Here is a 42,290-nt window from a genome sequence, read left to right as displayed (position 1 = left end):
TTTGCCTGGCGGCAATAGCGCAGTGGAACCACCTGACCCCATGCCGAACTCAGAAGTGAAACGCTGTAGCGCCGATGGTAGTGTGGCATTCGCCATGCGAGAGTAGGACACTGCCAGGCACCCAATTAAACGGTGATGTGAAGAATCACATGACCGGCTGCGAGGATGACACCTCACAACAAGCAGCAAAAGATTTAGCGAAAGCTAACCGAATGCGGAGCGGTAGTTCAGTCGGTTAGAATACCGGCCTGTCACGCCGGGGGTCGCGGGTTCGAGTCCCGTCCGCTCCGCCACTACTCAAGAAGCCCAGTCTAACGACTGGGCTTCTTTTCGTTCCCGAGACAGCACTCATTTCCCCTTACATCAACATCGCCATCATCTGATCATCGCCCCTGACGGCGGTTGCCGCTATAATGGCCGCCCTCAAGCAAGGTGATGGTATGAAAGCAGAGTATCTACAGCGATTCGGGGGCATAGCCCGTCTTTATGGCCAGCGTGCCCTTGGCTCCTTCAGCCAGGCGAAAATCTGCGTGGTCGGGATCGGTGGCGTCGGCTCCTGGGCGGCCGAGGCGCTGGCTCGGGCCGGCATCAACCAGATCACTCTGATCGACATGGATGATATCTGCATCACCAACACCAATCGCCAGATCCATGCCATGCAGGGCACGGTCGGCCGTCTCAAGACGGAGGTGATGGCCGAGCGCATCCGTGCCATCAACCCGGATTGCGAGGTGATCGAGGTGGATGACTTCGTCACCGCCGACAACCTGGGCGAGCATATCAAGCGGGAGTTTGACTATGTGGTGGATGCCATCGACTCGGTCAAGGCCAAGGTGGCGCTGATTGCCTTCTGCAAGCGCAACAAGATCCCGGTGATCGTGGCGGGCGGTGCCGGCGGGCAGATGGACCCGACCCAGATCACCGTGGCCGACCTGGCCAAGACCATTCAGGATCCGCTGGCCGCCAAGGTGCGCTCCGACCTGCGCCGACTGCACAACTTCAGCAAGAATCCGGCGCGCAAATTCGGGGTGGAGTGCGTCTTCTCAACCGAGCAGCTGAGTTATCCGGATGGCAATGGCGGCACTTGCCAGGCCAAGGCGGCCAGCGACGGCAATATGAAGATGGATTGCGCCTCCGGCTTCGGTGCCGTGACGCCGGTGACGGCCACCTTTGGCTTGGTTGCCGCGTCCCGGGTATTGAAGAAGATTGCCGAGCGGGGAGCCCGCGCCGAGAAAGAGGCCGGAAATGAAGGCGCAGGGTCGATTGGCGAAGCCTGATCGACTACTGCACAAGGCGGGTTAGACAGCCTGCTCCCGGATTGCCAACACGATAGCTCTGAGCCCGTTGCCCCGCGACGGGCTCAAATGTTTCTCAAGCCCCAGTTCGCTGAAATAGCCCTCCATGTCGAAGGAGTGGATCGCCGCTGCAGGTTGGTGGTTGAGTGCGGCCAGCACGATGACGATAAGGCCCCGCACGATGCGGGCATCGGAATCACAGGCAAAGTGCCAGTTACCATCCTCACCTTTCTCCCCCTTCAGCCAGGCCTGGCTCTCACACCCCTTGAGGCAAAATGCCTCCTGCTGCCATTCGCCGGGTAGCGTGGGTAACAGCTTGCCGAGCTGGATGATGAGCCGGTACTGGTTCTCCCAGCCGTTTGCTGCCGCAAACTGCTGACGGATGCTATTTGCGTCGGGCTCAAGGCCTATGGGGGTATAGGTTGCGAGGCTGTTCATTGGATTGTCTGCCTTAGAAGAAATCACGGAGTTTGTGCAGGGCGGCCAGCAGGGCGTCGACATCGTCCCGATTGTTGTAGCAGGCCAGCGAGGCGCGCATCGTGCCGCCGACACCGAGCGATTCCATCAGCGGCATGGCGCAGTGATGGCCGACCCGCAGGGCTATGCCCTGCATGTCGAGCAGGGTGGCGGCGTCCTGCGGGTGGATATCCTCCAGCAGGAAGGAGACGGCGCCGGCGCGCTGGCCGGGTTCGCCGACCAGACGCAGCCCCGGCACCTGTTGCAGTCCGGCAACCAGATAGTCGGTCAGCGCTGCTTCATGGCTGGCCAGTGAGTCCCTGTCCTGCTTCATCACAAAGTCGATGGCTGCGGCCAGGCCGATGGCGCCGGCAATATGGGGGGTGCCTGCCTCGAATTTGAAGGGCAGGGTGTTGAAGGTGGTACCGGCAAAGCTGACCCTGTCGATCATCTCGCCTCCCGCTTGCCAGGGCGGCATCCGCTCCAGTAGTTCGGTGCGGCCCCACAACACACCGATGCCGGTCGGGCCATAGAGCTTGTGACCGGAGAAGGCGTAGAAGTCGCAACCTATGGCCTGCACATCTACCTCCAGGTGAGCCACTGCCTGGGCACCGTCGATCAGACTCAGGGACCCGACCGCCTTGGCCGCTGCCACCATCTCTTTGACTGGATTGACGGTGCCAAGGGCATTGGAGACGTGAGCCACGCTTACCAGTCGGGTCCGTGGCCCCAACATGGCGTGATAGGCGGCCAGATCGAGATCGCCCCGCTCATCGAGGGGGATGACCCGGATGACGGCACCGGTACGCTGGGCGACCAGCTGCCAGGGGACGATATTGGCGTGATGCTCCAGGGTGCTGAGCACGATTTCATCCCCCGCCCTCAGCTCGCTCATCCCCCAGCTCTGTGCCACCAGATTGATCGCCTCCGTGGTGCCACGGGTCCATATCACTTCGTGGCTGCGAGAGGCATTGATAAAGCGGGCAACCGTCTCACGGGCATCTTCGAAGGCGCGTGTGGCCCGGCCGCTCAGGGCATGGGCGGCGCGGTGCACGTTGGCATTGTCGGCCCGATAGTAGTGATTGATCGCATCCAGCACGGCTTGCGGTTTCTGGGTGGTGGCGGCGTTGTCCAGATAGACCAGAGGGTGGCCGTTCACCTCCTGCGCCAAGGCCGGAAACTGGCCGCGCAGCCGGGCGTGCTGTTGCTGATTCATGCTCCCCTCATCTCGTCTGGAAAAGTCGGTCATGATCCGGAAAATGGCGGGCAAACACAAGATGAAGTGGCGGGACCCCGTGCCCGGTTTCGGCTGCCCGCGGGATCTCTGCTACAATGCCGCCCCTCATCATAAGCCAAGAGATCCGGCCCATGAAGCTCAACCCCAATCAGAACGAAGCGGTCAAGTATGTCTCCGGCCCTTGCCTGGTGCTGGCGGGTGCCGGATCGGGCAAAACCCGCGTCATCACCAACAAGATTGCCTATCTGGTGCAGCAGTGCGGCTACAACGCACGCAACATAGCGGCGGTCACCTTTACCAACAAGGCGGCGCGGGAGATGAAGGAGCGGGTCGGTCAGACCCTGGGTCGCAAGGAGGCGCGGGGGCTGATGGTCTCCACCTTCCATACCCTGGGGCTCGAGATCATTCGCCGCGAGCACAAGAGCCTGAACCTCAAGGTCAACTTCTCCCTGTTCGACGACACCGATCAGCTGGCGCTGCTCAAGGAGCTGACCGAGGCAGAGCTCGACAACGACAAGGACAAGCTCTCGGCCCTCATCAGCCAGATCTCCAACTGGAAGAACGACCTCATCCTGCCTGCCCGGGCCATGCGCATCGCCCGCGGGCCGGAAGAGGTGCTGATGGCTCAGCTCTATGAGCGTTACCACCGCCAGATGGTGGCCTACAACGCGCTGGATTTCGACGACCTCATCGTGATGCCGACCCTGTTGCTCAAGAGCAACCAGGAGGTGCGCGAGCGCTGGCAGAACAAGATCCGCTACCTGCTGGTCGATGAATACCAGGACACCAATACCAGCCAGTACGAGCTGGTGAAGCAGATCGTCGGCGAGCGGGCCCGCTTCACCGTGGTGGGGGACGACGACCAGTCCATCTACTCCTGGCGCGGTGCCAAGCCGCAGAACCTGGTGCTGCTGAACGAAGATTTCCCCAATCTGCGGCTCATCAAGCTGGAGCAGAACTACCGCTCCAAGCGGCGCATCCTCAAGTGCGCCAACATCCTGATCGCCAACAACCCCCACGTCTATGACAAGGCGCTTTTCTCCGAGCTCGATGAAGGGGTGAAGCTCAAGGTGCTGTTTGCCAAGAATGAGGAGCACGAGGCGGAGCGCATCGCCGCCGAGCTGATGGGCCACAAGTTCATGAACCGCACCCGCTTCAAGGATTACGCCATCCTCTACCGGGGCAACCATCAGTCGCGCATCTTCGAGAAGGCGCTGATGACCAACCGCATTCCCTACCGTATCTCCGGCGGTACCTCATTTTTCTCCCGCACCGAGATCAAGGACATCATGGCCTACCTCAAGCTGCTGGTGAACCCGGACGAGGACACTGCCTTCCTGCGGGTGGTCAACCTGCCGCGCCGCGAGATAGGCCCCACCACCCTCGAAAAACTGGGCCAGTACGCCAACCAGCGCGGCAAGAGCCTGTTTGCCGCCAGCTTCGAGCTGGGGCTGGAGCAACACCTCTCCGGGCGCGGTCTATCCGCCTTGCAGGCCTTCACCAACTGGCTGGTACGGCTCGGCGATCAGGCGCTGCGCGGCAATCCGGTGGAGGCGGTGCGGGACATGATCAAGGAGATCCACTATGAGGAGTGGCTCTATGAGACCTCCCCCAGTCCGAAGGCGGCGGAGATGCGGATGCAAAACGTCTCCACCCTTTATCGCTGGATCAGCGAGATGCTGGAGGGGGATGAGCTGGAGGAGTCGATGACGCTTGCTCAGGTGGTGACTCGCCTCACCCTGCGGGACATGATGGAGCGCAACGAAGGGGAGGATGAGGCGGATCAGGTGCAGCTGATGACATTGCACGCCTCCAAGGGACTGGAGTTTCCCTATGTCTACATGGTGGGAATGGAGGAGGGGTTACTGCCGCACCAGACCAGCATCGACGAGGACAACGTGGAGGAGGAGCGACGCCTCGCCTACGTGGGGATTACCCGGGCCCAGACCGAGCTGACCTTTACCCTCTGCAAGGAGCGTCGCCAGTTTGGCGAGTCGGTGCGGCCGGAGCCGAGCCGCTTCCTGCTGGAGCTGCCCCAGGATGACCTGGAGTGGGAAAACCAGAAGAAGGTGACGGCAGAGGAGCGCCAGCAGAAGGGGCAGGTTGGTGTCGCCAACCTGCGGGCCCTGTTCAAGAAGGATTGAGGCCGGAAGGCTTGGCCTCTCGGGCGGCCTGACCCAGCAGGGGGGGAATATCGGCTCCCGGCAGCGGGGGGGAGATGTGGCGCCCCTGCCCGAGGGCGCAGCCAAGCTCGATGAGCTTTTGCAACTGTTGCTGATTTTCGATCCCCTCGACCACCAGGGTGAAGTCGAGGTCCTGGCAGATGTCCCGCATGGCGCGGATCAGCGCCAGATCCTTGGGTGAGTTCAACATGCGATGGGTGAAGCTGTCGTCCACCTTGATGTAATCCACTGGGAAGTGAAACAGGGCGTTGAGAGAAGAGAAGCCGGTGCCGAAGTCATCCAGGCTGACCTGGATCCCTTTCGCCCTCAGTTCATGCAAGGCTGTGAGGGAGTCGGCACTCTGCCGGGAGAGCTCGCGTTCGTTGAACTCAAAGATGAAACATGCGGGGATGACACCCTCCTCCTCCATGATGGTGAGCAGTTGCATGATCTGCTCGTGGCTGGCCAGGTGCTTGCCGGAGAGGTTGATGGCTATCCTGAAACGACCGACCCCGGAGGCGGGCTGCCAAAGCTTCAGTTGCTGGCAGGTGCGCTTGAGGATCTGGCGGTCCAGATCCTGAATGAGGCCGCACTGTTCCGCCAGAGGAATGAAGTCGAATGCATCCTTGAGCTCCCCTTCCTCCGTTATCCAGCGCGCCATCACCTCCAGTCCGACCAGGCGGCTGTCACACAGCCTGATCACCGGCTGGAAGTAGGGCACAATCCGCCCTTCCCGCAAGGCTCTGAAGAGCCGCTCTTCCGGTGACCCCGCCTGTTCGGTACAGGCCTCCGAATACATGACGATGCGGCTGCGACCGTTGCGCTTGGCCTGGTACATGGCGAGGTCTGCCTGGTGCAGCAGTTCACTGACATCGGCCGTTTGCTCCGTCACGCTGGCGACCCCCAGACTGACGGTGATGGTCAGTTCGTTGCCCTGGATCCGGAACGGATGGCCGATACGGCCAATCAGGCGATTGAGCACGGGGCTGATGTCCTCTTCCCGCTGGCTGTTGTCCAGATAGATGACGAATTCGTCCCCTCCGAGCCTCGCCACCATGTCATTTTGCCGGATGCAGCCTTGCAGCCTGCTGCCCAGCTCCTGCAGCAACTGATCGCCAGCACTGTGGCCCAAGGCGTCATTGACCTGCTTGAAGTGATCCACATCGACGAAGATCAGGGTGAAGCCGGCTGTCTGGTAGCGGCGGTAGCGGGTCATGGCATGATGCAGGTGATTCATCAGCAGCGCCCGGTTTGGCAACTGGGTCAGCGGGTCGTGCAGGGCATTGAACTGGAGCCGCCGCTCCAGCTCCTGATGATGCTTGAGCCGTTTCTGCAACCTCAGGTTGGTTTGGCGCAGCTGTTGGAGGCGCTGGTTGATGGACTCCTCCGAGTTGAGCTCATCGAGTTGCTGTCGCACCCTTTTGAGCTCCAGCAACAGGGTCAGCTGATGGCGCAGGAAATCGAGGAACAGCCTGTCATCGGTTTCCAGAGGCCGGGTCATGTTGAGGATGAGGTGGGCAAAGTATTGCTGCTGCTGGCGCAGGGGCAGGCTGTACCAGTAAAGCCCCTCTTCATGGCGCTCTACGCTGTTGGTGCTGTGGCACATGGCCCGAATGATGTCATCGTCGTATGTCAGGTGTGGTGGATAGAGTCGCTCCAGTCGCTGGTTTTCCAGCCGGATCAGCAACATGTCGCTGACCGAGAGCATCTGGCGCAACACAGCTTCCAACTGGGCAAACAGGGCATGCTGAGGCAGGTTGTGAGCCAGGCGCATCACTCGGCCGATCTTCTCGATTTTCTCCTGCCACTGGGGATCCCGCTGCATGAGAGGGGAGGCCTGCCCCGCCAGCTGAGTACCGGTCTGGGTTTCGTGCAGTCGTTTGGCCAGGCACTCCAACAGCAGCCTCAGGGTGGGTGCCTGATCCGGGGTGCTGCGTGCCAGCAACCACTGCACGTCGATATGCTCCACAGGCTGCACGCACCAGCCCTGACCTTCATCGAGCCGGGTGAGCTGTTCGGTGAGGCGAGGTTCTTCCCGTCCCAATTGTTGCTTGAACACGTCGGGAAGCTGATAGGTGTAGCGCCAGTTCAGCCCCCCGTCGGCCAGCCCCAGCATGGCGAAATGTTGCAGAGGGCAGAGTGTGTCCAGCAGACCGACCAGTCGGGCGTAATCCTCGGGGGAGGCAATGCCGGGGGCGGGGAAATCCATGATGGAGGAGACGACCGCCAGCAAGGAGTGCGAGTCTGGCGGTGTGGTGGGCTGAACTGACATGCAACACTCCCGAAAAAACTTACCTTCAAGCGTAGTCGGAAGTGATGGGATTGAAAGGGCTGCAAGAGGAGCCCTTTCAATTACTTAGAGCTTGTCGATCATGTAGTGAATGGCGTTCTCGATCTCTTCGTCACTGCAGTTGGCGCAGGTCCCCCGCGGTGGCATCATGCCAGCCTTGCCGGTGAAGCCTTCGATGGCGTGTTTGCGCAAGGTGTCGAAGCCCTGGGCGATGCGTGGCTCCCAGGCGGCCTTGTCACCTCGCTTGGGGGCGCCGGCGGCACCGGTATCGTGGCAGGCGAAGCAGGCACCCTTGAACACGGTTTCGCCGTCACGGGGGCCGGAGGAGGCTGCCGCAGGCGCGGCCGCGGCGGTCGCAATGCCTTCCAGATCCTTGGCGGTATAAACCTGGCCAACCGGGGCAATACGCTCGGCGATGGCCTCTGTCGACATGTCATCGGCGGCAAGGACTGCGCCGGACAGAGTGGCGGCCGCCATCCCGGCAGCCAGCAAATAGCTCAGTTTTTTCAACACGCTCATGTACTCCCAGCAGGCTCTTATTATCCCCAGAAAACGACGGGATTATAACCGAATAGTTACAGCCATTTAAACGCTTGTGTGTGAAGTGTTAAGCAATCTGCAAACAAAGTGGTAGAGCGGGAAGGGGTGATCCCACATAAAAAAAACCGGCATGCGCCGGGTTTCGTGAGGCTGAACAAAATAGGGCGCGCTGATTGCCCAGGCGCCCCTCGCGTGTCCTCAATCCCAGTTCAGGATCACCTTGCCGGACTTGCCGGAGCCCATGGCTTCGAAGCCCTGCTGGAAGTCATCGATATGGAAATGGTGGGTGATGATGGGGCTGAGATCCAGGCCAGACTGGATGAGGCTTGCCATCTTGTACCAGGTTTCGAACATTTCGCGGCCGTAGATCCCCTTGATGAAGAGTCCCTTGAAGATCACCTTGCCCCAGTCGATGGCCATGGTGGAGGGAGGAATGCCGAGCATGGCGATTTTGCCGCCGTGGTTCATCTTGTCGATCATGTCCTGGAAGGCGCTGGGCACCCCGGACATCTCCAGCCCCACATCGAACCCTTCGGTCATGCCGAGATCTTCCATGACATCGGAGAGCTTCTCCTTGGCTACGTTGACGGCACGGGTGGCGCCCATCTTGCGGGCCAGTTCCAGCCGGTATTCGTTGACGTCGGTGATCACCACGTGACGGGCGCCAACGTGACGGCAGACGGCAGCGGCCATGATGCCGATGGGGCCTGCGCCGGTGATGAGCACGTCTTCACCCACCAGATCGAAGGAGAGGGCGGTGTGCACGGCGTTGCCGAACGGATCGAAGATGGCGGCCAGCTCATCGGGGATGTTGTCCGGCAGCTTGAAGGCGTTGAAGGCCGGGATCACCAGGTATTCGGCGAAGGAACCCGGGCGGTTCACACCCACACCAATGGTGTTGCGGCACAGGTGGGTGCGACCGGCACGGCAGTTGCGGCAGTGGCCGCAGGTGATGTGGCCTTCGCCGGAGACGCGATCGCCGATGGCGAAGCCGCGCACTTCCTGGCCGACGGCGACCACCTCTCCCACATACTCGTGCCCCACCACCATGGGGACGGGAATGGTCTTCTGGGCCCACTCGTCCCAGTTGTAGATGTGCATGTCGGTGCCGCAGATGGCGGTCTTGCGGATCTTGATGAGCAGATCGTTGTGGCCGAGCTCGGGAGCCGGGACATCAGTCATCCAGATGCCGACTTCGGATTTGAGTTTGGAGAGTGCTTTCATGACAGATTCCTCACGGCGCCATGCCGGGTACAGAGGGTAATAAAATGGGGCCCAACCTTGGCCCCCGTTTTAATCAGCCAGCCATGTGATCAAATCACACCGAGCTCGCGACCGATGCGAATGAAGGCATCGATCGCCTTGTCCAGTTGCTCCCGGGTATGGGCGGCGGACATCTGGGTCCGGATGCGCGCCTGACCCTTGGGTACCACGGGGAAGGAGAAGCCCACCACATAGATACCGGCGTCCAGCATGCGGCTCGCCATCTCGGCGGCCAGTTTGGCATCCCCCAGCATGACCGGAATGATGGCGTGATCGGCACCGGCCAGGGTAAAGCCGGCGGCGCTCATGCGCTCGCGGAAGTAGGCACTGTTCTCCTTGAGGCGGGCACGCAGGTCGTGACCCTCGGCCAGCATGTCGATCACCTTGATGGTGGCCGAGACGATGGAGGGTGCCAGGGAGTTGGAGAAGAGGTAGGGACGGGAGCGCTGACGCAACCAGTCGATCACCTCTTTCTTGCCGGAGGTGTAGCCACCGGACGCGCCACCCAGCGCCTTGCCCAGGGTACCGGTGATGATGTCGACCCGTTCCATCACCTCGCAGTATTCGTGGGTGCCGCGGCCGTTCTCACCGATGAAGCCGACGGCGTGGGAGTCATCCACCATCACCAGCGCATCGTACTTGTCGGCCAGATCGCAGATGGATTTGAGGTCGGCGATGACGCCATCCATGGAGAAGACACCGTCGGTGGCGATCAGTTTGAAGCGGGCGCCGTCGGCATCGGCCTGCTTGAGCTGGGCTTCCAGTTCGGCCATGTCGTTGTTGGCGTAGCGATAGCGCCTGGCCTTGCACAACCGCACCCCATCGATGATGGAGGCATGGTTGAGGGCGTCGGAGATGATGGCGTCTTCGGCACCGAATAGGGTCTCGAACAGACCGCCGTTGGCGTCGAAGCAGGAGGAGTAGAGGATGCTGTCTTCGGTGCCGAGGAAGGCGGACAGCTTCTGCTCCAGCTCCTTGTGCTGGTCCTGGGTACCGCAGATGAAGCGCACGGAGGCCATGCCGAAGCCGTGGCTCTCGAGCCCCTGATGGGCGGCGGCAATCAGGTCGGGGTGGTTGGCCAGCCCCAGGTAGTTGTTGGCACAGAAGTTCAGTACCTGCTCGCCGCCCACCGCAATCTGGGCCTGCTGGGCCGAGGTGATGATGCGCTCCTGCTTGTATAGCCCTTCCGCCTTGACCTGTTCGAGCTGTTCGGTCAGGTGACGATAGAATCCGTTAGACATCCTCGGTCCTCATTGCTGTATCGACTGTGTTATCAGGATCCCGGGCCGTGCAACCCGCATGGTTCGGCGTTGTCACGGTCGCGACGAAACGCCGACAGACCCTAGAATGGGCAACATTTTACTGTAATCCCTGCGTATAAATTCAAATTTTTATGCTGATAATCAACAATTGTGAAACAGATCTCACCCGGCTGGTTGGGCCAGTTGGAGATAATGTTGCTCCAGTTGATGTATCTGGGGGGCCACTTGTGGCTGCACGTAGGGGCGCAGCAAAAACAGCACCCGCAAGACCCCCTGGTAGAGCAGGGGCTTGGTGATGCGGGTGGCCGGGGCCTGGGCGATCTGGAACGGGATCCAGCAGGTGACGACCATCTTGATGGTCTGACCGAGATCCGGCAGGTCTTCATCGCTGACGGCGATGATACCGCCTTCGCGCAGGCTTCTGAGCAGCGTCTCCACGGTGGCACGGAGCTGCTCCTGTGCCTTGAGGTATTTCTGCTGCAGAAGCTCGTCGCGACTCAGGATGTCCGGCAGGTTCGCGTAGAAGAAGCGGAACTGCCACATCAAATAAAAGATGGCATCCAGGTAGCCCATCAGATCCTCCAGCCGGATCTCGCTGCTGCGGATCGGAGTGAAGCTGTCGCTCAGGTGGCGGGCGTACTGATCGAAGATGGAGTGGATGATGTCTTCTTTGTTTCTGAAGTGGTAGTAAAGGTTGCCCGGGCTGATGCCAAGGTGTGCGGCAATGTGGTTGGTGGTGATGTTGCGCTCGCCCTGATCGTTGAACAGCTCGGTGGCGCTGTGGATGATCCTGTCTCTGGTCTTCATCGCTGGTCCCTCTGCCGGGCCCGAAGGGGAAAAGTCATCGAGGTCGAATCCCCTTGCGGCCCGTGATAAACTTTTCGGCAATTTCAAATTGGCCCACTATACACAGCTTTAACAGGCAGTCACACGGGGCCACAACGTACGCGAGGCAAACTCCATGATCGTAGTAACTGGCGGTGCTGGCTTTATCGGCAGCAATCTGGTCAAGCAGCTGAACGCTCAAGGACGGACCGATATCGTGGTCATCGATGACCTGACCGACGGCACCAAGTTCGTCAACCTGGTCGACCTCACCATCGCCGACTACATGGACAAGGACGAGTTCCAGGCGCGGATCGTCTCCGGTGACGAATTCGAGGAGTGGGATGACGGCATCGAGGTGATCTTCCACGAAGGCGCCTGCTCCGCGACCACCGAGTGGAACGGCAAGTTCATCATGGAGGTCAACTACGAGTACTCCAAGGATCTGTTCCACTACTGCATCGAACGGGAAATCCCCTTCATCTACGCCTCTTCCGCCGCGACCTATGGCGGGCGCAACGACAACTTCATCGAAGACCCGAGGTTCGAGCAGCCCCTCAACGTCTACGGCTACTCCAAGCAGCTGTTCGATCAGTACGTGCGTCGCTGGATGCCGGAGATCAACTCCCAGGTGGTGGGTCTCAAGTACTTCAACGTCTATGGTCCCCGCGAGCAGCACAAGGGCTCCATGGCGTCCGTGGCCTTCCACCTCAATACCCAGGTGAAGCAGGGTGACAATCCCAAGCTGTTCGAGGGCTGTGACGGCTTCCCGGATGGCGGCCAGATGCGCGACTTCATCTACGTGGACGACGTCTGCAAGGTGAACCTCTGGTTCTGGCAGAATCCTCAGCACTCCGGCATCTTCAACTGCGGCACCGGCCGGGCTGAGCCGTTCCAGAACGTGGCGGAAGCCGTGATCAGGCATCACCAGAAAGGCGCCATCGAATACATTCCCTTCCCGGATCACCTCAAGGGTCGCTACCAGAGCTTCACCCAGGCGGATCTCACCAAGTTGCGCGGCGTCGGCTATGACGGCGAGTTCAAGACTGTGGCCGAAGGCGTGGCCGATTACATGGCCTGGTTGAACCGGGCTTGATACCCCTCTGGCGGGTGGCTCTGGCCACCCGTCGATCGGATGCGCTTGCATGAACATATTGATGGCTCTCTCCCAGCTCGAAGTGACGGGCGCGGAGGTCTATGCCACCACGGTCGGCAACGAGCTGACCCGCCGTGGCCACCAGGTTTTCTACGTCTCTGACACCCTGACCAAGCCGACTCTGGGGCCGGTCTTTCGGTTGCGCTTCAACAAGCGCAGTATCCTGCGCCGCTTCTGGCACGTCTTCTATCTCATCTATCTGATCCGCAAGCACAGGATCCAGCTTGTGCACGCCCATTCGCGCGCCTCGGGCTGGAGCAGCTACGTCGCCTGCAAGCTGACCAGAACCCCCATGATCACCACGGTGCACGGGCGCCAGCCGGTACACGCCTCCCGCAAGGCATTCCATGCGTTGGGCTATCGGGCGGTGGCGGTGTGCGAGGATATCGCCAGCCAGATCATCGACAACCTGGGGGTGGACCCGGCCATGGTGCAGGTGCTGCGCAACGGCATCGAGACCGACAAGTTCCAGCCCGTGCCGATACCGGACAACGACAAACCGGTGATCGCCATCATAGGCCGGCTGAGCGGTCCCAAGGGGGAGCTCTGCTACCGGCTGCTGGACGAGGTGCTGGATCTGGAAGCCTGTCGGGTGCGCGTCGTCAGCGGCACCCAGGTGCCGGTGCGTTTTGCGCGTTTTCAGGACAAGGTCGACTTCGTCGGTTATGTGGACGATGTGCCCGCCCTGATGGCGGGCTGCGATCTGGTGATCGGTGCCGGTCGGGTGGCGATGGAGGCGCTGCTGTGCGGTCGTCCGGCGTTTGCCATCGGCGAAGCCAGGACCATCGGTCTGGTGACTGAGCAGAATCTGGACGAAGCGCTTGCCAGCAACTTCGGCGACATCGGCCCCAGAGATCTGGCCATCGACTTTGCCGGGCTGAAGGCGCAGATCCCCTCGGCGCTGGCCTCCAAGGTGGTGCCAGACCCAGTGCGCCAGCGGATCCTGCAAGAGTATGACTTGCAAGGCGTCGTGACCGGGCTGGAATCCGTCTATCAGGATGCCGTGGTCGAGACTCTGCGCCGGGAGATGCCGGTCATCATGTATCACCGCTTCATCGAGCACGAGAGCGAAAAGGGAGTGCATGGCACCTGGCTCCCGGTCGCCATGTTCGAGAAGCACCTCAAGCTGATGAAGTGGCTGGGCTACGAGACGCTGACATTTGCCGACCTGGCGGAGAACGGGTTCATCCACCGGCTGCAATACGGCAAGAAGTACCTGATGATCACCGTGGACGACGGCTATCGGGACAACCTCACCCGCATGCTGCCGCTGCTGGAAAAGTATGGCTACAAGGCGGTGGTCTATGTGGTGACCGGTGAGGATCACAATCGCTGGGATGTGGAGCACCCGACCCACCCCGATACCCCGGTGACCCTGATGACCCCGGAGGAGATCAAGGCGCTGGTGGCCTCCGGTCATGTGGAGATCGGGGGCCATACCCTGACTCACCCCCGCCTGAGTACGCTCCCCCCAGAGGAGCAGGCCCACCAGATCCAGGCCAACAAGGCCTGGCTGGAGCAGTTGCTCGGCCATCCCCTGATCTCGTTTGCCTATCCTTACGGGGATCTGAACGACAGTGCAAAAGCCCAGGCCGTTGCCGCCGGTTATCGCTATGCTGTGGCCACCAACAGCGGCCCCAGAGCCATGCACCGGGATCCGTTCCAGATCCGCCGGATCGCCATCTTCCCCCGCACCGACATGTTCGGCCTGTGGCGCAAGATCCGTGGCAACTATGTATTCAGGAAATAAGTATTGATGTCTATTAAGCCTCACGAACTGCTCGATAGAGCAACGACCACTGTTTATGCACTAACCATAATGTTTGCCTTCTGTGGGTTGTTTCTGGTCCCTCCTGGCCAGAGCATCCTCTCCAACTTGCTGGTGGTGTCGGGTCTCTTTGGCCTGTTGAACTACTTTGTTGGAGGAAACAAGGATGTATTCTTTATCGATCGCCGCCTGATCTGGGTCTTCATATTCTACGGTGCCGTGATCATGCTGAATAGAATGATTCATGGTGACCAATACGGAGTCATGCGAAATTTATTATATGTGGCGGTTTTTTCTTTGGTTATGCCGCGCAAGAAAATACTGTTGACTCTGGGGGCTATATCTATCCTGATGGGTGGTGTTGGGTTAGGAGCCTTGAGTGTTTGGCAGCATTTAGATGGTATTGTCAGAGTTGAAGGCTTCACCAATGCAATCCTGTTTTCTCAAGCAGCACTGACATTGGTCATTCTGAATTGGTGCGTATTTGTTAAATCTAGAGGATATCCATTGGTGAAAGTGTTTTCTCTCATTTCACTTGGGTGTTCTATACTTGCACTTTATCTTTCACAAAGTCGTGGTGTCTGGTTGGCATTGGGTGTCGTTATTAGTTACCTTGTACTGTATAAAGCTATTTTCAAACCATGGAAATATAGTGCCATAGCATTACTGTTTATTATGTGTCTTGGTGTGATCTATCATACGAATACACTTGTTCAAGATAGAATTTCTGCTGCAGCATCAGATATAAATCAAATGAGCGTGGGTTCTTACGGGTCTTCGTGGGGACTGCGCGTTGTGGCTTGGAAGAGTGCCTGGTTAGGTTTTTTGGATGCACCACTGATAGGTGTGGGCTCGGATGGGTTCAGATCCGTCAAAGAACAGCAGGTGTCGCAAGGACTGATCTCACCCCTAGTATTGGATTCTGCATTGGCTCATGCTCATAACCAGTATATGCAGAATCTGATTATTCGAGGAATTGTGGGTCTATTGGCACTGATTATTTTCATATTCTACCCAATGAAAATTATCATAGAAAGAAAAGGATGGGGAACTCCATACGCAGTGATTCCTCTATCCTTTGCCATCAGTGCATTAAGTGATGTGCCTTTTGAACATCAGAACACGTTGTATATATATGTGCTGAGTTTGGTGTTCTGCTGGTGTGCGATAGAAATAAAGTATGATAGGGAAAATAAAATATCATGATTCCAGTTTTCGTGATCAGTTTGGCCAGGAGCCATGATCGACGCGCCTTTATTGAGAAGCACATGAGCAGCCGTGCTGTCGATTTTGTTTTCTTTGATGCCGTTGATGGTAAAAAACTCTCAGAAGATGAGTTGAAAAACGTGGACTTCCTCATGGCCAGACAGTTTTGTGGTCACGATCTGAGTTTGGGTGAGGTTGGCTGTGCCATGAGCCATATCCGCATATATGAGATGATGGTTGCCAAGAATATAGAGCACTGTGTCGTGCTGGAGGATGACATCTATCTGCACAGCCACTTCAAGGCCATAGTGTCGAAGGCCATGTCTGCTTGCCAGTCAGATATTATTTTCTTGTACCATGGCAAGGTGAAGTCTTGGCCATGGATGAAGAAGATGCCGGAAGGGTATCGTCTTGCCAAATATATCTCCCCGAGCCGGAACTCCAAGCGAGGCATCATATCGACGGCAGGATATATCTTGACTCTGTCTGGCGCCAAGAAACTGCTGAGCAAGGCCTACCCCATTCGGATGCCATCCGATTATCTGACAGGCCGCTTGCAACTCAACGGTCTGACGGCCTCGGGTGTTGAGCCTTGCTGCATGGATGTCGGTCTGTTCGATACCACGATCGATGATCGTAACTATGGTCCTCATGTGACCGATGACGAGGTTCGATAGTGATCGGTTATTTACAGCTATTACGTGATCGGGTGCGCAGAGCCCTGGGTATTCTCTTGTTTGACAAGAAGATGCCACTCGGCATCCAGGGGGATATCAAGCATATTTTGGTGGTTCGCTGGGATGCCAAGCTGGGGGATTCCTTTATCTCCTCCTTTTTCTTCCGGGAGCTAAAAAAACTGCCGGGCAACAAGAAAGTGACGGTTATCACGACCCCAGCCCTGGCCAGCCTGTATCGGGATTGTTTCGGGGTTGATGAGGTCATCGAGATCAACAAGCGACCCGGCTACGGTGCTATTGGCAAGATGGTGTCAGCCATTCCCCATGTCGATCTGGTGATACATCTCACCGAGGGGATGAAGATGAAGGATCTATATCTCCTGCACAAACTCTCGTCGACCAATGTTGCCTCCCTCGACGACAGTATCGGACGTGTCAATGTGAAGTTGTCCGAGGCGACGGCGGGCATGCTGTTCCAGGATAAATATCGCTATCTGCTGTCACTGCTGGGTGCGAAAGAAGTAGATCAGAAGTACATGATCCCAGTGGCAGAGAAGGGGAATGTGACCTCGGCCTGTGATGACCTCATCCTCATCAACCCCTTCGGCAGCACTCAGTACAAGTCGTTCTCGCACGCCAAGATGGTTGAGTTGTTGAAGACCTTGGCAACCGAGTTCGCTGCCTATCGCTTCGGAGTGCTCTCTTCACCCGCAACTTATGCTGCGGCGGAGGCCATGCTCAGAGCTAGCGCGGCTAGCAATGTTATGCTGCTGGATGGCGTAAAAACCATAGATGATGCTATTTATTGTGTTCAGCAGTGCATGGCTGTGCTGTCGGTGGACACCGCCATAGTGCATATCGCCGTCGGATTGGAGAAGCCGCTGGTGGCTATCTATCCGCGCCATGGTGAGACGTTCAACCAGTGGTTGCCGACCAGCACGCCGCGGGTCCGGATCCTGTTTAGCGACTCCCCTGGCCTGAATGCCGACATGAACAATGTCGATGACCGGGCCGTCTGCGAGGCGCTAGCTAGTCTGCTGTCCGTGACTGAGCAAGCAGAGCCGCTAGCCGCTGAATAACCAGCTCAGGTGTAATTGAGCGGAACAGGGCTTCATCGAAGAAGTCCTTCTCCTGGGTCGGCAACTGATAATCCGCCCCCTTGGCGTCGAAGATATCGATGGCCTGATACCGGGGGTGGTTCACCGGGTTGGCGATGATCTTGTCGCCGCCTGGGGCCACTATGGTCAGCAGCGGCAGATCGATGGCCTGCGCCATGTGCCGTGGGCCAGTGTCGTTGCCGACAAACAGCTGGCAATGGGCGAAGAGCCCCACCAGTTCCCGTACCGAGCGGGTCTGAACATGGTCAAACACGCTGGCCTGCAGCGCTGCTGGCAGTAACGGCTTCAGGCTGCGGTTGTACTCCTCTTCCCCCGGCCCGCAGTAGATCAGGATCTGGGCGTCGTGCTGCTCGATCAGCCAGCGCGCCACCTCGGCGAAGCAGTCGATGGGCCAGCGCTTGTAGTGACCGAGGGAGTTGACCCCCATGGCGATGAGTGGCCGGGTCGGGTCGACGCCAGCGGCCAGCAGGGTCTCGCGCCCCCGTTGTCTCTCCCCGTCGCTGAGCCAGAGGTAGTAGTTGCGATCTTCGCTGGCCAGCTTGAGCGGCTTGAGCAGTGAAAACCGGTCGTCCACCAGGGTGCTGTTGCCCTGATGCTCGGTGTCATGGCGAAAGCGCACGATGCGGTTGTGGCCCAGGCGCCATGGGAAAGAGTCGAAGCCGATCCGCAGGCGGGCGCCGGAGAAGAGGCAGGTCAGCAGGCCTATCATCTGGCCCTGGCTGTTGATCACCACATCGTAGCGCTCGCGGCGAATGCCCAGCAGCAAATCCTTCATGTAGCGCCACTCGTTGCGGCGCGCCTTCTCGATGACGATCAATCGATCGATGTTGGGGTTTCCCTCTGCCATGCCCGCGCAGTAATCCATGACCAGATAGTGAACTTCCCCGGCAGGGTCGTGCTGCTTGAGGTTGTTGCACAGTGCGGTGGAGATCAGCACATCTCCTATCTGTTTGGTTTGTACTACCAGGTATTTCATGGAAAGGGCCTCGAGCGAGGTCGGGTTGAACGTCAGCGCATCAGCATATCGTACTCCCCTGTCAGATGCTGCCGCTATGGGGTGAAAATCCGATCCAACGCACTGTGTTTGCACATATTTTCGACGTTGTTTGGGCTGGTGGGGCCCGGCTGGCAGTACGGGAGGATGAGCGGGGGCATGGCACCGTCGGCCATGCCCCCGATGGGCAAGAGTGATCAGCGTACGATGAGGCCGAGCAGGATCCCCACCACGCCGAAGTCGGCATCGCTGAAGGTGGTGTTGGCAAAGCCGAGATCCCCCAGTACCGGCAGCAGGAACACCGGCAGGAAGGTGATCAGCAGGCCGTTGGCGAAGGCTCCCAGCAGGGCGCCGCGACGACCGCCGGTGGCATTGCCGAACACCCCGGCCGCCGCGCCGACGAAGAAGTGCGGTACCACCCCCGGAATGATGACGGTGAGCCCCAGTAGATAGAGCAGCACCATGCCCACCAGACCGGCGGCAAAGCTCGACAGGAAGCCGATCAGCACCGCATTGGGGGCGTAGGGGAAGACGATGGGGCAGTCCAGCGCCGGCTTGGCGTTGGGCACCAGCTTGTCGGAGATCCCCTTGAAGGCCGGCACGATTTCGGCGATGACCATCCGTACCCCCTGCAGGATCACGTAGACCCCGGCGGCGAAGGTGATGGACTGCATCAGGGAGAACATGAACCAGTGCTTGCCCTTGGCGACGCTGGCGACGAACTCGGGCCCGGCGAAGGCGGAGGTGATGAGGAAGATGATGCCCATGGTGAAGGAGATGGCCACCGGGGTATCGCGCAGGAACAGCAGGCTCTTGGGCACCTGCACCTCTTCGCTGCTGTGGGCCTTGTTGCCGAACTTGGCGCCGATCCAGCCGGCCAGCACGTAGGAGCAGGTGGAGAAGTGGCCGAGTGCCACATCGTCGGAGCCGGTGATCTGCTTCATGTAAGGGTGGGCGAGGGCCGGGAACAGCACCATGGTCACGCCGACCACCAGGCTGCCCACCGCGATGAGCGGAATGCCGCTCATGCCGCCGGCGGAGAGGATGGCCGCCACCATCATCGACATGAACAGGGTGTGGTGACCGGTCAGGAAGATGAACTTCCACGGGGTGAGCCGGGCGATCAGGATGTTCATCAGCATGGCGAAGAACATGATCATCGCCATCTCTTTGCCGAACGACTGCTGGGCGATGGAGACGATGGCCTCGTTGTTGGGGACCACCCCCTTGATGCCGAAGGCGTGCTGGAAGATGGTGGCGAAGTCGCCCAGCGAGTTCACCACCAGGGTGGCGCCGGCCCCCAGGATGACGAAGCCCATGATGGTCTTGACCGTGCCCTTGATGCACTCGGTCACAGGTTTCTTCTGGGCGATCAGGCCGATGAGGGCGATGAGGCCAACCAGCACGGCCGGCTCCGACAGCACGTCAAACATCAGAAAATTGAAAAATTCCATGGTCAGCTCCAAGCAGATGGAAGCGGCGGCTCACCGGCCGCCCAGACAGTCGCAAAGGGGTTAGAGTGCGCCCAGCTCGCGCAGGGCGATGGCGAGTTTTTCTTTCATGGCGGCCTTGTCGACCATGTTGTCCAGGGATACCAGCCGGCCGTCGACCCCCATGCTGACCAGCTGTTCGGCAATGTCGCGGGTGGCGACAAAGATCTCGGCGCGCTCGCTGCCGGCGGAGGCGAGATCCCGGTGATCCACCTCGGCCGTCACGGCCAGCTCCTTGAGAATGCTCTTGATGCTCATCTCCATCATCAGGCTGGTGCCCAGGCCGTGTCCGCATACAACCAGAATCTTCATGTTCTCTTCCTCTGTCGGGCGCAGGGCGCCACTCAATAACGCGCCAGGATGCGCAAGATGTCGTCTTTGCTGGTGGCCGCCATGATGGCCGCCACGTCTTCTTCATTCATGAACAGCTCGGCCAGCCGGGCGATGGTCTCCACGTGGGAGTTGCTGTCGCTGGCGGCCAGGGTGACCAGCAGCCGCACCGGGTCGTTGCCCTCGGAGCCGAAGTTGACCCCCTCCTTCAGCACGGTCAGCGCCAGTCCCAACCGGTTGACGCCGTCTTCCGGGCGGGCGTGGGGCATGGCCAGGCCCGGTCCCAGCACGTAGTAGGGGCCGAGCTCCTCGTGGGAGCGATAGAGCGCCGCCACATAGGAGGGCTCTATGGTGCCGTTGGCCAGCAGGGGGGCGGTGGCCAGCTCGATGGCGTGGCGCCAGTCGCGGGCGCCCGCTTCGATGGAAATGACCTCCTCGGTCAGCAATTGGGTCAGCATGGCAGTGTCCGGGCTGGATAGGATGGCGCCAATCTAGCGATCTTGCCTCTTGATAACTGTGAGCTTGATCCCGAAAGTTAGCGCTACCAGATAGCGCTAACATTGATCTGTGATAGCGCTATCATTTCTCTCACAGAAGGGATTCATCCTGCCCCTTATCGGCCTCAAAGAAGGTAAAATCCGGTTTGAGCAAATAGTCAGTGCCCCGCTTTTGCCTTAAAGTGAATGCCCGCATGCCGAGGAAGGGAAAGGATGTCAGAAGCGAAAAAACGCCGCAGCACGGGTCGGGTGACCCTCAACGACGTGGCCCAGTTGGCTGGGGTGGGAGCCATGACGGTGTCGCGCGCTCTGCGCACCCCCGAGCTGGTGTCCGACAAGATGCGAGAGCGCATCGAGGCGGCGGTGGATGAACTCGGCTATATCCCCAATCGGGCGGCGGGGGCGCTGGCTTCCGCCACTTCCCAGACCATAGTGGTCATCGTCCCCAGCCTGGCGGAGCGCGCCTGCGGTGACATGATTGCCGGGCTGCAGCAGACCCTGCTCGCCGAGGGCTACCAGATCATGCTGGGGGATGCCCAGCACCTGAAGCAGCAGGAGGCCAGCCTGCTCAGCAATTTCCTGCAGCACAATCCGGCCGCCGTGGTGTTGTTTGGGGGGGATCCCGGGGAGGTCATCCGGCAGCGCCTGCAGGCGGCCCGCTTGCCGGTGGTGGAGGTGGGAGCCATGGCGCGCCATCCCATCGACATGAACGTCGGGGTCTCCAACTTCGATGCCGGCTACCAGCTGACCCGCCACCTCATCGAGCGCGGCTACCGCAACATCGGCTTTCTCTGTGCCCGCCAGGAGCAGTGGATGCTGCAGCAGCGCATGCAGGGCTGGCAGAAGGCGCTGCTGGACAACTACCTCTCCCCGGACGCCATCATCAACACCTCTGAGCTGCCGAGTTTTAGCACGGGGGCGGCCATGCTGGGGGAGTTTCTGCTGCGCTGGCCCGAACTGGATGCGCTGATCTGCGTCAACGACGAGCTGGCGGCCGGGGTGCTGTTCGAATGCCAGCGCCGCCATCTGAGCGTGCCGGGCAAGCTCGCCATCGCCGGTTTCGACGATCTGGATGTGGCGCGCGCCTGTCATCCTGCGCTGACTTCGGTCAGGATCCCCTATCACCAGATGGGCAGGGAGGCGGCGGAGCTGATCCTGCGCCAACTGGCGGGAGAGGAGGTGGCCGGCATGAGCCTCGCCCTGGATTTTCAATTGCAAAAGCGTCAGAGCACCTGAGGAGCGATGCCACGACAGGGCGAGGCAAGCATGTTCAAGGCGTTGTGACCGAAGACCAGGTCGGTGCCCCGTCGCCCTGCGCGGGAACTGCCAGCCGACGTGTTCGCCCGGTCTGTCACCGGGTTGGAGCAGAGCGTGGATGTCACCGGAGCCATGACTCCAGGTGGCTGGCTGCACCCTGGTGAAGCTCTGATCGGAACCACTGGCGAGCCCCATTATTCTGGATAGACTTTGTAGGCCGGTGCACTATCCAAGGAGAATGAGCATGGGTACGCAGACGCCTGATTTCGATCTCGATGATGACTGGGAGCCGGAATCCTGGGAAGACGAGCTGGAGGAGCTGGATGACGAGAGCTGGCAGGACTATGACCCTCTCGACGATCAGTGACTCCCTGTAACGCCTGAGGGCGGGCCTGGTGCCCGCCCGATTTTTTGTGTGGCGAGGGGGGCAGCCCTTGGTGAGAACGGGGCGGGCTGGTTAGAATGAACTGCTCAAATGACGCTGTACGAGGCAGGCAGCGGCTCAACAACGATTCCAACGACGCCAAGGATGAATATGCGCTCACTCGTCATCATGTTTTGTGCCGCCCTGCTCGGGGGCTGTGTTTCCAACTCCGACGACCCTTGCGAGAAGGTGTGGAGCGACGTGGGAGAGGCGGACGGCAAGCTCGGTTTTGCTGGCCATCGGGTGGCTTTTCACCAGACCCAGTGCGGGGAAAAAGTGGACGTTGCCCTTTGGGAGCTGGGTCGCCAGAAGGGGCTGGCCTGGTATTGCCGACCCGAGCATCTCTATCTGGCAGGACGGTCGGGAGAGGAGTATCGCGGCGTCTGTCCCAACGACGTGCAGGCCCGTCGCCTGTTTGAACAGGGTCGCCATGGCTGGACTGATCAATAAATCAGCCTTCCTCTCTCTTCTGAAATATTGCGTGAACCTCTTCGTGAGAAGAGGTACCTACCCTTCTTTATGCTTCAGCCGCAGCGGCTGGCACAGGTAATCCTTGTCATTGGCGCTGCGGGCACACTTGCCACACACGAATTTGGGTTTGCGCACAATCTTGCGCAGCGTCTTGAGATCGGCGGGGATCTCGTGACGGCGCCACTCACACAGCGTCTTGTGACCCATGACGTCCTCGACAGTGAATGCAACGGGTGAGAGGGGCAGGACCCCTCCCGGTGTGGTTACTGGTACAGGTATTTGGTGAAGATGAGCTCGCGGACCGCCTTCTTGCCCGTCTCCTTGACCAGCAGTTCGTTGACCTTGGCCTCACACTCCTTGCGCAGCTCTTCCCGGTTCACCAGGGACTTGATCTGTGCGCCCGTCTTGCTGCCAATCAGCCGGATGATGGCGTCGCGGATCAGGGGGTCGTGCTGCTCCAGCAACTTGAGGTCGGCGGCGTCCGTGGCCATCAGCTCTACCGTCACCCGTACATAGCCGAGGGTTTTGCCGTCGCCAAGGTAGTTGGTGATGATGTCCGGATCCAGTGCGTGATAGGCGAATCCCGGCTGGACGGCGGAGGAGGCGGGATCGGTGGCCTCTTCCTCATTGGCGAAGGCCTGTGTATTCAAGAGGGTACACCCCAGGGACAGCAGCAGAATTCTGAAGATCTTCATCTGGATGGCTCGGCAGCGACGGATGCCCCATTTTTGATGCTGCCATCGGGGCCGTCAAGCACGGATGTTCTTACAATTCGCCATTGATTTACGGATAATAAACCGGTTTTTAACCTGACAACGGAAATCTCCGGATGGTGAAGCTGTGAAGTCCGAGTTGACTGTTCCCCTCGTCCAGCTCGTCCCGTGGCGGGCGCCTGCAGAGTGCGAACCGCCCGAGGCGCTGCGTCCCTGGTTGCTGGAGACCGATTCCATGACCCGGCGCCTGCGTCGTTACAATCATCACCTCTCGGTGCAACTGCTCGGCAATCGCGCCGTGTCGCTGACGGTGGACGAGCAGGCGCTGGTGGCGGTGTCGGCCCCCGTGGGCATGTGCCGCGAGGTGATCCTGCACGGTGATGGCGGGCCTGCCATCCTGGGTTGGACCCTGTTTGCCGAAGCGGCCTTGCAGGGGGGCGGTTTGCAGGATCTGGGAGAGCAGCCGCTGGGAGAGCGCATTTTCGGTGAGGCACCGGCGCGGCGGGATCACCTGCAACTGGCCTGTTTCGAGATAGCGAGCAATCCCTGGTGTCCGGCCGCCACCGTCTGGGGGCGTCGTTCCTGCCTGTTTCTGGGGCAATGGCCACTGCTGGTCCATGAACTTTTCCTGCCCTCGCTATCGTCTCATTCGTTGCCATCGGATAAGGAGCTGGAGTGAAGCTGTTAACCAAGGAGCGGGGACTGGCCTATGCGCAGTTGGCCCGCATCGACAAGCCCATCGGTACCCTGCTGCTGCTGTGGCCGACCCTGTGGGCGCTATGTCTGGCGGCTGGTGGCCTGCCTGACCCCTGGATCCTGACCGTGTTCGTGGTGGGCGTTTTTCTGATGCGCTCCGCCGGCTGTGTCATCAATGACTATGCGGATCGCAACTTCGACGGTCATGTGAAACGCACCGCCGGGCGACCGCTGCCCATGGGGCGGGTCGCCGAGCGGGAAGTGCTGGTGCTGTTCGCCGTGCTGGCGCTTCTCTCGTTCGCCCTGGTGCTGACGTTGAACCCACTCACCATCAGCCTGTCCTTTGCCGGTCTGCTGCTGGCGGTCTGCTACCCCTTCATGAAGCGCTTCATCCCCATCCCCCAGCTGGTGCTCGGCATGGCCTTCTCCTGGTCCATTCCCATGGCCTACGCGGCTCAGGCCAATGCCCTGCCGCCGGAAGCCTGGCTGTTGTTTCTTGCCAACCTGCTGTGGACTATCGCTTATGACACCGAGTACGCCATGGTGGACAGGGATGACGACCTCAAGCTCGGCCTGAAATCGAGCGCCATCCTGTTCGGCCGTCACGACAAGCGGATCATCGGCGCGCTGCAACTGGCGACCCTGCTGATCCTGCTGGGGGTCGGGCAGCTGATGGGGTTGGGGTCAGGTTATTACTGGGGACTGCTGGGGGCGGCGGCGCTGTTCGTCTACCAACAGCGACTGATCCGTGAGCGGCAGCGGGAAGCCTGCTTCCAGGCCTTCCTCAACAACAACTACGTGGGGGCGCTGGTGCTGCTCGGGGTGATGGTTCACTACCTCTAACCCGCCCCCTTCCTTGATGAAAAAAGGCCGCATGATGCGGCCTTTTTATTGGGTGTCGACGCCTCAGAGCCGGTTGCCCGCCTGGATGGTGCGGCGGATCTTGTTGCTAAGCAGCGGCACTATGTTGTCGGCCAATGCCTGGAAGCGGCCGAGATCCGGTTTGCAGCCCGGATCCAGATAGCCTTCGCTGCGCAGGGTGTGGATCAGGGTGCTGAACAGCTTCTGGTCGAAGAACTCGGGGGCGTTGATGCCGTGCAGGGTGCCGAGGCGCTCCGCCATCATCAGGCCGTCCGCTTCCAGCTGCTCCGCCTCGATGTGGGGCTGGGCCAGCATGCGGGTCAGCACGATGGCGTAGCGTTGCAGGGTTTCCTGAATGCTTTCGGCCAAGAGCAGCAGGCGCATCTGGTTGCCGGGGTTGACCCAGTAGCCGCCGTCGCGTGCCTCGACCAGTTGCTGGCGTAACAGCTCGGCCAGCAGGGCATCGATCAGTTCAGGCAGCTCCTCCTCTTCATAGCGCAGGAAGAGTTCGGTCTTGAGCAGGGGGTAGATGTCGACACAGCGGGCGACGATCTCGCTGCGGGAGATCCCCTCGCACCGCTCGATCAGAGCCGCCACCAGGGAGGGCATGGCGAACAGGTGCAGTATGTTGTTGCGGTAGTAGGTGAGCAGGATCGCCTGATAGCGGTCCAGGCTGATGATCTGGCCCAACTTGTCCTCGCTCACCTCGAACTTGTTGAGCTCCATCGCCTGCTCCAGCAGGGTCCTGGCGTCCTCGTCCGGCATGGTGCTGTGCGGGCTGTAGGGCACCTGCTTGAGCAGGTCCAGATAGGTGTTGAGCTGGGCCTGGAGTTCGTCCCGGGTCAGGGCGTGGCGCTCGGCGGCCAGCAGGGCCAGGGCACTCAGGGTCAGGCCGTTGACGGCGGCGGCATCGTTGATGCGGGTCATCAGCAGCTCGGCCAATTGGTTGACGGTGGAGGCCATCCATTCGGGACGCTCCTCCTCACCGATGTGATCCTTCCAGCTGGGCACGTGCTCGTTGAGGTAATTGTTGAGGGTCAGCGGCTCACCGAAGTTGACGAAGCCGCGGCCATAGTTGCGCAGCTTGCGCAGGATGCCGAGCACCTGCAGGAAGCTCTCCTTCTCCTTACGGCTCCCCTTGAGTTCGTTGTGGTAGGTGTTCACCTCCATCACGTGCTCGTAGCCGAGGTAGACGGGGACCAGGGTCACCGGCCTGTCCAGCCCGCGCATCATGGCCTGCAGGGTCATCGCCAGCATGCCGGTCTTGGGGGGCAGCAGGCGACCGGTACGCGAACGCCCGCCCTCGGTGAAGAACTCCACCGAGTAGCCCTTGGCAAACAGCAGGTTGAGGTACTCCCGGAATACCGTGCTGTAGAGCGGATTGCCCTTGAAGGTGCGGCGGATGAAGAAGGCGCCGCCGTGGCGGAAGATGGGGCCCGCCGGCCAGAAGTTGAGGTTGATGCCCGCCGCGATGTGGGGCGGCACCATGCCCTGGTGGTAGATGACGTAGGAGAGCAGCAGGTAATCCATGTGGCTGCGATGGCAGGGGACGTAGACGATCTCGTGCCCTTCCTGGGCGAGCTGGCGCACCTGCTCTGCTCCGTTGACCGAGAGGCCGCGATAGAGCTTGTTCCACAGCCAGCCGAGGAAACTCTCCCCGAGGCGGATCAACCGATAGGAGAAATTGGAGGCGATCTCGTCCATGTAGCCGTGGGCACGCTTTTGCGCCTTCTCCAGGCTGATCCCTTCCCGTCTGGCCTCCTCCTCGATGGCCTGCTGGATCACGCTCGAATCCAGCAGTTGCTTGAACAGCAGGTTGCGGTTCGGCAGCTTGGGCCCGGTGGCGGCCAGCTGCTGGCGGCTGAAGTGGGTACGGGCCACCCGCGCCAGCTTGTGGGCGATGGCCTCGTCGGTGCCGTGCTTGTCCGCCATGTAGCGCAGGGAGAGGGGCGGGGAGAAGCGCACCAGGTTCTCGCGCCCTTTCAGGATCACGATCAGCGCCTTCTTCAGGCGGTTTGGCGCCAGGCTGCTGATGATGTTCCAGCCGGAGGCCTCCTCGCCTTCCCGGCCCGGTGCGCGGCCCCAGAACAGGGTGACGGGTACTACCTGGATGTCCAGCGCCGGATCCTGCTTGTGCAGGTCCAGCAACTGGTGGAACTCCTGCAGGAAGGGGAGTGGCTTGTTGCGTGTGCCGAACAGGGGAGGCGGACGATCCAGACAGACGTAGCGTGGCAGCAGTTGACCGTTCAGCTCCAGCGGCGTGAAGGGGCCGGGCAGGCCGAGATCCTCGCAGCACTGTTGCAGGGTCATCAGGTCGGTGATCGAGCTGGTCTTCAGGGCATAGACGATGGGTCTGGCCGGATCCAGCTTGAGCTCGGTGATGGGGTTTTCCGGCAGGCTCTTGTGATTGACCAAGCCGCTGACCGGCCATTGCAGGATGGCTCTGGAAATCTTCTGTCCAAGGGACATGTGCGTCTGCTCTCCAAAAAAATGCGGCGTGAGCATAGCAAATCACCGACTGCTTGTCGCCGAGAGGTACGATGAGTCGGTACTTCAGAGCGGGGGGAGGGGCAAATGTGCGTCGGGTCGCGACAAATGCCAGTTGCGCCTTGCCTTGGCCCCAGCACTGTATATACTGCCAGTGTGCTGTATAAAAAGACAGGTGCCCATGCTATGAAACCCCTTACCCCTCGCCAGGCTGAAGTACTCGAGCTCATCAAGGCGAACATGAACGAGACCGGCATGCCGCCGACTCGCGCCGAGATTGCCCAGAAGCTTGGCTTCAAGTCGGCCAACGCGGCCGAAGAACATCTGAAGGCCCTGGCCAAAAAAGGGGTCATCGAGATCATGCCGGGCACGTCCCGCGGCATTCGTCTACTGCTCGAAGAAGAGGACGTGCAGCCTGAAGAAAACGGCCTGCCACTGATCGGCAAGGTGGCGGCCGGGGAACCCATCCTGGCTCAGGAACACATCGAGAGCCACTACCAGGTGGATCCCGCCCTGTTCCACCCGCGGGCAGACTTCCTGCTGCGGGTGCAGGGCATGAGCATGAAGAACATCGGCATCATGGACGGGGACCTGCTGGCGGTACACAAGACCCAGGAGGTACGCAACGGCCAGGTCGTTGTGGCACGGCTCGACGAGGACGTCACCGTCAAGCGCTTCCAGCGCAAGGGCAGCCAGGTGTGGCTGCTGCCGGAAAACGAAGAGCTCTCCCCCATCGAGGTGGATCTCGCCAGTCAGCACCTCACCATAGAGGGCCTGGCGGTCGGCGTGATCCGCAACGCCGACTGGATGTAAGCATCCGATGCGATGAAGAGGCCTCCTGCGGGAGGCCTCTTCATTTTCATCTGCCGATGGCATCTCCCTCCCCACCTTTTCGCTTCTCCTTCCTGTGCACATAGTCTCGCCGCACGACATGCATTTCGGATATATCCTTTGATAAGGCCCCTGTCATGGTCGGTGATCAGGGAAGGGGGAGTCGCACCGGGCAGTACGCCATGGCAGGGATGCATGATCGCCGGGTCGGTGCGCAGAAGGGAGAGTCACCTCAGACTGGGGACTCGTACAGTCAGTACGCTGCCGTGGTTGGTTCGTCGTTGGGGACAAAGAGACCCGTCAGCGTGACCTGTTGAGCAAGGAGGACAGGTATGGCTTCAAGCTCGCCGTGGGATCCGGTGCCGGCCGCAGCGCCCGCATCTTCCATCACCCGATTCATCAAGGGCAGTCGGATGACATGGTTCTATGCGCTCTGGGTCTATCACAAGGGAGATGGTTGGACCATCTGGCTTGGGTGCCCCAAAGACAAGATTGTCCGCCTGGTTCGTCTGTTTCGCCGTCATCACGACATCGGATTGCCGGATGAGCCCTGGACTGCCCCCGTCATCCCGCTGCGCGTCCCCCTGAGACGTGCCCAGCCGCAGCACAGGCTGCGGCCCTGATCCCTCTCCTGTACAAACAAGAGCCCCGCCAGAGCGGGGCTCTTGTTTTGGCGCCGATGCGGCTTATCCATGGCACAGACGCTTTCCCGCCGGGATGCAAGACTAGCCATCGGCGGGGGCAGGCGGGTTACAATGACCCCTACCGGTTTTGCCCCCCTGGGCTTCTAACATAAGCAAGGCTTTGTTTTATATGGTTAAACCACGCTTTTACCTGCTGCTGTTGCTGTTCATCGGCGCCATTGCGGCGGCTTATTACTGGAGTCAGCCCGCGGTGCCGGAACAGGCCGATTACTACCCGGCGGGGCGAGACATCAACCCGTTTACCCTCACGGATGCGGATGCACAGCCCTTTACCCCTGCCAACCTGACGGGACACTGGAGCTTTTTGTTCATCGGCTACACCTACTGCCCGGATGTCTGTCCGACCACGCTGGCGGATCTGCGCAGCGTCTATCCGGCGTTGAAGAAGATAGCCCCCACTAGCCAGGTGGTATTCATCTCGGCGGATCCCCAGCGGGATGACAGCGCCCGCCTGAAGAGCTATACCGCCTTCTTCGAGCCCGAGTTCAAGGCGGCGACAGCACCTCACAGTGCCCTCTTTCCTCTGGTCCGCAATCTGGGGCTGGTCTATTCCATCGTGGAAGGGGATCGCAAGGACTACCTGATCGACCACTCCGCCTCCATCGTGCTGATCAACCCCGAGGGGAAGCTGGTGGCCACCTTCCGACCCAAAGTGGCACCGGGTGAGGTGCCCCACGTGGACATGCAGACCATGGTGGCCGACTTCGCGCGCATCGTGCGGCTGGCTGGCGAGTGATCCCGGCGCGCACCATGCTGATTCCCGCCTGGTTGAAGGATCCTCGCCGCCACCGAGCCGTCTTCGCCCTGGCCCTGCCCATGGTGTTCTCCAACGTCACCACGCCCTTGCTGGGGTTGGTGGACACCTGGGTGATCGGTCATCTTGGCCAGGCCTGGTTTCTCGGCGGCGTGTCGGTCGGTGCGACCTTCATCAATCTGCTGTTCTGGCTGCTTGGCTTCCTGCGCATGTCCACCACAGGGCTGACTGCCCAGGCTCAGGGTGCAGCCCATGCCGAAGGGCAGCTCGACACCCTGGCGCGGGCCCTGGGCTTGGCGATCGGACTGGGCATGGCGCTGTTGCTCCTGTTGCTGCCGTTCCTGCCTGCCATCATCGCCCTCGGCGGCGGCTCTTCCGAGGTACAGACCTATGCCGGTCAATATGTGTCGGTGCGGGTCTGGAGCGCCCCGGCGGCCTTGTGCAATCTGGTCATCATGGGGTGGTTGCTGGGCATGCAGGATGCACGCAGCCCCATGCTGCTGCTGATCCTGGGCAATCTCGTCAACATGGTGCTGGATGCCTGGTTCGTGCTGGGATTGGGCTGGCAGGTGAAAGGGGTGGCCGCAGCTTCCCTGCTGGCGGATTACAGCACGCTCGGGGTGGGGGTCTGGCTGGTGAGCCGGCATCTGCGCCGACTTGATCCCGGGGTGTGGCACAACGCCTGGCAGCGCTGGCGCCAGTGGCCGGCCCTGCTGCGGCTGCTCGCCCTGAACCGGGATATTTTCATCCGCTCCCTCTGCCTGCAACTCTGCTTCGTGTTCATGACTCTGCAGGGGGCCAGGCTGGGGGATGTGGCGGTGGCCGCCAATGCGGTGCTGCTCAATTTCCTGATGCTGATTTCCTACGGGCTGGATGGATTTGCCTATGCGGTGGAAGCCATGGTAGGGCGCGCCATCGGGCGGCGCGATCGGCCGCTGCTGCGGGAGGCCATCGTCCTCAATCTGGGCTGGGCGCTGCTGATCTCCCTGGCATTCACCCTCTCGTTTGCCCTGGGGGGCCACTGGCTCATCCGCCACATTACCGACATACCGGCGGTGATCGCCGAGGCGCAACGTCAGCTCCCCTGGCTGGTGGCCATGCCGCTGCTGGCGGTCTGGTGCTTCCTGCTGGACGGGGTCTTTATCGGCGCCACCCGGGCCCGGGAAATGCGCAACAGCATGCTGGTGGCGGTGTTTGCCGGCTTCTTTCCCATCTGGTGGCTCTGCCAGGGATGGGGTGTGGCGGCCCTGTGGGCCGCCATGAGTGCCCTGATGGCCGGTCGTGGCCTGACGCTGGGCTGGCTCTGCTGGCGACTGGAGCGTGATGGACGGCTGCTGGCGGGGCAGGGGACGGCGCAGTCAGTCTGAATCCTGGCCGCCTTGCCAATATCGTCAGCGGTCAGAGCGAGCCTGAATAGTCGAACTGTCGCCAGCTCTCGTAGACGAACACCGCGACGGCGTTGGCCAGATTCATGCTGCGGCTCTGGGGCAGCATGGGAATGCGCAGCCGCTGCTCGAATGGCAGGCCCTCGATGATCTCCATAGGCAGGCCTCGGCTCTCGGGCCCGAACAGCAGGGCGTCACCGGGGGCAAACCGGGCCGCCGAGTGGGCGGTGCGTCCCTTGGTGGTGCAGGCAAAGACCCGTTGGGGGGCGACGGCCGCCAGAAACGCCTCATAGTCAGGCCAGCGCTTGACGTCGGCAAACTCGTGATAGTCGAGCCCGGCCCGCTTGACCCGCTTGTCATCCCACTCGAACCCCAGGGGCTCTATCAGGTGCAACCGGTAGCCGGTATTGGCGCAGAGGCGAATGATGTTGCCGGTGTTGGGGGGGATTTCCGGTTGGTAGAGCACGATATCGAGCATGGAAGGATCCTGGGCTGGTGCGAAACGGGCGCCAGCATACCCAGCACCCGTGCCGATGAAAAGGGGGAGGTCAGGGCATGGGCAGACGGATGGTGATGACCAGTCCGGTCGGCTGATTGCTGCTGGCCCGGATGGTCCCCCCATGACGCTGGATCGCCTCGGCGGCGATGGCAAGGCCGAGACCAGTGCCCCCGGTCTTGGCGTTGCGGGCATCGTCCACCCGAAAGAAGGGCAGGAACAACCGGGGCTGCTGCTCCACCGGCACGCCAGGGCCGTCATCCCGTATGGTCATCACCCATTCCCGTCCCTCCCGGTACCAGTCCACCTTGATGAACTCGCGGGCATACTTGAGGGCGTTGCGCAGGGGATTTTCCAGGGCGCGCGCCAGCAGCTCCGGCCACATGGTGAGGGATTCGGCGGGCAGGGAAGGGAGCCTGAGCTGTTTGCCGTTCTGGTTTGCCTCGAACATGGCATCGTCCAGGATGGGCTCCAGCAGCTCCGCCAGGGGCAGCGTCACCGGCGCTTCCACATGTTGCTGCACCCGCGACAGATCCAGCAGATCCCCAATCAGCTTGTCGAGCCGGGCTATCTCCCCTTCGATGCGCGCCAGCTCGGCGCTGTCCCCCTGCTTGCGGCGGATCAGCGCCTGTGCGAGCTGGATGCGGGTCAGGGGGCTGCGCAGCTCGTGGGAGATGTCGGAGAGCAGCTGCTTCTGCTTCTGGATCATGTCCTTGAGGGTATCGACCATGCGACTGACATGTTCGGCCAGCTGGCCTATCTCGTCGCGCCGCCCCAGGTTGGGGATCTGTATTTCCAGGTTGCCCTGGGCGAGTTGGGAGACCGACTGCTGCAACTGCAGTATGGGGCGGGTCAGGCGCCAGGCGAGCAACAGACAGAGCGGGGTGCTGACCAGCATGGCGATGCCCAGGATCTGGATGGGGTGATCCAGGATCTGGATGAAGAGGAACAGGTAGGAGTTTTCGACGTTCAGACCGAAATAGACGTGATAGGTCTGGCCGTGATGGACCATCTGGAAGGGGCCGGCGATGGCGCGCTGGTGTTCGCTGCCCAGCATGGGCTTGGCCGGGTTGTCCGAGTCGAGCATGAAACGGATCACGAACTTGCTCAGCCGGGTGCTGGACTGCATCTGCCCCTTGGCATCGCGTAGATAGATGTTGTCCACCGGCAAGAGGCCCGCGGCATCGATGGCCTTGGCCAGATCGAAATCCTGCTCGGGATCCGCGCCCCGTTGCAACGCCGCCAGGTTGTTGTTGAGACGGGTGATCTCGTGGGCCGGCAGCGGGATGATGTTGCGGGGGTCCAGGGTGGGGAGGATCACCACCGCGGCCACGACCAGCAGCAGGATGAACCAGAACCAGAGGAAGATCTGGGTGGACAGGCCGTTGAAGGTGCGGGCCGATTTCATGCCTGCTCCAGCCACAGGTAGCCTCGTCCCCGCACCGTCTTGAAGCGGGGCTGGCCGTCAGCCCGCTCCGGCAGCTTCTTGCGCAGGTTGCTCAGGTGCATGTCGATGGCCCGATCGAAGGGTTCGAGCTTCTTGCCCAGCACCTGCTCGGAGAGCAGGCCCTTGCTGACGATCTGGCCCGGATTGCGCAGCAGGCACTCCAGCAGGCCGAACTCGGTGGCGGTGAGTTCCAGCAACTGATCGTCGCAGCGAGCCTGTTGCAGGCCGGGCTGCAGCACCAGATCCATGAAGCGCACCTCTTCCGAGCTGCCGCCGCGCTGGGGAGCCTGGCTCTGGGTTCGACGCAGGATGGCGCGCACCCGGGCCAGCAGCTCCCTGTCGTCGAACGGCTTGGCGAGATAGTCGTCGGCACCGGCCTCCAGCCCGTTGACCCGATCCTGGCTGTCGCCACGGGCGGTCAGCATCAACACCGGGGTGTCGTGGGTCTTGCGCAGCCGGGTCAGCATCGCGAAACCGTTGAGTCTGGGCATCATGACGTCCAGCAGCACCAGGTCGAATGCCTGTTCTGCCAGTCGCTGCAATCCCTCTTCCCCATCCTCGGCGACGGTGACCTCAAACCCCTCCAGGGTCAGGATTTCGGTGAGCAGCTGGGTCAGTTCGAGATCGTCGTCGACCAGGAGTATTTTGTTCATCTGGGAGTCACTCTGTTGATTTTGCACGCCAAACTGACGTCCGGGTCAGGGTATAATAAGTTTTTACGCGTCGGAGGAAAGCCGGTTTTGAGCCACCAACACTATTCCCGCTGGGTCACCCTGGCCAGCATGGCCGCTGTGACCACCGCCACCCTGCTCATCCTGGGCAAACTGATCGCCTGGCTGATGACGGATTCATCCAGCCTGCTGGCATCCCTGACCGATTCCTTCATGGACATCAGCGCCTCTCTCATCAATCTGCTGGCCATCCGTTATGCGCTGGCCCCTGCCGACGAAGAGCATCGCTTCGGCCACGGCAAGGCGGAGTCCCTGGCGGGTCTGGTGCAGTCGGCCTTCATCTCGGGGTCCGCCTTGCTGTTGGTGATGCACGGCATCTCGTCGATGCTGAATCAGGTGCCCGTGGTGCGCCTGGAGGCCGGGATCTGGGTCAGCGTCGGCTCCATCGTGCTGACCCTGCTGCTGGTGAGCTTCCAGGGCTTTGTCATCCGCAAGACCAACAGTGTGGCCATCAAGGCCGACATGCTGCACTACCGTTCCGACCTGCTGCTCAATGGCGGCGTGCTGGTGGCACTGGTGCTGGCGGGGCAGGGGTGGTACTGGGCCGACGGCCTGTTTGCCATTCTGATCGGTCTGTTCCTGGTGTGGGGGGCTGTCCATATCGGCTACGAATCGGTGCAGGCCCTGCTCGATCGTCAGTTGCCAGAGGAGGAACAAGCGAGAATAATGGCCCTCTGCTGTGCCGTAGAGGGGGTGCATGGCGTACATGACCTGCGTACCCGCCAATCCGGGCCGACTCGTTTCGTGCAGTTGCATCTGGAACTCGATGATCAACTGCCTCTGGTCAGGGCTCATCAGATAGCCGACGAGGCTGAACTGGCCGTCCGCCAGGCCTTCGAGCGGATGGATGTGATCATTCACATGGACCCCATCTCGGTGCTGACAAAAGAACGACAAAGCACTCACCCTGAACAACAGTAGGCTGCAACATGGATGATCTGGTTGCCAGAACCTGGCAAAAAATTCAGCAGGAAGCGCAGAGCATGGCGGCCCAGGAGCCCATGCTGGCCAGCTTCTTTCATTCCACCATTCTCAATCACCGGGATTTGCGCTCGGCGCTGAGCTTCCAGCTCGCCAACAAGCTCGACAGCACCACCATGCCTGCCATCGCCTTGCGGGAAGTGATCGAGCTGGCCCTGCGCAGCGAGCCCGAGCTGCTGGCTGCAGTGGCCGCCGACATCTGCGCGGTGCAGGATCGCGACCCGGCGGTCGACCTCTTCTCCACCCCGCTGCTCTACCTCAAGGGATTCCATGCTCTTCAGGGGTATCGGGTGGCCAACTGGCTGTGGCGTCAGGGACGCCGTGCCCTGGCGCTCTATCTGCAAAACCAGATCTCCGTGGTGTTCGGCGTGGATGTACACCCGGCCGCCCGCATCGGCAAGGGCATCATGTTTGACCATGCCACCGGTATCGTGGTCGGCGAAACCGCCGTCATCGAGAACGACGTCTCCATCCTTCAGAGTGTGACTCTGGGGGGGACCGGCAAGGAGAGTGGCGATCGTCACCCCAAAATCCGGGAAGGGGTGATGATAGGGGCGGGGGCCAAGGTGCTCGGCAACATCGAGGTGGGCGTCGGCGCCAAGATCGGTGCCGGCAGCGTGGTGATCAACCCGGTGCCGCCTCACACAACGGTCGCTGGCGTGCCTGCCAGGATTGTGGGCCGCCCCGAGTGCGACAAACCTTCCCTGGACATGGATCAGTGCCTCTGATCCCCTGACCGAGGCCGTTGTATGGTCAAGCGCTGGTCAGGCTTTCTGATCCTGGGGATGTGGCTGCTCAACCTGCTGCACCTTTATCTGGACTTCTCCCCCTGGCCCGCCGCCATCGCGGCCTGGGCCGCCTCCCTGCTCACCTGGCCCTGGCTGGTGGGTGCCGCACGGCGCCAGGCGCTGGCCCTCTACGGCGCGGCGCTCCTGCTGCTGCTCTTTTCCTGGTGGCGGGGGGCCAGCCTCAGCCCCGGTGACTGGCTCTTGCCGAACATCAACATGCTGACCATGTTTGCCGCAGTGAGCACCCTCAATCTGGCTACCTCCGGCCTCTTGACCGGCACCGCCTCCTGGTCCGGTCGCAAGGGGCTGTGGAGCACCATGGCCAGCCTCAATCTGCTGGGGGCCGTCATCAATCTTTCGGTGCTCTTCATCATCGGCGATCGGCTGGAGCGCAACGGGACGCTGGAGCGGCGTCAGGTCATGGTGCTGAGCCGGATCTTCTGTGCGGCTGCGTTTTGGTCCCCCTTCTTCGTCGCCATGGCGGTGGCCCTCACCTATGCACCGGGTCTGCAACTGGGCAGCATACTGCCTTTTGGCATACTGGCGGCCTTGCTGGCCATGGGGCTGACGGCCTGGCAGGTAGAGCGACTCGGCGTGGAGACCTTTGAAGGTTATCCGCTGCGGCTCCAGACCCTGGGGCTACCGGTGACCCTGGCACTGCTGGTGCTGGTGATCCACCGTTTCTGGCCCGGACTCAGCATTCTGGCGGTGATCGCCCTGGTGGCGCCCTTGCTGGCGTTGCTGTTCATGCCGCAAGCGGGGCGAGGGGCTGCTCTCAAGCGTCAGGTGGTGGAGCGCTTCCCGGCGATCGGTGGCCAGCTTGTGCTGTTTCTGGGGGCCGGCCTGCTGGCGGCTGGCATCAACAGCGCGCTGTCAGTACTGGACTTTGGCAGTGGCCACGGCCTGCCGCTGTTCAACCACTTCGGCTGGCTGGAAGCCTGCCTGACCCTGCTGCTGATCTTCCTGGTGGCCATAGTGGGTGTGCATCCTCTCATCAGCATCTCGGGGGTGGCGCCGCTGCTCTGGCCGCTGGCACCGGATCCCAGCCTGCTTGGCATGTGCTTCCTCATGGGGTGGGGTCTGGCGACCGGGACGAGCCCGCTCTCCGGCTCCAATCTGGCGCTGGCGTCCCGCTACAACCTGAGCGCCGGGCTGCTGCTGCGCTGGAACCTGCTCTACGGCCTGTTGATGTACGCCGTGGCCTGTCTGATGATGGGGGGCTTCATCGCCTTGCATGGCTGATGGTGGCATCGGCAGGAGTGCGGGTTATGCCACGGCGGACGCCCGGGATCGAGGTTCCTGCTGCCTGCGAGAAAAACCGACGCATATTTAAGCAATACCGGGCCGCAGGGCGCATTTTGCAACGTGCTGGCTTGTTTGTGCCGAGCGCATCAGGGTATGCTGGCTCCACGCGCTTGAATCGCCCTCTGTGGGGCATCGCAATTGAACATACAGGTATGCATATGTCACTAGAAGTCCTTGAGCAACTCGAATCCAAAGTACAATCCGCCGTCGACAACATCTCCTTGCTGAAGATGGAGCTGGACGAGCTGAAAGAGCAGAACAGCAAGCTGCAAGACGAAAACCACCAACTGCGCAACGAGCACGTTGCCTGGCAAGAGCGTCTGCGTGCCCTGCTGGGCAAGATGGACCAGATGGGCGATGCCATCTGATCTCGTCTAGACTGACCGGAATGAAAGCGGGCCGCTCCTTGAGCGGCCCGCTTGTTTTGGTCTGCCGGGCAATCAGAGTGCCAGCAGCTGTTTGACGGTCTTCTCGATGCCGTCCGCCGCCTCCACAATATTGTTGGCCAGCATGTAGGCAGGGGTGGAGATGACCTTGCGCTCCTGATCCACCACGAATTCGCTCACCGGGCAGTCGAGATGACTGCCACCCATGGCTTCGATGGCGTTGGCGGCGCCCTCGTCGTTGCCAATGGTGGCCAGGGTGCCTGCCCCATAGATGAGCGGGATCATGGCCGGTGCGATACAGATGTAGGCGGCCGGTTTGCCTGCTCTGGCAAAGCTCTGGCAGGCCTTCAGCACATCCGGCTGGATGCGGCATTCTGCGCCCTTGATGGCGAAGTCACACAGGTTCTTGGCGGCGCCGAAGCCGCCCGGCACCAGCAGGGCGTCGAAGTCAGCTGCATCCAGTTCAGCCACATCCCTGATCTGGCCGCGGCAGATGCGGGCCGCCTCGACCAGCACGTTGCGGCTCTCTCCCTCGTTGACCTCGCCGGTCAGGTGATTGATGACATGAAGCTGAGGGACATTGGGGGCGAAGCATTGAACGGATGCTCCCTGACGGGCCAGCGCCAGCAGGCTGATGACGGCCTCGTGGATTTCGGCGCCGTCAAACACGCCACAACCACTCAAGATCACGGCCACTTTTTTCATGACAGACTCCTCGTTGTTGAAAATGTGAGCCAGGGTAGATTGTTGTACTTTTGTATGGTTATCGTTCGACCTCCGCTGGTCAAGTCATCTCCCTGTGCTAGGATTGTTTCGTTTTGGATCCTGCCTCAGTACCCCCCTTGAATTTTTTTCCACATTGATCGAGATCATGATGAGTGTGTCATGTTGAGTTTTCATGTTCTCAACACAATGTTTTAAAATATATTTTTTGTTTTAATCCACAGCTTTGTCACGGCAGTGATGCAATGGTGCCATTTTTGAGCACAGAGTTATCCACAGCAATATGCCCCACCGGTGCGCCGGGGTGATGGTGGGAGTCCCCTTGGTGTGGTGCGGGCCCTGTGGCATCCTAGCGGCTGTTTATTCTTGGCAGGACGATTTTCATGGCCTCTAGCAATCCTCTTATTCTGGTCGACGGCTCTTCATATCTTTACCGCGCCTTCTTTGCCTCGCAGCAGGCCGATCTGCGCACCTCGACCGGCTTGCCGAGCGGCGCCGTCCGTGTCATGGCCAACATGATGCGCAGCCTTCGCAAGCAGTACCCTGACTGCCACGTGGCCGTGGTGTTCGACGCCAAGGGCAAGACCTTCCGTGACGACATCTATCCCGAATACAAGGCAACACGCGCCAGCATGCCGGACGATCTGCGCAGCCAGGTCGCCCCTATTCACCAGATGATCAAGGCAATGGGTTTCCCCTTCCTGATGGTCGAAGGGGTGGAGGCTGACGACGTGATCGGCACCCTGGCCCGTCAGGCGACCGAGAAACAGCTGCCTGTGCTCATCAGCACCGGCGACAAGGACATGGCGCAGCTGGTCTCCGACCATGTCACCCTGATCGACACCATGAAAGATGTGAAGACCGATCGGGAAGGGGTGATCGAGAAGTTCGGCGTACCGCCCGAGCTCATCATCGACTACCTGGCGCTGATGGGGGACAAGGTGGACAACATTCCCGGCATGACCGGCGTCGGCGAGAAGACCGCGCTGGCCCTGCTGCAGGGGATCGGCAGCATCGACGAGATCGCCGCCAACCTCGACAAGGTGGCTACGCTCGGCTTCCGTGGCTCCAAGGCGTTCGCCGACAAGTTCCGCGAGCAGGAAGAGCAGGTGCGCCTCTCCTACGTGCTGGCCACCATCAAGACCGATGTGGCGCTGGAGCAGAGCCTGGAAGAGCTGCAGCTCGGCCCCATCGACAAGGAGGCTCTGCTGGCGGTCTATCGCGAGTACGAGCTGCGCAACCTGATCAAAGAGTTGGAGTCCGGCGGCGCCGAGGAGAGCGAAGCAGAAGGTGATGAGGAAGGCGCCGCCCCGGCAGCCGCCATCGAAACCGACTATCGCTGCATTCTGGATGAGGCCGAATTCGACGAGTGGCTGGCACGGTTGCAGGCGGCGCCGCTGTTTGCCTTCGACACCGAGACCACCAGTCTCGACTATATGGAAGCGCGCGTCGTTGGCGTCTCCTTTGCTATCGAACCGGGCAAGGCGGCCTACGTGCCCTTCGGCCACGACTATCTGGGGGCGCCGGTGCAGCTGACCGAGGCCGTGGTACTCGGCAAGCTCAAACCGCTGCTGGAAGATCCGGCCCGTCTCAAGGTGGGGCAGAACCTCAAGTACGACCGCAATGTGCTGCTCAACCACGGCATCGAGCTGCAGGGTATCGCCTACGACACCATGCTCGAATCCTATGTGCTCAACTCTACCGCCAGCCGCCACGACATGGATTCCCTGGCCCGCAGGTATCTGAACGTCGAGACCATCTCGTTCGAGGACATTGCCGGCAAGGGGGTCAAGCAGCTCACCTTCAACCAGATCGAACTGGAGCAGGCGGCTCCTTACGCGGCGGAAGATGCCGACATCACCCTGCGTCTGCATCAGGCGCTGTGGGGCAAGCTCTCTGCCGAGCCGGGACTTGCCAAGGTATTCAGAGAGATCGAATTGCCGCTGCTGCCGGTTCTGGCGCGGATGGAGCGACTCGGTACCACCATCGAGCCCAAGCTGCTGCATCAGCAGAGCCAGGAGATCGAAGTGCGTCTGGCAGAGCTGGAGAAGCAGGCCCACGAGCTGGCCGGGCAGGAGTTCAATCTCTCCTCGCCCAAGCAGCTGGGTGAAATCCTCTTCACCAAGCTGGGGCTGCCTATCATCAAAAAGACCCCCAAGGGAGCGCCATCCACTGCGGAAGAGGTGCTGGCCGAGCTGGCGGAGACCTATGAGCTGCCGCAACTGCTGATGGAGCACCGTGGGCTGGCCAAGCTCAAGTCCACCTACACCGACAAGCTGCCGCTGATGATCAAGCCGCAGACCGGGCGGGTGCACACCTCCTATCATCAGGCGGTGGCGGCGACCGGTCGGCTCTCGTCCACCGATCCCAACCTGCAGAACATTCCGGTACGCAACGAACAGGGGCGCCGCATTCGGCAGGCCTTCATTCCGTGCGCCGGTTACAAGCTGGTGGCGGCGGACTACTCCCAGATCGAGCTGCGCATCATGGCCCACCTCTCCGGTGACAAGGGGTTGCTGACCGCCTTCGCCGAGGGCAAGGACATCCACAAGGCGACCGCCGCCGAGGTGTTCGGGGTCGCGCTCGATGCGGTGACCAGCGACATGCGCCGCAGTGCCAAGGCGATCAACTTTGGTCTCATCTATGGCATGAGTGCCTTCGGTCTGGCCAAGCAGCTGGGGATCGGTCGCGCCGAAGCGCAGAAGTACATGGATCTCTACTTCGAACGCTACCCGGGTGTGCTGGAGTACATGGAGCGTACCCGCCAGCAGGCGGACGCCCAGGGCTATGTCGAAACCCTGTTTGGCCGTCGCCTCTATCTGCCGGATATCAAGTCCCGCAACGCCGGTCTGCGCAAGGCGGCCGAACGGGCCGCCATCAACGCACCCATGCAGGGCACCGCTGCCGACATCATCAAGCGCGCCATGATCAACGTGGATGGCTGGATCCGCGGGATTGAAGACGAGTCGATCCGCATGTTGATGCAGGTACACGATGAACTGGTGTTCGAGATCCGCGAAGAGAAGCTGGAAGAGTACATCGCCCTCATCAAGGAGAAGATGTCGGGTGCGGCCGAACTGTATGTGCCGCTGGTGGTGGAAGCGGGCACCGGTGACAACTGGGATCAGGCCCACTGATCCTGCCTGATGGTCACATAGCTATAGCTATATAAGAAGAGAAGCCCGGCATCATGCCGGGCTTCCTGTTTGTGGCTGCAGGGTCAGGCCTCTTGCAGGTATTCATCCTTGAGCAGCACATAGTTGTCGGCCGAGGTCTTCAGGAAGGCGATCTCGGCCGGTTTGAGAGGGCGGGCCTGCTTGACGGGATTGCCCATATAAAGAAAGCCGGCCTCAAGCCGCTTGCCTGGTGGCACCAGGCTGCCCGCCCCGATCATCACATCGTCATCAACGATCACCCCATCCAGCAGGATGGCACCCATGCCGACCAGCACCCGGTCGCCTATGGTGCAACCGTGCAGCATGGCTTTATGACCGACCGTGACATCTTCACCTATCAGCAGCGGATAGCCGCCGGGGTTGCTGGCACTCTTGCGGGTCAGGTGCAGCACTGTGCCGTCCTGGATATTGCTGCGGGCACCGATGCGGATATGGTTGACGTCCCCTCTGGCGGCCACCATGGGCCAGATGCTGGCATCGTCACCCAGCTGGATATCCCCCACCAGGGTGGCGCAGGGATCCACATATACCCGTTTGCCCAGTTGCGGGCATTTTCCCTTGTAAGGTCTTAGTCGCAAGTCCATCTTGGCCTCCTTGTTTTCGGCCATTCTAGCAAGATAACACCGGTTTCTGTGGATAAGTTTGTATAAAAGCTGTGTTTGGATATGAATAACTAAAAAAGTGCCGATTTTTACAATTTTATTGCAGAGGAGGGGTTGCCAGAACGAATTCGCTCCCTATAATGCGCCTCCATCGACAGGGCAAGCGGTAACGCAAACAAAGCGGTCGGTAGCCTCGAAAAGCCTGTGAAAATAAGGCTTGACTCGAGAAGGCGGTTGAGTAGAATGCCACTCCCGCAGCAGCCAAAAGCTGCGTTGCTCTTTAACAATTTGAATCAAGCAATCTGTGTGGGCACTCACAGCATCGAGCATCAAAAACAATTTTTGATATCAATGTCTGATGAAGTGACCAAAGCAACGAAAGTTGCAGCAGTTAATTCAGCAATTCATTGAGCCGCTTTTCGAAGCAACCAAACTTAAATTGAAGAGTTTGATCATGGCTCAGATTGAACGCTGGCGGCAGGCCTAACACATGCAAGTCAAGAGTT

Annotated in this window: 40 protein-coding genes, 1 tRNA gene and 2 rRNA genes; 24 read left to right on the top strand and 19 right to left on the bottom strand. The window is 60.6% G+C overall.

Translation table 11 applies throughout. The annotated features are described in order from the left end of the window. Positions 1 to 4 precede the first annotated feature (4 nt). From rrf to tcdA, 3 genes are all read left to right on the top strand, one after another. A 5S ribosomal RNA gene (gene rrf, locus C3418_RS10980) occupies positions 5 to 119 on the top strand. Positions 120 to 216: 97 nt separating this feature from the next. Further along, positions 217 to 293, top strand: a tRNA-Asp gene (locus C3418_RS10975). A gap of 147 nt (positions 294 to 440) precedes the next feature. Then, positions 441 to 1,277: a tRNA cyclic N6-threonylcarbamoyladenosine(37) synthase TcdA gene (gene tcdA / locus C3418_RS10970; RefSeq protein WP_103858491.1), complete on the top strand. Its 837-nt coding sequence runs from the start codon at positions 441 to 443 to the stop codon at positions 1,275 to 1,277. 21 nt (positions 1,278 to 1,298) lie between these two features. Here tcdA and C3418_RS10965 read toward each other — a convergent pair whose 3' ends face one another. Together C3418_RS10965 and C3418_RS10960 are read right to left on the bottom strand one after the other, a co-directional pair. Further along, positions 1,299 to 1,733 carry a SufE family protein gene (locus tag C3418_RS10965; RefSeq protein WP_181023090.1) on the bottom strand — a complete coding sequence of 145 codons (435 nt, stop codon included), beginning with the start codon at positions 1,731 to 1,733 and terminating at the stop codon, positions 1,299 to 1,301. Between the two features lie 13 nt (positions 1,734 to 1,746). Then, positions 1,747 to 2,967 (bottom strand): cysteine desulfurase, encoded by a 1,221-nt coding sequence (locus C3418_RS10960; RefSeq protein WP_103858489.1) that lies wholly within the window; start codon positions 2,965 to 2,967, stop codon positions 1,747 to 1,749. A 152-nt stretch (positions 2,968 to 3,119) separates the two neighbouring features. On the opposite strand from C3418_RS10960, the gene rep reads away from it, so the two are divergent. Further along, entirely contained in the window at positions 3,120 to 5,132 is a 2,013-nt protein-coding gene (gene rep / locus C3418_RS10955) for a DNA helicase Rep (RefSeq protein WP_103858496.1), read from the top strand. On the opposite strand, the gene C3418_RS10950 is transcribed toward rep, so the two are convergent. From C3418_RS10950 to C3418_RS10930, 5 genes are all read right to left on the bottom strand, one after another. After that, positions 5,119 to 7,422, bottom strand: coding sequence for a bifunctional diguanylate cyclase/phosphodiesterase (locus C3418_RS10950; RefSeq protein ID WP_103858488.1), 2,304 nt, complete (start codon positions 7,420 to 7,422; stop codon positions 5,119 to 5,121). The two genes, rep and C3418_RS10950, sit on opposite strands and share 14 nt — an antisense overlap. 84 nt (positions 7,423 to 7,506) lie before the next feature. Beyond that, complete coding sequence (locus tag C3418_RS10945) at positions 7,507 to 7,959, bottom strand: cytochrome c5 family protein (RefSeq protein ID WP_181023089.1); 453 nt, start codon at positions 7,957 to 7,959, stop codon at positions 7,507 to 7,509. 219 nt (positions 7,960 to 8,178) lie between these two features. Further along, complete coding sequence (gene tdh, locus C3418_RS10940) at positions 8,179 to 9,204, bottom strand: L-threonine 3-dehydrogenase (protein WP_010672427.1); 1,026 nt, start codon at positions 9,202 to 9,204, stop codon at positions 8,179 to 8,181. A gap of 89 nt (positions 9,205 to 9,293) precedes the next feature. Beyond that, positions 9,294 to 10,484, bottom strand: a complete 1,191-nt coding sequence (locus C3418_RS10935; protein WP_052815560.1) for a glycine C-acetyltransferase — start codon at positions 10,482 to 10,484, stop codon at positions 9,294 to 9,296. 183 nt (positions 10,485 to 10,667) lie between these two features. Next, positions 10,668 to 11,312 (bottom strand): TetR/AcrR family transcriptional regulator, encoded by a 645-nt coding sequence (locus tag C3418_RS10930; protein WP_052815559.1) that lies wholly within the window; start codon positions 11,310 to 11,312, stop codon positions 10,668 to 10,670. Between the two features lie 154 nt (positions 11,313 to 11,466). On the opposite strand from C3418_RS10930, the gene rfaD reads away from it, so the two are divergent. From rfaD to C3418_RS10905, 5 genes are read left to right on the top strand one after another with little or no spacing between them, the layout of a single operon-like run. Continuing rightward, positions 11,467 to 12,426: an ADP-glyceromanno-heptose 6-epimerase gene (gene rfaD / locus C3418_RS10925; protein WP_039041134.1), complete on the top strand. Its 960-nt coding sequence runs from the start codon at positions 11,467 to 11,469 to the stop codon at positions 12,424 to 12,426. A gap of 49 nt (positions 12,427 to 12,475) precedes the next feature. Next, entirely contained in the window at positions 12,476 to 14,236 is a 1,761-nt protein-coding gene (locus C3418_RS10920; RefSeq protein WP_103858487.1) for a polysaccharide deacetylase family protein, read from the top strand. Positions 14,237 to 14,242: 6 nt separating this feature from the next. Then, entirely contained in the window at positions 14,243 to 15,460 is a 1,218-nt protein-coding gene (locus C3418_RS10915; protein WP_103858486.1) for an O-antigen ligase, read from the top strand. After that, a complete protein-coding gene (locus C3418_RS10910; protein ID WP_103244030.1) occupies positions 15,457 to 16,137 on the top strand; it encodes a glycosyltransferase family 25 protein in 681 nt (226 codons plus the stop codon). Before C3418_RS10915 ends, C3418_RS10910 begins: the two co-directional genes overlap by 4 nt. Continuing rightward, entirely contained in the window at positions 16,137 to 17,216 is a 1,080-nt protein-coding gene (locus tag C3418_RS10905) for a glycosyltransferase family 9 protein (protein WP_103858485.1), read from the top strand. Before C3418_RS10910 ends, C3418_RS10905 begins: the two co-directional genes overlap by 1 nt. Here C3418_RS10905 and C3418_RS10900 read toward each other — a convergent pair. The 4 genes from C3418_RS10900 to C3418_RS10885 all read right to left on the bottom strand — a co-directional run bounded on the left by C3418_RS10900 (position 17,167) and on the right by C3418_RS10885 (position 20,527). Further along, positions 17,167 to 18,231, bottom strand: coding sequence for a glycosyltransferase family 9 protein (locus C3418_RS10900; protein ID WP_103858484.1), 1,065 nt, complete (start codon positions 18,229 to 18,231; stop codon positions 17,167 to 17,169). The genes C3418_RS10905 and C3418_RS10900 overlap by 50 nt on opposite strands. A 215-nt stretch (positions 18,232 to 18,446) precedes the next feature. Then, positions 18,447 to 19,703 (bottom strand): PTS ascorbate transporter subunit IIC, encoded by a 1,257-nt coding sequence (locus C3418_RS10895; RefSeq protein WP_103858483.1) that lies wholly within the window; start codon positions 19,701 to 19,703, stop codon positions 18,447 to 18,449. A 60-nt stretch (positions 19,704 to 19,763) separates the two neighbouring features. Then, entirely contained in the window at positions 19,764 to 20,051 is a 288-nt protein-coding gene (locus C3418_RS10890; protein ID WP_026142047.1) for a PTS sugar transporter subunit IIB, read from the bottom strand. A 32-nt stretch (positions 20,052 to 20,083) separates the two neighbouring features. After that, a complete protein-coding gene (locus C3418_RS10885) occupies positions 20,084 to 20,527 on the bottom strand; it encodes a PTS sugar transporter subunit IIA (RefSeq protein WP_103858482.1) in 444 nt (147 codons plus the stop codon). Between the two features lie 252 nt (positions 20,528 to 20,779). Between C3418_RS10885 and C3418_RS10880 the strand changes: the two genes are divergently transcribed. From C3418_RS10880 to C3418_RS10870, 3 genes are all read left to right on the top strand, one after another. Next, the gene (locus C3418_RS10880) at positions 20,780 to 21,802 is read left to right on the top strand and encodes a LacI family DNA-binding transcriptional regulator (RefSeq protein WP_039041139.1); all 1,023 of its coding nucleotides are present in this window, start codon (positions 20,780 to 20,782) and stop codon (positions 21,800 to 21,802) included. A gap of 265 nt (positions 21,803 to 22,067) precedes the next feature. After that, the gene (locus tag C3418_RS24700) at positions 22,068 to 22,190 is read left to right on the top strand and encodes a hypothetical protein (RefSeq protein ID WP_010672437.1); all 123 of its coding nucleotides are present in this window, start codon (positions 22,068 to 22,070) and stop codon (positions 22,188 to 22,190) included. A gap of 162 nt (positions 22,191 to 22,352) precedes the next feature. Next, on the top strand, positions 22,353 to 22,697 hold the full coding sequence (locus tag C3418_RS10870) for a DUF2799 domain-containing protein (RefSeq protein ID WP_103858494.1): 345 nt from the start codon (positions 22,353 to 22,355) through the stop codon (positions 22,695 to 22,697). A 57-nt stretch (positions 22,698 to 22,754) separates the two neighbouring features. Here C3418_RS10870 and C3418_RS10865 read toward each other — a convergent pair whose 3' ends face one another. Together C3418_RS10865 and C3418_RS10860 are read right to left on the bottom strand one after the other, a co-directional pair. Continuing rightward, positions 22,755 to 22,925, bottom strand: coding sequence for a hypothetical protein (locus C3418_RS10865; protein WP_010672439.1), 171 nt, complete (start codon positions 22,923 to 22,925; stop codon positions 22,755 to 22,757). A gap of 56 nt (positions 22,926 to 22,981) precedes the next feature. Further along, the gene (locus C3418_RS10860; protein ID WP_010672440.1) at positions 22,982 to 23,413 is read right to left on the bottom strand and encodes a flagellar basal body-associated FliL family protein; all 432 of its coding nucleotides are present in this window, start codon (positions 23,411 to 23,413) and stop codon (positions 22,982 to 22,984) included. A 145-nt stretch (positions 23,414 to 23,558) separates the two neighbouring features. Here C3418_RS10860 and C3418_RS10855 point away from each other — a divergent pair, with 145 nt between their 5' ends. Both C3418_RS10855 and ubiA read left to right on the top strand, forming a co-directional pair. Then, entirely contained in the window at positions 23,559 to 24,110 is a 552-nt protein-coding gene (locus tag C3418_RS10855; RefSeq protein ID WP_103858481.1) for a chorismate lyase, read from the top strand. Then, entirely contained in the window at positions 24,107 to 24,970 is an 864-nt protein-coding gene (gene ubiA / locus C3418_RS10850; protein WP_010672442.1) for a 4-hydroxybenzoate octaprenyltransferase, read from the top strand. Before C3418_RS10855 ends, ubiA begins: the two co-directional genes overlap by 4 nt. Before the next feature lie 63 nt (positions 24,971 to 25,033). Here the strand turns inward: ubiA and plsB are convergent, their stop codons facing one another. Further along, on the bottom strand, positions 25,034 to 27,457 hold the full coding sequence (gene plsB / locus C3418_RS10845) for a glycerol-3-phosphate 1-O-acyltransferase PlsB (RefSeq protein ID WP_103858480.1): 2,424 nt from the start codon (positions 27,455 to 27,457) through the stop codon (positions 25,034 to 25,036). A 204-nt stretch (positions 27,458 to 27,661) separates the two neighbouring features. Between plsB and lexA the strand changes: the two genes are divergently transcribed. From lexA to C3418_RS10825, 4 genes are all read left to right on the top strand, one after another. Further along, positions 27,662 to 28,288, top strand: a complete 627-nt coding sequence (lexA, locus tag C3418_RS10840) for a transcriptional repressor LexA (protein WP_010672444.1) — start codon at positions 27,662 to 27,664, stop codon at positions 28,286 to 28,288. A 350-nt stretch (positions 28,289 to 28,638) separates the two neighbouring features. After that, positions 28,639 to 28,929: a hypothetical protein gene (locus tag C3418_RS10835; RefSeq protein ID WP_010672445.1), complete on the top strand. Its 291-nt coding sequence runs from the start codon at positions 28,639 to 28,641 to the stop codon at positions 28,927 to 28,929. A 190-nt stretch (positions 28,930 to 29,119) separates the two neighbouring features. Further along, complete coding sequence (locus C3418_RS10830; RefSeq protein WP_103858479.1) at positions 29,120 to 29,746, top strand: SCO family protein; 627 nt, start codon at positions 29,120 to 29,122, stop codon at positions 29,744 to 29,746. Between the two features lie 14 nt (positions 29,747 to 29,760). Beyond that, complete coding sequence (locus C3418_RS10825; RefSeq protein WP_103858493.1) at positions 29,761 to 31,131, top strand: MATE family efflux transporter; 1,371 nt, start codon at positions 29,761 to 29,763, stop codon at positions 31,129 to 31,131. Positions 31,132 to 31,162: 31 nt separating this feature from the next. Here C3418_RS10825 and trmL read toward each other — a convergent pair whose 3' ends face one another. From trmL to C3418_RS10810, 3 genes are all read right to left on the bottom strand, one after another. Continuing rightward, on the bottom strand, positions 31,163 to 31,627 hold the full coding sequence (gene trmL, locus C3418_RS10820; protein WP_069784747.1) for a tRNA (uridine(34)/cytosine(34)/5-carboxymethylaminomethyluridine(34)-2'-O)-methyltransferase TrmL: 465 nt from the start codon (positions 31,625 to 31,627) through the stop codon (positions 31,163 to 31,165). 70 nt (positions 31,628 to 31,697) lie between these two features. Further along, positions 31,698 to 33,053, bottom strand: a complete 1,356-nt coding sequence (locus C3418_RS10815; RefSeq protein WP_039041147.1) for an ATP-binding protein — start codon at positions 33,051 to 33,053, stop codon at positions 31,698 to 31,700. Then, entirely contained in the window at positions 33,050 to 33,745 is a 696-nt protein-coding gene (locus C3418_RS10810) for a response regulator (protein WP_010672450.1), read from the bottom strand. The genes C3418_RS10815 and C3418_RS10810 overlap by 4 nt, the downstream gene beginning before the upstream one ends. A gap of 87 nt (positions 33,746 to 33,832) precedes the next feature. Between C3418_RS10810 and C3418_RS10805 the strand changes: the two genes are divergently transcribed. The 4 genes from C3418_RS10805 to C3418_RS24380 all read left to right on the top strand — a co-directional run bounded on the left by C3418_RS10805 (position 33,833) and on the right by C3418_RS24380 (position 37,265). Continuing rightward, a complete protein-coding gene (locus C3418_RS10805; protein ID WP_043155671.1) occupies positions 33,833 to 34,744 on the top strand; it encodes a cation diffusion facilitator family transporter in 912 nt (303 codons plus the stop codon). 8 nt (positions 34,745 to 34,752) lie between these two features. Further along, positions 34,753 to 35,532 (top strand): serine O-acetyltransferase, encoded by a 780-nt coding sequence (cysE, locus tag C3418_RS10800; protein WP_010672452.1) that lies wholly within the window; start codon positions 34,753 to 34,755, stop codon positions 35,530 to 35,532. Positions 35,533 to 35,553: 21 nt separating this feature from the next. Then, positions 35,554 to 36,834: a hypothetical protein gene (locus C3418_RS10795; protein ID WP_010672453.1), complete on the top strand. Its 1,281-nt coding sequence runs from the start codon at positions 35,554 to 35,556 to the stop codon at positions 36,832 to 36,834. Positions 36,835 to 37,055: 221 nt separating this feature from the next. After that, on the top strand, positions 37,056 to 37,265 hold the full coding sequence (locus C3418_RS24380; protein WP_010672454.1) for a cell division protein ZapB: 210 nt from the start codon (positions 37,056 to 37,058) through the stop codon (positions 37,263 to 37,265). Between the two features lie 72 nt (positions 37,266 to 37,337). Here the strand turns inward: C3418_RS24380 and elbB are convergent, their stop codons facing one another. After that, complete coding sequence (gene elbB, locus C3418_RS10785) at positions 37,338 to 37,988, bottom strand: isoprenoid biosynthesis glyoxalase ElbB (RefSeq protein ID WP_048209468.1); 651 nt, start codon at positions 37,986 to 37,988, stop codon at positions 37,338 to 37,340. A gap of 401 nt (positions 37,989 to 38,389) precedes the next feature. On the opposite strand from elbB, the gene polA reads away from it, so the two are divergent. Continuing rightward, a complete protein-coding gene (gene polA / locus C3418_RS10780) occupies positions 38,390 to 41,143 on the top strand; it encodes a DNA polymerase I (protein WP_103858478.1) in 2,754 nt (917 codons plus the stop codon). 83 nt (positions 41,144 to 41,226) lie between these two features. Here the strand turns inward: polA and C3418_RS10775 are convergent, their stop codons facing one another. Next, positions 41,227 to 41,766 carry a gamma carbonic anhydrase family protein gene (locus C3418_RS10775; RefSeq protein WP_103858492.1) on the bottom strand — a complete coding sequence of 180 codons (540 nt, stop codon included), beginning with the start codon at positions 41,764 to 41,766 and terminating at the stop codon, positions 41,227 to 41,229. Positions 41,767 to 42,220: 454 nt separating this feature from the next. Between C3418_RS10775 and C3418_RS24505 the strand changes: the two genes are divergently transcribed. Beyond that, positions 42,221 to 42,290, top strand: a 16S ribosomal RNA gene (locus C3418_RS24505); the annotation flags it as partial.

The organism is Aeromonas sp. ASNIH8 (genome assembly GCF_002919855.1).
In the GTDB taxonomy this organism is placed as follows: Bacteria; Pseudomonadota; Gammaproteobacteria; order Enterobacterales; family Aeromonadaceae; genus Aeromonas; species Aeromonas caviae.
This window is presented reverse-complemented; position numbering and strand designations above follow the sequence as displayed.

Excerpts from the sequence above, each read along its gene's own strand:
- rep (WP_103858496.1), top strand. The coding sequence starts at position 3,120 with ATGAAGCTCAACCCCAATCAGAACGAAGCGGTCAAGTATGTCTCCGGC.
- C3418_RS10870 (WP_103858494.1), top strand. The coding sequence starts at position 22,353 with ATGAATATGCGCTCACTCGTCATCATGTTTTGTGCCGCCCTGCTCGGG.
- C3418_RS24700 (WP_010672437.1), top strand. The coding sequence starts at position 22,068 with ATGGGTACGCAGACGCCTGATTTCGATCTCGATGATGACTGGGAGCCG.
- trmL (WP_069784747.1), bottom strand. The coding sequence starts at position 31,627 with ATGCTCGATATCGTGCTCTACCAACCGGAAATCCCCCCCAACACCGGC.
- C3418_RS10900 (WP_103858484.1), bottom strand. The coding sequence starts at position 18,231 with ATGAAATACCTGGTAGTACAAACCAAACAGATAGGAGATGTGCTGATC.
- C3418_RS10910 (WP_103244030.1), top strand. The coding sequence starts at position 15,457 with ATGATTCCAGTTTTCGTGATCAGTTTGGCCAGGAGCCATGATCGACGC.
- C3418_RS10950 (WP_103858488.1), bottom strand. The coding sequence starts at position 7,422 with ATGTCAGTTCAGCCCACCACACCGCCAGACTCGCACTCCTTGCTGGCG.
- polA (WP_103858478.1), top strand. The coding sequence starts at position 38,390 with ATGGCCTCTAGCAATCCTCTTATTCTGGTCGACGGCTCTTCATATCTT.
- C3418_RS10960 (WP_103858489.1), bottom strand. The coding sequence starts at position 2,967 with ATGAATCAGCAACAGCACGCCCGGCTGCGCGGCCAGTTTCCGGCCTTG.
- lexA (WP_010672444.1), top strand. The coding sequence starts at position 27,662 with ATGAAACCCCTTACCCCTCGCCAGGCTGAAGTACTCGAGCTCATCAAG.
- C3418_RS10965 (WP_181023090.1), bottom strand. The coding sequence starts at position 1,733 with ATGAACAGCCTCGCAACCTATACCCCCATAGGCCTTGAGCCCGACGCA.
- C3418_RS10880 (WP_039041139.1), top strand. The coding sequence starts at position 20,780 with ATGTCAGAAGCGAAAAAACGCCGCAGCACGGGTCGGGTGACCCTCAAC.
- C3418_RS10935 (WP_052815560.1), bottom strand. The coding sequence starts at position 10,484 with ATGTCTAACGGATTCTATCGTCACCTGACCGAACAGCTCGAACAGGTC.
- rfaD (WP_039041134.1), top strand. The coding sequence starts at position 11,467 with ATGATCGTAGTAACTGGCGGTGCTGGCTTTATCGGCAGCAATCTGGTC.
- C3418_RS24380 (WP_010672454.1), top strand. The coding sequence starts at position 37,056 with ATGTCACTAGAAGTCCTTGAGCAACTCGAATCCAAAGTACAATCCGCC.
- tdh (WP_010672427.1), bottom strand. The coding sequence starts at position 9,204 with ATGAAAGCACTCTCCAAACTCAAATCCGAAGTCGGCATCTGGATGACT.
- tcdA (WP_103858491.1), top strand. The coding sequence starts at position 441 with ATGAAAGCAGAGTATCTACAGCGATTCGGGGGCATAGCCCGTCTTTAT.
- C3418_RS10885 (WP_103858482.1), bottom strand. The coding sequence starts at position 20,527 with ATGCTGACCCAATTGCTGACCGAGGAGGTCATTTCCATCGAAGCGGGC.
- C3418_RS10795 (WP_010672453.1), top strand. The coding sequence starts at position 35,554 with ATGGTCAAGCGCTGGTCAGGCTTTCTGATCCTGGGGATGTGGCTGCTC.
- C3418_RS10865 (WP_010672439.1), bottom strand. The coding sequence starts at position 22,925 with ATGGGTCACAAGACGCTGTGTGAGTGGCGCCGTCACGAGATCCCCGCC.
- elbB (WP_048209468.1), bottom strand. The coding sequence starts at position 37,988 with ATGAAAAAAGTGGCCGTGATCTTGAGTGGTTGTGGCGTGTTTGACGGC.
- C3418_RS10930 (WP_052815559.1), bottom strand. The coding sequence starts at position 11,312 with ATGAAGACCAGAGACAGGATCATCCACAGCGCCACCGAGCTGTTCAAC.
- C3418_RS10825 (WP_103858493.1), top strand. The coding sequence starts at position 29,761 with ATGCTGATTCCCGCCTGGTTGAAGGATCCTCGCCGCCACCGAGCCGTC.
- C3418_RS10860 (WP_010672440.1), bottom strand. The coding sequence starts at position 23,413 with ATGAAGATCTTCAGAATTCTGCTGCTGTCCCTGGGGTGTACCCTCTTG.
- C3418_RS10945 (WP_181023089.1), bottom strand. The coding sequence starts at position 7,959 with ATGAGCGTGTTGAAAAAACTGAGCTATTTGCTGGCTGCCGGGATGGCG.
- cysE (WP_010672452.1), top strand. The coding sequence starts at position 34,753 with ATGGATGATCTGGTTGCCAGAACCTGGCAAAAAATTCAGCAGGAAGCG.
- C3418_RS10815 (WP_039041147.1), bottom strand. The coding sequence starts at position 33,053 with ATGAAATCGGCCCGCACCTTCAACGGCCTGTCCACCCAGATCTTCCTC.
- C3418_RS10915 (WP_103858486.1), top strand. The coding sequence starts at position 14,243 with ATGTCTATTAAGCCTCACGAACTGCTCGATAGAGCAACGACCACTGTT.
- C3418_RS10775 (WP_103858492.1), bottom strand. The coding sequence starts at position 41,766 with ATGGACTTGCGACTAAGACCTTACAAGGGAAAATGCCCGCAACTGGGC.
- C3418_RS10810 (WP_010672450.1), bottom strand. The coding sequence starts at position 33,745 with ATGAACAAAATACTCCTGGTCGACGACGATCTCGAACTGACCCAGCTG.
- C3418_RS10835 (WP_010672445.1), top strand. The coding sequence starts at position 28,639 with ATGGCTTCAAGCTCGCCGTGGGATCCGGTGCCGGCCGCAGCGCCCGCA.
- C3418_RS10895 (WP_103858483.1), bottom strand. The coding sequence starts at position 19,703 with ATGGAATTTTTCAATTTTCTGATGTTTGACGTGCTGTCGGAGCCGGCC.
- C3418_RS10830 (WP_103858479.1), top strand. The coding sequence starts at position 29,120 with ATGGTTAAACCACGCTTTTACCTGCTGCTGTTGCTGTTCATCGGCGCC.
- plsB (WP_103858480.1), bottom strand. The coding sequence starts at position 27,457 with ATGTCCCTTGGACAGAAGATTTCCAGAGCCATCCTGCAATGGCCGGTC.
- C3418_RS10920 (WP_103858487.1), top strand. The coding sequence starts at position 12,476 with ATGAACATATTGATGGCTCTCTCCCAGCTCGAAGTGACGGGCGCGGAG.
- C3418_RS10890 (WP_026142047.1), bottom strand. The coding sequence starts at position 20,051 with ATGAAGATTCTGGTTGTATGCGGACACGGCCTGGGCACCAGCCTGATG.